Source organism: Streptomyces sp. SolWspMP-5a-2, from assembly GCF_900091845.1.
GTDB lineage: Bacteria > Actinomycetota > Actinomycetes > Streptomycetales > Streptomycetaceae > Streptomyces > Streptomyces doudnae.
In genome coordinates this window covers 1-46,291 of record NZ_FMCI01000024.1, presented here as the reverse complement: position 1 = coordinate 46,291, position 46,291 = coordinate 1, and the positions used below count along the sequence as shown (strand labels likewise).

The 46,291-nt window shown below is 74.8% G+C and carries 32 protein-coding genes and 2 pseudogenes; 16 read left to right on the top strand and 18 right to left on the bottom strand.

Annotation, left to right across the window (positions count from 1 at the left end):
* From GA0115242_RS41190 to GA0115242_RS40520, 7 genes and pseudogenes are all read right to left on the bottom strand, one after another.
* Positions 1-967 (bottom strand): Hsp70 family protein (locus tag GA0115242_RS41190; RefSeq protein ID WP_256089343.1); only part of this gene is annotated, 967 nt, incomplete at its 3' end.
* A gap of 94 nt (positions 968-1,061) precedes the next feature.
* A pseudogene (locus GA0115242_RS41400) lies at positions 1,062-1,367 on the bottom strand (Hsp70 family protein); the annotation flags it as partial.
* 221 nt (positions 1,368-1,588) lie between these two features.
* Complete coding sequence (locus tag GA0115242_RS01345; protein ID WP_093823592.1) at positions 1,589-3,733, bottom strand: Hsp70 family protein; 2,145 nt, start codon at positions 3,731-3,733, stop codon at positions 1,589-1,591.
* Positions 3,730-4,212, bottom strand: coding sequence for a nucleotide exchange factor GrpE (locus tag GA0115242_RS01340; RefSeq protein WP_161352934.1), 483 nt, complete (start codon positions 4,210-4,212; stop codon positions 3,730-3,732). Before GA0115242_RS01340 ends, GA0115242_RS01345 begins: the two co-directional genes overlap by 4 nt.
* Positions 4,209-4,697, bottom strand: a complete 489-nt coding sequence (locus GA0115242_RS40200; RefSeq protein WP_141721445.1) for a hypothetical protein — start codon at positions 4,695-4,697, stop codon at positions 4,209-4,211. Before GA0115242_RS40200 ends, GA0115242_RS01340 begins: the two co-directional genes overlap by 4 nt.
* Positions 4,694-10,600 (bottom strand): CHAT domain-containing protein, encoded by a 5,907-nt coding sequence (locus GA0115242_RS42275; protein WP_093823586.1) that lies wholly within the window; start codon positions 10,598-10,600, stop codon positions 4,694-4,696. Before GA0115242_RS42275 ends, GA0115242_RS40200 begins: the two co-directional genes overlap by 4 nt.
* Positions 10,600-11,241 carry a hypothetical protein gene (locus tag GA0115242_RS40520; RefSeq protein ID WP_107461318.1) on the bottom strand — a complete coding sequence of 214 codons (642 nt, stop codon included), beginning with the start codon at positions 11,239-11,241 and terminating at the stop codon, positions 10,600-10,602. The genes GA0115242_RS42275 and GA0115242_RS40520 overlap by 1 nt, the downstream gene beginning before the upstream one ends.
* Before the next feature lie 966 nt (positions 11,242-12,207).
* Between GA0115242_RS40520 and GA0115242_RS40515 the strand changes: the two genes are divergently transcribed.
* Both GA0115242_RS40515 and GA0115242_RS40510 read left to right on the top strand, forming a co-directional pair.
* Positions 12,208-12,579: a hypothetical protein gene (locus tag GA0115242_RS40515; protein ID WP_161352931.1), complete on the top strand. Its 372-nt coding sequence runs from the start codon at positions 12,208-12,210 to the stop codon at positions 12,577-12,579.
* Positions 12,580-13,416: 837 nt separating this feature from the next.
* The gene (locus GA0115242_RS40510; RefSeq protein ID WP_161352928.1) at positions 13,417-13,770 is read left to right on the top strand and encodes a hypothetical protein; all 354 of its coding nucleotides are present in this window, start codon (positions 13,417-13,419) and stop codon (positions 13,768-13,770) included.
* 530 nt (positions 13,771-14,300) lie between these two features.
* On the opposite strand, the gene GA0115242_RS01315 is transcribed toward GA0115242_RS40510, so the two are convergent.
* Positions 14,301-14,771 carry a hypothetical protein gene (locus GA0115242_RS01315; RefSeq protein ID WP_093823584.1) on the bottom strand — a complete coding sequence of 157 codons (471 nt, stop codon included), beginning with the start codon at positions 14,769-14,771 and terminating at the stop codon, positions 14,301-14,303.
* Positions 14,772-15,090: 319 nt separating this feature from the next.
* Here GA0115242_RS01315 and cyc2 point away from each other — a divergent pair, with 319 nt between their 5' ends.
* The 4 genes from cyc2 (at position 15,091) to GA0115242_RS01295 (ending at position 20,468) form a co-directional block, all read left to right on the top strand.
* On the top strand, positions 15,091-17,376 hold the full coding sequence (gene cyc2 / locus GA0115242_RS01310) for a germacradienol/geosmin synthase Cyc2 (protein WP_237548542.1): 2,286 nt from the start codon (positions 15,091-15,093) through the stop codon (positions 17,374-17,376).
* Positions 17,377-17,494: 118 nt separating this feature from the next.
* Positions 17,495-18,106: a PDZ domain-containing protein gene (locus GA0115242_RS01305; RefSeq protein ID WP_093823583.1), complete on the top strand. Its 612-nt coding sequence runs from the start codon at positions 17,495-17,497 to the stop codon at positions 18,104-18,106.
* Between the two features lie 236 nt (positions 18,107-18,342).
* On the top strand, positions 18,343-19,470 hold the full coding sequence (locus tag GA0115242_RS01300) for an aminopeptidase P family protein (RefSeq protein WP_093823580.1): 1,128 nt from the start codon (positions 18,343-18,345) through the stop codon (positions 19,468-19,470).
* A 17-nt stretch (positions 19,471-19,487) separates the two neighbouring features.
* Positions 19,488-20,468: an aminoglycoside phosphotransferase family protein gene (locus GA0115242_RS01295; protein WP_093823578.1), complete on the top strand. Its 981-nt coding sequence runs from the start codon at positions 19,488-19,490 to the stop codon at positions 20,466-20,468.
* Positions 20,469-20,530: 62 nt separating this feature from the next.
* On the opposite strand, the gene treZ is transcribed toward GA0115242_RS01295, so the two are convergent.
* Positions 20,531-22,276: a malto-oligosyltrehalose trehalohydrolase gene (treZ, locus tag GA0115242_RS01290; RefSeq protein WP_093823576.1), complete on the bottom strand. Its 1,746-nt coding sequence runs from the start codon at positions 22,274-22,276 to the stop codon at positions 20,531-20,533.
* Positions 22,277-22,450: 174 nt separating this feature from the next.
* On the opposite strand from treZ, the gene GA0115242_RS01285 reads away from it, so the two are divergent.
* The 3 genes from GA0115242_RS01285 (at position 22,451) to GA0115242_RS01275 (ending at position 24,941) form a co-directional block, all read left to right on the top strand.
* The gene (locus GA0115242_RS01285; RefSeq protein ID WP_093823574.1) at positions 22,451-23,002 is read left to right on the top strand and encodes a DUF1707 and FHA domain-containing protein; all 552 of its coding nucleotides are present in this window, start codon (positions 22,451-22,453) and stop codon (positions 23,000-23,002) included.
* A 155-nt stretch (positions 23,003-23,157) separates the two neighbouring features.
* Positions 23,158-24,507: a M14 family zinc carboxypeptidase gene (locus GA0115242_RS01280; protein ID WP_202554819.1), complete on the top strand. Its 1,350-nt coding sequence runs from the start codon at positions 23,158-23,160 to the stop codon at positions 24,505-24,507.
* A complete protein-coding gene (locus GA0115242_RS01275) occupies positions 24,504-24,941 on the top strand; it encodes an SSI family serine proteinase inhibitor (protein ID WP_093823569.1) in 438 nt (145 codons plus the stop codon). Before GA0115242_RS01280 ends, GA0115242_RS01275 begins: the two co-directional genes overlap by 4 nt.
* Before the next feature lie 103 nt (positions 24,942-25,044).
* Here the strand turns inward: GA0115242_RS01275 and treY are convergent, their stop codons facing one another.
* Both treY and glgX read right to left on the bottom strand, forming a co-directional pair.
* A complete protein-coding gene (treY, locus tag GA0115242_RS01270; RefSeq protein ID WP_093823566.1) occupies positions 25,045-27,399 on the bottom strand; it encodes a malto-oligosyltrehalose synthase in 2,355 nt (784 codons plus the stop codon).
* 441 nt (positions 27,400-27,840) lie between these two features.
* Positions 27,841-29,949, bottom strand: coding sequence for a glycogen debranching protein GlgX (gene glgX, locus GA0115242_RS01265; protein ID WP_093823564.1), 2,109 nt, complete (start codon positions 29,947-29,949; stop codon positions 27,841-27,843).
* Between the two features lie 231 nt (positions 29,950-30,180).
* Between glgX and GA0115242_RS01260 the strand changes: the two genes are divergently transcribed.
* The 4 genes from GA0115242_RS01260 (at position 30,181) to GA0115242_RS01245 (ending at position 34,536) form a co-directional block, all read left to right on the top strand.
* On the top strand, positions 30,181-30,984 hold the full coding sequence (locus GA0115242_RS01260) for a Tat pathway signal sequence domain protein (protein ID WP_093823561.1): 804 nt from the start codon (positions 30,181-30,183) through the stop codon (positions 30,982-30,984).
* Between the two features lie 53 nt (positions 30,985-31,037).
* Entirely contained in the window at positions 31,038-32,366 is a 1,329-nt protein-coding gene (locus GA0115242_RS01255) for a copper amine oxidase (RefSeq protein ID WP_093823560.1), read from the top strand.
* Between the two features lie 102 nt (positions 32,367-32,468).
* Positions 32,469-33,707 (top strand): SAV2148 family HEPN domain-containing protein, encoded by a 1,239-nt coding sequence (locus GA0115242_RS01250; protein WP_093823558.1) that lies wholly within the window; start codon positions 32,469-32,471, stop codon positions 33,705-33,707.
* Positions 33,708-33,810: 103 nt separating this feature from the next.
* Positions 33,811-34,536 carry a 3'-5' exonuclease gene (locus GA0115242_RS01245; protein WP_093823556.1) on the top strand — a complete coding sequence of 242 codons (726 nt, stop codon included), beginning with the start codon at positions 33,811-33,813 and terminating at the stop codon, positions 34,534-34,536.
* Positions 34,537-34,549: 13 nt separating this feature from the next.
* On the opposite strand, the gene GA0115242_RS01240 is transcribed toward GA0115242_RS01245, so the two are convergent.
* Complete coding sequence (locus tag GA0115242_RS01240) at positions 34,550-35,413, bottom strand: phosphotransferase enzyme family protein (RefSeq protein WP_093823554.1); 864 nt, start codon at positions 35,411-35,413, stop codon at positions 34,550-34,552.
* Between the two features lie 262 nt (positions 35,414-35,675).
* Here GA0115242_RS01240 and mgt point away from each other — a divergent pair.
* Positions 35,676-36,930: pseudogene (gene mgt / locus GA0115242_RS01235) on the top strand (macrolide-inactivating glycosyltransferase).
* Between the two features lie 139 nt (positions 36,931-37,069).
* On the opposite strand, the gene GA0115242_RS01230 reads toward mgt, so the two are convergent.
* Positions 37,070-39,331 carry an MMPL family transporter gene (locus GA0115242_RS01230; RefSeq protein ID WP_093823551.1) on the bottom strand — a complete coding sequence of 754 codons (2,262 nt, stop codon included), beginning with the start codon at positions 39,329-39,331 and terminating at the stop codon, positions 37,070-37,072.
* Between the two features lie 464 nt (positions 39,332-39,795).
* Between GA0115242_RS01230 and GA0115242_RS01225 the strand changes: the two genes are divergently transcribed.
* Complete coding sequence (locus GA0115242_RS01225) at positions 39,796-40,350, top strand: DUF1697 domain-containing protein (RefSeq protein WP_093823549.1); 555 nt, start codon at positions 39,796-39,798, stop codon at positions 40,348-40,350.
* 43 nt (positions 40,351-40,393) lie between these two features.
* The gene (locus GA0115242_RS01220) at positions 40,394-41,449 is read left to right on the top strand and encodes a ketopantoate reductase family protein (protein WP_093823546.1); all 1,056 of its coding nucleotides are present in this window, start codon (positions 40,394-40,396) and stop codon (positions 41,447-41,449) included.
* Positions 41,450-41,500: 51 nt separating this feature from the next.
* Here GA0115242_RS01220 and GA0115242_RS01215 read toward each other — a convergent pair whose 3' ends face one another.
* The 5 genes from GA0115242_RS01215 to GA0115242_RS01190 form a co-directional block, all read right to left on the bottom strand.
* Positions 41,501-42,262, bottom strand: coding sequence for a sirohydrochlorin chelatase (locus GA0115242_RS01215; RefSeq protein WP_093823544.1), 762 nt, complete (start codon positions 42,260-42,262; stop codon positions 41,501-41,503).
* A gap of 9 nt (positions 42,263-42,271) precedes the next feature.
* Entirely contained in the window at positions 42,272-43,150 is an 879-nt protein-coding gene (locus GA0115242_RS01210; protein WP_093823542.1) for an ABC transporter permease, read from the bottom strand.
* Positions 43,137-43,916 (bottom strand): ABC transporter ATP-binding protein, encoded by a 780-nt coding sequence (locus GA0115242_RS01205; protein ID WP_093823540.1) that lies wholly within the window; start codon positions 43,914-43,916, stop codon positions 43,137-43,139. The genes GA0115242_RS01210 and GA0115242_RS01205 overlap by 14 nt, the downstream gene beginning before the upstream one ends.
* 34 nt (positions 43,917-43,950) lie before the next feature.
* Entirely contained in the window at positions 43,951-45,072 is a 1,122-nt protein-coding gene (locus GA0115242_RS01200; RefSeq protein ID WP_093823538.1) for an aliphatic sulfonate ABC transporter substrate-binding protein, read from the bottom strand.
* A 235-nt stretch (positions 45,073-45,307) separates the two neighbouring features.
* The coding region (locus GA0115242_RS01190) for a sulfate adenylyltransferase subunit 1 (RefSeq protein ID WP_093823534.1) at positions 45,308-46,291 on the bottom strand (984 nt) is incomplete at its 5' end.

Below are 46,291 nucleotides of genomic sequence, written 5' to 3'. Positions count from 1 at the left end.
GGCTGGTCGAGAGGACCGTCCGGTCGCTCACCGGGGGGCTGCCGCCGGTGCGGAGGGTCCGGTCGCCGGGCGGGGCGCGGGGCCGTGGACTGCTGCCGGTGGGGGCGTCCGGCTGTTCGTCGGGGACGGCGGCCGAGCCCTGTGGGCCGTGCGGGGTGCCCGGTTGTTCCCCGGGGGGCGCGGTGGCGGACCGCCGGAGGTCGTCGAGTGTCCGGCGCGCCTCGGCGAGGATCGCCTCCAGCAGCGCGCGCGCCTCCTCGACCCGCCCGTCCCCGGCCAGCTTCCTGGCCCGCGCCACGTCCAGCCCGGCCGTCTCCGGCGACCGGCCCCGGCGACCGGCACCGCCAAGTTCCCGGGACCCGTCCACGTCCCGCGACGCGCCCTGGTACCCGGTGTCACCCGGGTCCCCCGATCCGCCCCGGTACCCCGGGTCCCGTGGGTCCGGTGCCGGGGGAGGGGCGGGGGGAAGCAGGGTCACCGACAGCCGGGGGGCGTCCGCGAGCGTGTCGTCGCCCGTGGCGGCCGCGGTCGGCGCCAGCCCCTCGATCCCGCCGGGCGGCGCCCCCGCCAACTGCGCGGCGTGCACCAGCGCGCCGTGCGCGAGCAGGTCGTCAGGGGCCCGGACGATCTCCCGGCCGAGCCCCCGCACCGCCGCACCGACCGCCGCGAGCCGGGTGCCGCCGCCCACCAGGAGCAGCGTGTCCACGTCCCTCGCGGTCATCGCGGACTGGTCGAGCAGCGTCCGCGCCCGGTCGAGCGTGCGCCGCGCGTGCCGCTCCAGGTACGTGGTCAGACGCACCAGGTCGAAGCCGAGCTGGACGGTGCCGCCGTCACCGCAGTCGATCTCCAGCAGGCCGCCCGCGCCGCCGCCCGGCGCGCCCAGATCCTCCCTGACCCGCGCCACCCGCTCCCGCAGCCGCAGCCACCACGCGTCGTCCGGGTCCGGCGCGAGCGGCCTGCCCCGCACCGCCCGCAGCGCCGCGGTGAGCCCCGCGTCGTCGAAGACCCGGCCGCCGGTGCCGGTCGCCGACTCGTGCCCGAGCGCCCGGTAGCGCTCCCCGCGCCCCCCGCACGAGGCCCAGTTCGAAACCCTGGTACCCGAGCCCGTAGACCAGACAGGTGCTGGAGCCCCGGCCCTCGGTGTACCCGACGACGGCGGCCATCGCGTCGCCGATCAGCCGCACCTCGGACAGCCCGGCCGCCCGCGCCGCCTCCAGCAGGGCGGTGCGCTGGGTCGAGCGGTAGGACACCGGGACGCTCACCACCGTCTGCCCGATCCGGGCCCCCGACGCGTCCTCGACCCGCTCCCGCACCACCCGCAGCACCCCGGCGAGGACGTCCTCCGGCGGCACCGACATCCCGTCCACCCGCACCGGACGGCCGCTGCCCAGACGGCTCTTGAGACTGGTGAACGTCACCGGCAGCGGGCCCGCCACGGCCGGTTCGCACAGCAGCCCCGGCCACTGCCCGCCCGCCAGCGCGAACCGGCGCACCGGCCCGCCCGGCGGCCCGAACGCGACCCGCAGCGCGGTGCTCCCGAGATCGAGACCGAGCCCCGGACCGGGCGCGGCGCCGTCCCCCTGCGCCCTCACGCGTCCCCCGCGTCGTCGGGCACCCGCAGGATGCCGTCGAAGCGCTCCGAGTCGCGCAGCGCCGACACCCGGCGCGCGTCGTACGCCTGCGCCACCAGGTTGGCCAGCGCGCGGGCCTGCTGCATCGTCATCATCCGGTTGCCCTCGTCGTGCGCCTGCTTCACGTAGCCGACCGCCTCGTTGATCAGTCTCGTGGTCTCCGGGGGCGCACCGTCCGCGGCCTCCTCGGCGTGCAGGAACTGGCTCGCGTAGCCGCAGTGGTTGTACATGTCGGCGACCAGCAGCTCCGTCATCCGCTGGTACTCGCCGCTCTCCGCCTGCCGCAGCACCTGCTCGGCCTGCTGCATGTCCCGGCGCACCTTCATGTCCTGGGCGTCGTCGACGTAGTCGCCGTAGCGCAGCAGGAACTTCTCGGTGTCCCGGCGGGCCATCTCCAGACGCTGGCGCAGCGTCGCGCTGTCCGGTTCGAGGACCGGGGCGGGCGGCAGGGTGCGCGGCTTCTCCCGCCGGGGCCGCGCCTCCAGGCTCATCCCGGTGCCCGGCACGGTGATGGTGACCGTGATCGTGCGGTTGGCGTCGTAGTTGAAGGACACCTCCACCGGCCGGTGCAGCTCGATCTGCTGCGGCAGTTCGAACTCCACCACGCCCTGCTCGTCGTTCTCGCTGGCGATCGGGCTGGTGCCCTCGTACACCGGCACCCGGATCAGCCGGCTGTCCGTCGCCTGGAACCGCTTGGTGCGCGGATCACGCATCGGGTACGACGTCCCGCTCTCGATGATCGGCACGAACACGTCCCGCTGGGAGCCGCGCACCGCGGCGATGCCCATGTCGACGCCGGTCACCTCGTACAGGCCGGTGCTGCCCACCGTGCGGGCGTGCGCGAGGCTGCTGCCGCACCGCGAACAGACGCCCTGCGCCTCGTCGTTGACCTCGCCGCAGTCCTGCACCGGGCACTCGACGCCGTCCAGGGTCCCGGCCAGGACGCCCGCGCCGAGCGCCACGCACTCCATCGCGTTGATGTTCCGGCGGACCTTGTCGCGCCCGAAGAACGCCTCCACCGTCTCGTACACCGGCCGGGCCAGCGTCCCGCCGCCGACCAGCAGCACGTCGGTGATCTGCGCGGGCGTCAGGCCGTCGAGATCCAGGGTCTCCCTGACCAGGTCCATCGTGCGGCGCACCAGCGGCCGGGTCCACTCCTTGAACTCCGCCCTCGTCACCGCCATATGGACGTCGACGACCATGCCGTCCTCCGTGCGGAACCCGGCCGGGATGCTGATCAGGGTCTCGGTGAGGCTGTTGAGCTGCCGCTTCGCCTGCTCCGCCGAACGCTTCGCGACGAACAGGAACCGCGGGTCCTGCGACGGGTCGATCCCGCAGTCGTCCCTGACCCAGGCGGCGATCCGCTCCACCAGCGCCATGTCGAAGTCGTCGCCGCCGAGCCAGTCGTCGCCCGCGAACTTGCGGACCGTGAACTGGGCCGTCCCGTCCGCGCCCTTGGTCGCGTCGAGGACCGAGATGTCGAAGGTGCCGCCGCCCAGGTCGTAGACGAGGATGCGGCTGCGCTCACCGGCCCGCTTGTCCATGCCGAACGCGATCGCCGCCGCCGTCGGCTCGTCGATGATCTTCTTGACGGTGATCCCGGCCAGCTCCGCCGCCTCCCGGGTCGCCGCCCGCTGCGCGTCCTTGAAGTGGGCGGGCACGGTGATCACCGCGTGGGTCACCTCGTCGCCCAGGACGTGCCCGGCGTCCGTGACCAGCTTGCCCAGGATGGCGCTCGACACCCCGGCCGGGGTGGTGGTCCGCCCGGCGAACTGGACGTGGGCGCGCGGATCGTCGTCCTGGCCCGGCACGATCCGGTAACTCAGCCGCTGCCGCGCCTCGGTGACCTTCCGGTCGGTGAAGTCCCGTCCCATCAGCCGCTTCACGGAGACGACGGTGTCGGCGGGCTGCCGTTCCGCCCAGTTCACCGCGTCGCTGCCGACCAGGAGTTGTTCCGAGCCGTCCCGGCGCAGCACCCCGACCACCGACGGGGTGAGGTTCTGGCTCTCCCCGTTGGCGACCACCCTGCTCTCCTGCTGGGCCGCGTCGTAGTGCGCCACCACGCTGTTGGTGGTGCCGAGGTCGATCCCGATCGCCGTCATTCCCGTTCCCCCTCGCTGTTCTCCGCCTGCGCGCCGTCACGGCCCGGCCGCGGCCCGGGGACGGCGACCACCACGTGCGCGGGCCGCAGCAGCCGCCCCCGGTCCCCGTATCCGCGCCGCACCACCTCGACGACCTCGTCCTCGCCCGCCGAACCCGACGGCCGCACCTCGACGACGTGATGGGTCGCGGGGTCGGCCCGCTCGCCCACCACCCCGATCGGCTCCAGCCCCTCACCGCGCAGCCCGCTCTCCAACTCCGCCGCCAGCAGCCGCAGATGACGCCGGTAGGCAGCGGCGTCCCGGTCGGCGCCGTCGGCGAGCAGCCGGTCGAAGCCGTCCAGGGCGTCCGCGCACAGCAGCAACAGCCGCTCCCGGTGCGCCCGGTGGGCCGCGTCGCGGGCGGCCAGCTCCCTGGTGTGCTCGTAGCCGAGCCGTGCGGCCTCCCGGCCGGACCCGGCCACCGCGTCCCCCGCGCTCACCGGTCGAACCGGATCAGGTCGTCCAGCAGCCGCACGGCCCACGAGGGCGGCGGCCCGACCGCCCCGGGGGCCGTACGACCGGTCCCGGGAGCAGCCCCGGGACCGGTGCTGCTCGGCCCACCGCTGTCCGGCCCGGTGCTGTCCGGTGCGGCATCCGTGGCCACGGGGGCCGTGCGGGGTCCGGGGGCGGCCCCGGGGACCGGCCCGGCCGGGGGTGTCCCGCCCGGCTCCGGCGGCGGCCCGGCGGGGCTCCCGTCCCCGGGGCCGTCGCCGAGGTCGTACACGTACAGGTCGAACAGCAGCCTGCGGCGGACCGAGCGCAGGTCGTTCCACGCCTGCTGGGTGCGGGCGTTCATCAGCGACCGCTCCTGGAGCGCGAACGACACGTCCTGCATCGCCGCGTGCGTGGTCCACGGCGTCACCCCCACCGGGGCCAGGTCCGCGTAGGGCGACGCGCCGCCGTCGGCCGGATCCTCGATCCTCATGCGTGCTCCTCCTCACCCTCGACGGCCCCCAGCACCGCGCGCCAGCGCCCGACCGCTGCCAGCAGGACCCCGCGCACCGCCGCCGAACGCGGGTCCGTGCGCGCCGCCCTGACCAGCAGATGCACCGCCAGCGGCACTTCGCCCGGCACATCGAGCGACCGCCGCGCCCGTTCCGTCAACGACTGTGCCAGCGCCGCGAGTTCGCGCTCGGCGACCGGCTGCTCCTGCGCCATGGACCGCATCAGCTCCGCGAGCCCGTCGATGCCGATCCGCTCCGACACCAGCCGCTCCAGCAGGTTCAGCGTCTCCCCGAACGTCTCCCGGTAGCCCCGCGCCAGCTCCTGCCGCAACCCCGTGTGCAGCAGCGCGATCGACTCCTCCAGCACCGCAAGCCGCCCGACCGGGTCGTCCGTCCGCTCGTCCAGGTTGAACACCAGGCACCGCACCAGGTTGTCCCGCGCGTGCCCCGACTCCGGGTTCAGCTCCAGCGCCCGCCGCAGATCGGCCTCCGCCGCCGGGACGTCGAGCGGCAGCCCGTACCGGCCCCGCGTCGACGCCCGCCACACCCCGCGCATCGACAGCACCAGCGACGACTGCGCGTCCAACTGCCCCGCCAGATCGCCCGCCAGCGGCCGCAGCACCGGCCGCACCCGGTCCGCCAGCGCCACCGCCTCGTCCAGGGCGGCGTCCCGGTCCTCCGCGTCCCGGTCGATCAGCGCGTCGATCCGCCCCAGCAGCATCTGCACCACCGCCCCCTCGGTCCGCGCCCGCATCCCGGCCCGCCCCGCGATCCGCAGCGCCCGCGCCCAGTGCGCCAGCGCCGCGTCCAGACCGTCCGGGCCGCCGGTGAGCGCCGTCTGCGCGAGCGACAGCAGGGCCTGCACCGCGAGCGCCGCACCGTCCTGCGCGAACCGGGCGTACCGGCGCGGCAGCCGCAGATACGCCGGATCACGCTCCACGAACCCCCGGCAGTGCACGCACTCCCGCACATGCGCCCGCGGATCGGCCGCCGCGCCCGGACCGGCGCAGTCCGCGGGCAGTTCCGTCAGACCGGTCAGCGCGGGCAGCGCCGCGAGCGCCTCCTCGAACCGCCTCGCCTCCACCAGCGTCGCCGCGGGGGACAGCGCCGAGAACGCCCACCGCACCCGGCGGACCGTGAACTCGCCCGGCTCGTCCCCGTGCCGCGCGCCCGCGCTCAGCTCGGCGACCCGCTCGGCCAGCGACTCCTGGAGCCCCAGCATCCGCGCGAACCGGGGACCGCAGGCCGGGGCCCGGCCGCCGCCCGGCAGCGACGGCAGCCCACCGGCCTCCCGCAGCACCCGCGCCCCCGCCAGCTCCGCCTCGAACAACGCCGTCAACTCGCGGTACGCGGCCGCCTGTTCGGGACGGTCCTGGTCGAGGTGGCCCTGCTCGCCCGCGGTCAGCCGGTCCGAGAGCCACAGCCCCAGGTCCCGGCGCAGCTTCGTCAGGTCGGCGGCGGACACCGGATGCCGGTAGCAGGCCGCGCGTTCGGCCCGCCAGCCCTCCCAGTACCGGGCGTCCCCGAGCAGCGCCGCCCAGAACGCGAGTGCCTCCTCCCACACCGGCACCGCGTGCTCCCACGCCCCGTGATGCTCCGACTCCCGCGCCTGCCACAGCCGGGCCACCGCCAGAGCGTGCACCACGGCCATGTCCCCCGGCGCCCGCTCCAGCCGCTCCCGCCACGCCTCGATCCCCGCGTCCCGGCCGCGCGCCACGAGCAGCAGCAGCGGGGCGTCCTTCGGGAACCGCGCGCAGAGCGCCTCCAGCGGATCGGACGCCTCGTCGGGCGCCAGCCGCGCCACCGCCTCCCGGATCGCCGTCGGCGCGTGCCAGCGGTACAGCAGCGCGTCCAGCTCCAGCCGTCTGCCCGCGTTCCGCAGCCGGTTCCACGCCTCCCGCTCCTCCCACGGCCACCCGTTGGCCCGGTGACGCTCCATCAGGAGGTACGACACGTTGTCCACCTCCGCGATCGAGGAGCCCGGCCCGATCCCGGCGTCCCGCAGCGCCCGGTACGGGAAGGTGCCGTCCAGCAGCGCGAACGCGTCCGCCACCAGCGGCTCGCCCACCGTCCCCTCCACCCACGACAGCCGCAGCACGCCCCGCAGCCGCGCGGCGCGGGCCCGCGCCCCCTCGTGCCCGGGACCGGCCCGCCCGTACGACTCGACGGCCGCCGCGAACCGGCCCTGCTCCTCCAGGAGCCGTCCCGCGCAGTGGGCGAGCCGCAGCGGGGCGTCCCGGTACGTGCCGCACCCGGTGAAGGCGTCCGCGGCCCGCCGCCAGTCCCGCTCGGCCTCCGTGAGCCGCCCGCGCGCGTACGCCGTCACCAGCGGCGCGTCCGCGTGACCGCGCAGCGCGGCACCGCCCCGGCACACCTCGGCCCAGTCCTCCTCGGCCTCGGCGAGCCGCAGCCGCGCGTACCCGGCCCGCACGACGGTGTCCGCGAACCCGCCGTCGTCGGCGAAGGAGGCCGCCAACTCCTCGTAGGCCGCCGCGATCTCCCGCCACTCCGCGGCCCCGGCCGCCGTCCCCTCGGCGACCCGCGCCGCCGCGTACCGGGTGCGCGGCGCCACGTCGGCGTGCGTCCCGGGCAGCCCCCGGTAGCCGGTGAGCGCCGCCGCCCACTCCTCGTCCCGCTCGGCCAGCCGCGCCAGCACGTACCCGTGCAGCAGCGCGAACTCGTCGTCGACGTCCGCGTACGGCTCCAACGGGCCGCGCGCCCGCTCCAGTTCGCCCAGGCTCAGCGCGTGCAGCGCCGTCGCCTTGCGCCGCAGCAGCCCCACCGCGCCGCCCAGGGCCTCGTCCGGGACGCCGTCCAGGTGCCCGAGGACCGCGGTCCAGGTGTCCGGCCTGGTCGCGTCCTGCCGCTCGGCGAGCCGGGCCCGCGCGTACCGGCGGCGGTGGCCGACGTCCCCGTCCGCGTGGCTGTCGGGCAGCCCGCCGAAGTCCTCGACGACGGCCTTCCAGTCGTCCCGCGCGGCGGCGTCCCGGCCCCGGGCGTACAGCAGCAGCGGGGCGGGCGGCTCGGGGAAGTCGTCGACGTGACCCGGCACCTGGGCGAAGTGCTCGCACGCGGCGCCCCACTCACCGGCCAGCACGGCGGCCCGGCCGAGGGCGTACCGGCGCCGGAACCCGGCGTCCGGGTGGTCCGCCTCCCGGTACGCCTCCGCCGCGCCGGTCCACTCGCCGCGCGCCTCGGCCGCCCGTCCCCGCGCGAACCGGCGCCGACGCGCCACGTCCTCGTGGTCGTCGGGCAGCAGCCGCAGCGCGGCCGACGCCTCCTCCCACGAACCGGCGTCGGCCGCCGCGACGGCCTCCTCGTACACCCGCGCCCGCAACTCCCCGAGCCAGGCTGCCGGTTCGGGCAACCGGTCGGCGTCGCCGGTGGCAGGGGCCGCGCCCGCGGGGACGGGGTGCGACGCGGTCACCGCGGCCCGTTCCGCGACGGCCGCCTCCATCGCCGCGAGCGCCCTCGCCCAGGCACCCGCCTCGGCCGCCGCCCGGCCCCGCGCGTGACAAGCACGCAGCCCGGCGTCCGCGAACCCGACGACACCGCCGAACAGTCCCTCGGCCTCCGCCCACCGCTCCCCGCTTTCGGCGACCCGCCCGGCCGCGTACCCGACCCAGTCGGAGAGACCGGGGGAGGGGGGAGCGTCGGGTGCGGGGGGCGAAGTGGGGTGCGGGGGTGGGGTGTTGGCTGGGGATGCCGTGGGGTGCGCGGCCTCGGTGCTGTCGGGGGCCGAAGGGGGCGGGGTGTCGGGTCTGTTGTCGGGGGCCGCAGGTGTCGAGTGGCCGTTGGCGGAGGGGGACGGGGTCGACTCCGGGCTCGGGGGCGGGGGCGAGGGCTGGGGCGAGGACGTCCCCGAGGTTGGGCGGGGAGGTGCGGGCGGTGCCGGGGAGTCCGGGGCCTGCGCCGCCGGGTTCACGGTGGTGTGGTCCCGGGCCGTGCGGAACGCCTCGTGGGCCCCGGCCCAGTCGTCGTCGGCGGCCGCGGCGCGCCCCCGCGCGAAGGCGCCGCGCGCCGCCGCGTCGTACAGCCCCGGGCAGATGCCGAAGGCGTCCGCCGCGGCGGGCCAGTCCCCGGCCGACTCCGCCGTGCGGCCCCGCGCGTACGCCGTGCCCGCCAGCGCCGGACCGTGGTCCGCGCGCAGCGCCAGCGCCTCGCCCCAGGCGTCCGCCGCGCCCGTCCAGTCGGCTGCGGCGCACGCCTCCTCCGCGCGGGCGCAGAACCCGGCGACGGCCACCTCCAAGTCGGCGGTGCCGCACAGCCGTTCGGTGTCGGCGAACCCGTCGGGCCGCTCGGTGAGGATCTCCCCGCCGAGTCGCAGCACCGCCGTCCAGTCCGCGGCCCGCTCCGCCGCGCGGGCGCGATCGAGGAGCCCGGTGAGCCGTTCGAGACCCCGCACCTCCTCGGCCAGCACGGGCAGCCAGGCCCGTTCGCCGCGCGGCAGGGCCTGCCGGATCGCGTCCAGCGTCCCCGCGGTCCGGTCCCGGCGGCCCTCCGCGAGGTGCCGGCAGAGTTCCTCGACCTTCGGCCAGGCCAGCTCGTACGCCGCCTCGCGCCGCAGCATCTCCTGCTCGGCGTGGAAGACCTTGGTGCCGGTGTCCAGGATGCGGCGCACCACGACCCAGTCGCGCCGCTGACGCTGGTGGCGCGCCGCCTCGATGAGCTGGCTCGCGAGCACGTCCCCGGTGGGGTCGTCGTATGCCTTCCAGGCCGCCGCGCCGCGGCGCAGCGGGTCCGGAGCCTCATGGGCGCCGTCCCGCACCTCGCGCGCCTTGAACAGCCAGCCGTGCCGGCACTCCTCGTGCAGGAACAGCGCCGGGGTCGCCCACTCGGCGACGGTGTGCCCCGGCTGGTAGGAGATCCGGCGCCGGGCCGCGGCCATCGCCTCGTCGACGGTCCGGTTGACCGCGACGCCCTTCAGCAGCTCCGGTCCGAAGAGTCCGGCGGAACGGTCGCTGACCTTGCCGTGCATGGCGACGACCGCCGGTACCCCGCCGCCGATCAGCGCCTGGGCCAGCCCCGAGAACGGCTCGCTGTGCGCACTCTCGCCGCTCGAACAGAGGTTGAGCACGATCAGCCGCAGCAGGGGAGCGCGCAGCAGCATGCCGCTGAGCAGGTCGGCGGGCACCGGATCGACCGCGCGGTCCGGCGTCTCCAGATGGACGAACCCCTTGCGCAGATCCCGGTCGTACGACCCGTGCGCGATCAGCAGCACCGCCGTCGGCAGGTCGGACGCCTCCCCGAGGGCCCGCTCCAGCCGTTCCCTGGTCGCCGGCCGCACCACCGTCGTCTCCACCGCCACCTGCGGCAACTCCGCCAGCACGGACGTGACTTCGCCCTCGGCGACGGGCAGCTCCGCGCCGTCCGGCGCCGCGTGCACGACCAGCAGCCGGATCTTGCTGGGCGCGTCCAGGTGTCCGGGCAGCCGTCGGCCCACCGGCTTGCCCGGCAGCGACCGCACCAGCGACACCCCGTCCTGGAGTGCCGCCGACTGGCCCGGATCGGTCGCGGGCCCGCACAACGTCTCCAGCGGCAGCGCGCGCAGTTCGGGCGGCAGGTCGAACCGCAGCCGCAGCCCGCGCTCCGGCTGCATGGCCCGCACCTGCTCGTGCGCGGCCCGCAGACACTCGGCGACGGTCGGGCCGAGCAGCGCGAAGACGTCCCGGCCCAGGTCGCGCAGCCGGGAGGCCGGGTCCACCCCGCGCAGCGGGGCGTGACCGAGGTCGGCCTCGACCACCTGCTCCCAGCGCGCCCGGTACTCCTCGGCCCGGTCGCCCACGGTGAGCAGCTCGGCGCCGCCGCCCACCCCGCCGACCGTCAGGACATGACGCCGGACGCCCACCGGGCGGATCCTGACCCGCAGTTCCTCGTACTCCATCACTCCGGCAGACCCCCGATCCGCCCCTGCTCCAACTCCGAGTGAACCAGGGCCAGATCGCGCCTGACCAGATCCCTGAGCGCGGTGAGTTCCGGGTCGCCGGGGAAGTGGACGAGCGCGGCGGTGAGCCGGTCGGCGGCCTCCTGCCAGCTCCTGACCGCCCCGGCGAGACTCCCCGACCAGCGCATCTGCGCGCCGAGGATGTGCAGGGCGACGCCCAGGTTCAACTGGGCGCGCAGCAGGTGCGGGTTGAGCGCGACGGCACGGCGCAGGTCCGCCGCCGGGGTCTCCATCCGCTCCCTCGCCCGGTTGGCCTGCGCGATGGCCCTGTCGGTCAGCACCCTCGCCAACTGCCCCTTGAGACGGTCGTGTCCGTCCTCCCCGAGCAGCGTCCAGGCGGCCTCCAGGGTCGCCCCCGAGCCCTGCATGTCACCGGCCCTGTGCAGGGTCCGGGCGGCGGCGAGCGCGGTGTCCGCGACGACGGCCTCCACCTCCGGCCGCTTCCCGAGCGCCTCCGCGTGCGCGAGGGCGCGGCGCCAACTGAGCGCCGCGGTGAGGATGTCGGGGCCGGTCGGGGAGAGCGCGGCCCGCCCCTGCGCGAGCCGCGCGGCCAGCGCGACGCTCCGCGCGTCGCCGAGCAACCGCTCCCGTTTGTCGGGGAGTCCGGCGTAGGCCGGGTTGCGGCCGTCGAAGTGCGGACACCCCGGATCACAGACGGCGGCCCGCCGCGACCGAGCCGACTCCGCGGGCTGGACGCGCCCGGTGGACGCGGCGGACCGGCCGGATGCGGCGGGGCGGACCGGTCGAGCGGGCGGGGCGGCCTGCGAGGGTGCCGCCGAGGGAGAGGGCCGGGCGGCGGCGCCGGGCGAGGACGGCGGAACGGGCGGACCCGGCGGTGGACCCGACGCGGGGAGCGGGGCCGGGGGCCCCGGCGGGGGGTTCGGTGAGGCGGGCGGGCCCACTGGTGCGGCCGGGGCCGGTGGTGCGGATGGGCCTGGTGAGGTGGGTGGGCTCGATGGTGTGAGTGGGTCCGGTGAGGTGGGTGGGCTCGATGCTGCGAGTGGGCCCGGTGAGGTGGGTGGGCTCGATGGTGTGACTGGGGCTGGCGGTGCGGGTGGGGTGGCTGGTGTGTCTGGGTCTGCCGGTGTGGGCGGGTTGGGCGGTGTGCCTGGGGCTGATGGTGTGTGTGGGCCCGCTGGCGTGGCCGGGCCTGATGGTGTGGGCGGGTTGGCCGGTGCAGCCGGGCCTGATGGCGTGCGCGAGTTCGCCGGTGCGGCCGGACCCGGCGGTGTCGGTGGGGTCGGTGGGGTCGCCGGTGCGGCCGGGCCCGGCGGTGTCGGTGGGGTCGCCGGTGGGGGCGGGCCCGGCGCGCGTGCGGGAGCGGTCGCGTGTTCCGGTAGGTCGGCGGGTCGGAGGACGGGCGGCCGGGGAGCACCCCCGGTGACGGCGTCGCCTCGCGCGCCCGCCGCACCGGCGCCGTCCCGCTCGTGCTGGTCGCCAGGCCGCCGCGCGTGATCGCTCGGGACGCCCCGAGCACGGCAGCTCGGGCAGCGCAGCCCCGACAGCGCGGCGAGTGCCTCCGCGGGACGGTCGAGACGGAGCAGGGCGTGGGCGAACCCGAGGTGCGAGAAGGCCTGCCGCAGCTCCGCCGCCGCCTCGCCCGCCGCCGCGACGAACGCCCCCAACTCCGCCTCCCGCCCCAGCTCGACGATCCGCAGCGGCCCGCAGACGACGGTCCCGGCGGCGCCCGTCCACGACAGCCCGCCCGCCTCCGCGAGCAGCCGCGCCGCCTCCGACTCGCGCTCCAGGACGATCTCGGGGGAGGGGCGGACCACGGGGTCGGCCTCCGGCATCCGCGCTTCGAGCCGGGTGAGCAGGTCGGCCCGCAGCACGCCGAGTTCGTCGTCGGTGACGGGCGTGCCGTAGCGGGCGGCGGCCCCCGCGCGGTACGCCTCCCAGAACCCGGGGTCGTGCAATAGCCCGGCCCACAGGGCAACACAGCGCCGCCAGGCCAGAGATGTGCGGTCGGCCGGGCCGAGCGCGTGCCAGGCCATCACCGCGAAGGCATGGCCGAGCCGCCGGTCGGCGGGGGCGCGACGGGACGCCCAGGCGAGCAGGTCGAGCCCGTCCTCCCGCCGCCCGCCCAGACAGAGCGCCACGGCGTGCGGCACCACGAAGTCCGTCTCGTCCGGGTCGAGTTGCCGCGCCCGGTCGAGCAGGGACACGGCCCTGTCCCAGTCGACGACGGCCCGGTCGCCGGGTGGGGCCCCGGACGACCCGGTACCGAGGAGCGGCCGCGCGGCGGACCGGGGAGCGCGGTGACGTGGGTGCTCACGGGGGGTGGAGACGGAGGCGGGGTTCCCGGCGGCACGGTTACCGGCGTCGCCGTGGCCCCCGGCCCGGCCTCCGGGGCCCGAGACGGGGGCTCGGCCGGTGCCCTCCGCCGGGGACCCCGGACGCGGCAGCCGCCTGGACGAGGATCCCAAGTCCGCCGCGCCCGGACCCCGTTCGCGGTCACGGGGTGCGCGACCTCGGCCGTCATCGTCGGCGCCGGATCGGGAGTTCAGGCCGCCGCCCGCCCCATCGCCCCGCCCGCCCGCCCGACCGGACCCGTCACCTGATCCGTCAGTCCCGACGCCGGACCGCCCGGACCCGTCACCTGATCCGTCAGTCCCGACGCCGGACCGACCGGCCCCGTCACCGGACCCGTCAGTCCCGACACCGGCCTGGCAGGTCCCGGCATCGGACGGACCGATCCCGATTCCGGACCCGTCCGACTCGCCGCCGCCGGTGGCCATCCCCACGTCGGCGCGCCCGTGGCGCTCTCCGCAGCCGCCCGCCGACGCGCCCGCGCCGCCGCTCAGCGCGGCCCGTGCCGCCGTGGCCAGCAGGCGAGCCACCTCGCGTGCCGTGCCGCCGGACAGCGCGGCCAGTACCCAGCGGGCCTCGGCGTCCAGGCAGCCGACCCCCGCGGCGGCGCGCAGGTCCGCGACGGCGTCGGCGGGGCGCCCGAGACGCACCCGGGTGTAGCCGCGCTGGACCAGCGCGGGACCGTCCCCGGGTCGGCGTTCCAGGAGTCGGGTGAACCTGTCCTCGGCCGTCTCGAACTCGCCCCGGTGGGCGGCGGCGCACCCCAGCCAGTAGGCGGGCGCGTGATCGGCCGGACGTAAGCGCGCGGCCCGCCGGAACTCCTTCTCCGCCCGCCGCGCCTCCCCGGCCCGCAACAGCACCCGCCCGAGCCCGACATGGGCCCGCGCGCCGAGCTGACCGGGGGAGAGGCACCCACCGTCGACCGGACGGGACTCCGCCCCCACCCCGACGGCACCGACCCCGGGCCCCCGTGAATCCCCGGGCCCCCGCGAATCCCCGGGCTCTCTCGAACCCCCAGCGCCCCCCGAACCCCCAGCGCCCCCCGAACCCCCAGCCGCCCCCCGAACCCCCCACGCCCCCCGAAACCCCCACGTCCCACACCCCCGCACGCCCCACCGGCCCCCCGGCGTCGTCCCCGTCCTCCAGTGGTCCCAGGCTCGCCAGTACCTCTCGGAAGGCGTGGGCCGCGGCGTCCGTGCGGCCCGTTTCGAGCAGGGACTCCGCCCGCTCGCAGGCCCGTCGGGTCTGCTCCGGTTCCCTCGGCGGCATCCTGATCCCGGCCCCCGTTCCCTGATCCGCGTCGTCCCCGCACGCCACCGCGTGCCTCGCCTCAGCCCGCCGCCTCGTCCAGCTCGGAGCGCCAGCGGCCGAGGGCCCTGTCCCAGTGGACCGGGCCGAGGGCGAACCGCGACAGGTCGAGCAGGGCCAGCTCCCGGTACGCCTCCGGCGGCAGGTCGCCCTCCAGGACCACCCGCACCCCGCTGCGCTCGTCCTGGAGCACCACCGGCCGCGGCGTCGCGCCCGGCGACGCGGAGCGGCGGGTGAGACGTCCGACCAGGTTCGCCAGCCCCCGGTACGCGTCCTTCACCGCCTCCGCGCCGATCCCGGAGAGGAAGGCCTGCAAGGGGAGGGACGCCAGCACCAGCCAGTGCAGTTCCTCCGGACCCCGGTGGCCGACGCTCCGCCTGACCTGGGCGGCCGGGGCCCCCAACTCGGCCATGAGGGCCACCATGTGCTGTTCGTCCCGCGCGGAGACATCCTGGGCGAAAAGCAGTTCGGCGCGCAGTGGTGTCCTGGTCATGACGGCCTACCTCCCCCGGGCCGTGACGGCCGGCCGGCTTCCATGTGGCGATCGAGCCTAGGGCGGCGGAAGCGCACCGCGCCACCTGAACCGCGAGGCCCGGCAAGGGACTTGCGCGCGCGGCGGATTGCGGGCATGGCTCCGGAATGTCCCGCCGTCCTGTCCTGATCTGTCCGCCGGTCCTCCGCTCGAACGTCTGCGCCCCCACAGGCGTCACACGAGGCTCCCCGAGCACCTCGTTTCCCGCGCGATTCACGCGATGGTGTGATCATGTCCCCGCCGGTGGATGCCCTTCCGGGGGCCCGGGTAGGGCCCGGCCATGACGCAGCAGCCCTTCGAACTCCCGCACTTCTACATGCCGTATCCCGCGCGGCTGAACCCGCACCTCGACGAAGCGCGCGCCCACTCCACCGAGTGGGCGCGCGAGATGGGCATGCTGGAAGGGTCCGGGGTCTGGGACCAGACCGACCTGGAGGCGCACGACTACGGTCTGCTGTGCGCCTACACGCACCCCGAGTGCGACGGTCAGGCGCTGTCGCTGATCACCGACTGGTACGTGTGGGTCTTCTTCTTCGACGACCACTTCCTGGAGATCTTCAAGCGCTCCCAGGACCGGGCGGGCGGCAAGGAGTACCTGGACCGGCTGCCCCTCTTCATGCCGATGGACCTGGCCACCCCGATGCCCGAGCCGCGCAACCCCGTCGAGGCGGGCCTCGCCGACCTGTGGCGGCGCACCGTCCCGGCGATGTCCGCGCACTGGCGGCGCCGGTTCGCGACGGCCACCGAGCATCTGCTCAACGAGTCGCTGTGGGAGCTGTCCAACATCAACGAGGGGCGGATCGCCAACCCCGTCGAGTACATCGAGATGCGCCGCAAGGTCGGCGGGGCGCCCTGGTCGGCGGGGCTGGTGGAGTACGCCACCGCCGAAGTGCCCGCGTCGGTGGCCGGGTCGAGGCCGCTGCGGGTGCTGATGGAGACGTTCTCCGACGCCGTCCACCTGCGCAACGACCTCTTCTCCTACCAGCGGGAGGTCGAGGAGGAGGGCGAGTTGAGCAACGGTGTCCTCGTCCTGGAGACGTTCTTCGGCTGCGCCACCCAGGAGGCCGCCGAGATCGTCAACGACGTCCTCACCTCGCGGCTGCACCAGTTCGAGCACTCCGCGCTCACCGAAGTGCCCGCCGTGGCCCTGGAGAAGGGCCTCGACCCCGCGCAGGCGCTGGCGGTCGCCAAGTACACGCAGGGCCTTCAGGACTGGCAGGCCGGCGGCCACGAGTGGCACATGCGCTCCAGCCGGTACATGAACGCCCGCGCGCGGGCCACCACGCCCTGGTCGGCGCCGACCGGCCCCGGCACCTCGGCGGCCGACGTCCGCGCGCTGCTCTCGGCGGCCGGGTCCGAACGGCTGCGCGCGTTCACGCACGTCCCGTACCAGAAGGTCGGACCGTCGCTGCTGCCCGACTTCCACATGCCGTTCCAGGTCGAGCTGAGCCCGCACCTCGACGCCGCGCGGGTCCACCTCGTGGAGTGGATGCACGCCATGGGCATGCTCCAGGAGGGCGTCTGGGACGAGGACCGGCTCGCCGCCGCCGACCTGCCGCTCTGCTCGGCGGGCATCGACCCGGACGCCACCCCCGAGCAACTCGACCTCAGCGCGCGGTGGTTGGCCTGGGGCACCTACGGCGACGACTACTACCCGCTGGTCTTCGGCCACCGCCGTGACCTCGCCGCCGCCCACCTGGTCACCCGCCGCCTCTCGGCGTGCATGCCGATCGAGGGTGAGCCGGTGCTCGTGCCCGTCAACGGCATGGAGCGCGGCCTGATCGACCTGTGGGCGCTCACCACGGTGGGGATGAGCGTCGAGAACCGGCGCTCGCTCAAGGACGCCGTCGACAAGATGACCGAGAGCTGGGTCTGGGAGCTGTCCAACCAGCTCCAGAACCGGGTCCCCGACCCGGTGGACTACCTGGAGATGCGGCGCAGCACCTTCGGCTCCGACCTCACCCTCGACCTGTGCCGCATGGGCGCGGGGCCCGCCGTCCCGCCCGAGGTCTACCGCAGCGGTCCGGTGCGCTCCCTGGAGAACGCGGCCATCGATTACGCCTGCCTGACCAACGACGTCTTCTCCTACCAGAAGGAGATCGAGTTCGAGGGCGAGATCCACAACGCGATCCTGGTCGTGCAGAACTTCTTCGGCGTCGACTACCCCTCGGCGCTCGCCGTCGTCCACGACCTCATGACGCAGCGCATGCGGCAGTTCCAGCACGTCGTCGCACACGAACTGCCTGTCGTCTACGAGGACTTCGACCTCTCGGCGGAGGCCCGCCGGGCGATGGACGCCTATGTGCGCGACCTGGAGCACTGGATGGCGGGCATCCTCAACTGGCACCGCGAGGTGGACCGTTACAAGGCGGAGTACCTGGGCCGCCGCACCCACGGATTCCGCCCCGACCGCGCCCCGGCGGTCCCGGTCCCGATGCCGGTCCCCGCACCGACACCCGCCACCCCCGCCGTCCTCGGAACCCCCGCCAACCCCGCCGTCCTCGCCACCCCCGCCACGCCCACCGCGCCCGCCACGCCCACCCCCGCCTCCGTGTCCGTCGGCTGAGCGGGGAGGGCGGCCGGGCGGTTCGGTCGCGGGGGTGCGCCGGGTGCGGCGCCGTCTCACCCGTTCGTGGCTCGTGGGGCGCGCGTCCGGCGGGTAGGGGATCAGCCGGAGGCGCCTCATGGAACACACCGCGTTACGTCCCAGGCCGATGCCGGGCGGAGAACGGCCCCGGACCACCGCCGCACCGGGCCCGGACGGGTCCCCCGACCGGCGGGGGACCCCCGAGGCACCCGACCCCGGTCCGCCGTCGCCGCGCTCGCACGCGGCCGGAGGACGGGCCAGACGGCTGCGGTCGACCCTCTTCGGCCTCTGCGTCGGCACGGTCCTGCTGCTCACCGGCGTCGGTCTCGGCACCGTCGGCACCACCCTGCTGGACGCGCGCGGGCGGACGGCGTCGCGGCCCGCCCCGCTCCCCGGGCCGACCGGGGGCGCCCGGATCGCCGTCCGGGTCACCCCCGCCGGGGCCCCGGTGACCCTCGGCGTCGAGGTCGTGGACACCGAGCGGCCCGGCGCCCTGATCGTCGCCGTGCACGTGCCGGGCCCCGGCTACACGGCGGGCCTGATCAGGGGCGACGTCGTCCTCGCCTTCGGCTCCGCCCCCGTCGCCTCCACCACCGACCTCGCCCGCGAGGTGGCCCGCGCCCGCCCCGGCACCCGGATCACCCTGACCGTCCGCCACCGCGACGGCGCCTACCAGCGGCTGACGGTCGTCCCGGGCGTCGTCGTCTGACCACCCCCGCGAGCCGCCACGGGCCGCCCCGCAATGGAGAGGACCGCCCCGACCAGCCCGCCCCCCCGACGACCCCCTGCGACCACCCCCGATCACTCCGCCCCGCGCCCCCGCGCCCCCTTTCGATCCGTCCCGCGCCCCCGCCCCGCCCCCGATCGGCTCGCGCGGCCCCCGTACGGCGGGCAGGATGCTGCCCGTAGCCTTTGGTTTCTCCACAGCCGTCCAGGGAGGCCCGGATGTCCGGCCGCACGCCCACGTCCTTCACCGCCGACGACTACCGGTCCCGCATGGAGCGCGCCGCCCGTGCCGCCGCCGACGCCGGACTCGCGGGACTCCTCGTGGCACCCGGACCCGACCTGGTGTGGCTCACCGGCTACGCGCCCACCGCGATCACCGAGCGGCTCACCCTCCTGGTGCTCACCCCCGACCGCCCGCCCGTCCTGGTCGTGCCCACCCTGGAGGCCCCGGACGCGGCCCGCGCGCCCGGTGCCGAGGCGCTGAGCCTGCGGGACTGGACCGACGGCAAGGACCCCTACGCCGCCACCGCCGCCCTGCTGGACAGCACCGGCCGCTACGGGGTCAGCGACAACGCCTGGGCCCTGCACCTGCTCGGGCTCCAGCGCGCGCTGCCCGACACCTCCCACACTGCCCTCACCGAGGCCCTGCCGATGCTGCGGGCCGTCAAGGACGCGGCGGAGCTGGAGCTGATGGCGGCGGCCGGGGCGGCCGCCGACGCGGCGTTCGAGGAGATCCGCACGGTCCCCTTCGCCGGCCGCCGGGAGTCCGAGGTCGGCGCCGACCTCGCCGGGCTGCTGCGCCGGTTCGGGCACGCGCAGGTCGACTTCACCATCGTCGCGTCCGGACCCAACGGCGCCAACCCGCACCACGAGGTCGGCGACCGCGTCATCGAGGACGGCGACATGGTCGTCCTCGACTTCGGCGGACTCAAGGACGGCTACGGCTCGGACACCTCCCGCACCGTCCACGTCGGCGAGCCCGACGACGAGGAGCGCGCGGTCCACGACATCGTGCGGGCCGCCCAGGAGGCCGGTTTCCGCGCGGTGCGGCCCGGCGCGGCCTGCCAGGACGTCGACCGGGCCGCCCGCCAGGTCATCGCGGACGCCGGGTACGGCGAGTACTTCATCCACCGCACGGGACACGGCATCGGCGTCACCACCCACGAGCCGCCCTACATGATCGAGGGCGAGGAGCAGCCGCTCGTCCCCGGGATGTGCTTCTCCGTGGAGCCCGGCATCTACCTGCCCGGCCGCTTCGGCGTCCGGATCGAGGACATCGTCACGGTCACCGAGGACGGCGGGCGGCGCCTGAACGACACCACCCGCGAACTGGTCGTGGTGAACTGAGCGGCGGCGGTACGACCATGCCCGAGGCGACCCCCTCACCCCCGGACCGGCCCGGGTCCACCCCGGCGCCCACCGCCGACGCCGTGCGACGGCTGGTCGGCACCCTGCTCAAGGAGTCCCCGGGGGCCGACGGCCGTCCGGGGCCCGAGGTGCGGCCCGTCGCCGGGGGAGAGGGGCACTCCACCTGGTGGGTCGGCAGCCGGCATGTGCTGCGCCTCGCCCTCGACCGCGCGGACAGCGCCCGGCGCCGCCGCGAGCTGCGGCTGCGGGACCTCGTCCGGCCGCATCTGCCGGTCGCCGTGCCGACCAGCGTCGCGCACGGCGAATGGGCGCCCGGCCTCGCCTACACCCTCGACACGGTGGTGCCCGGCGGCACCGCCGGGGAGCACGACGTCTCCGCCGTGGGCGAGGCGGACCTCGCCGGGATGCTCACCGGCCTGCGCGACGTGCCCGCCCGGCAGGCCGAGACCCTCGGTGTGCCCCGGGCCGCGCCGCGCTCCCTCGAGGCGCTGCGCCGCATGGCGGTGCAGTCCGCGGGACGGCTCGCGGCGGCCGACGAGTTCGACCCGGCCGCGCTCCAGCAGTTCCCGCCGGGGGCGGCCGTGCAGCTCGCCGTGCAGCCCGGCGGAGCGGTGCTGGTCCACCACGGCCTCACCGGGGACCACCTCGTGGTGCGCGCGGACGGCCGGGTGCGGGGCGTCCTCGCCTGGACGGAGGCGGTCCTGGGCGACCCGGCCGAGGACATCGCCGGACTGGCGGCCGCCGTCGGCTCGCCCGCCGCCGTGCGCGCCGCGACCCTGGCCGGGTACGGTGCCCGCCCGTGCCTGCGCGGTCTCTGGCTGGCCCGCTGCGACACGCTGCTGCGCCTCGCGGCGGCCCTCGACGGCAAGGACGACGCCCCGCTCCCGCCCCTGCGGCTCCGGCTCGCCCGCGCCTGGGAGGCGATCCTCCTGGAACGGGTCACCGAGCTGAAGGACGGCGACGAGAACCACCCCTGACGTCTCCGGCCCGGCACCCGACAGGGCGCCCGCCGCCACCGGCAGGCCCCGTCCCCGTCGTCTCACCCCTGCCGGAGCACCACGCAGGATTCGCCCGGCAGGTGCAGGACGCCGTCCGGGCCCGGCGGGGTGACCGGCTCCCACGCGGCGAGGACGGTCGCCTCGCGCGGGCCCAGCGGGATCGCCGCGGCGGTCGGCGCCAGGTTGACGGCGACCCGGACGTCCCCGCGCCGGAAGGCGAGCCAGCGTCCGTCCTCGTCGAACGCCACCTTGGTGTCGGCGAGGTCCGGGTCGGTGAGGTCGGGCTCGGCGCGGCGCAGCGCGATCAGCCGCCGGTGCCAGTCCAGCACGCGCGCGTGCGGCCCGGCGGCCGGTTCCGACCAGTCGAGGCAGGAGCGGTCCCGGGTCGCCGGGTCCTGCGGGTCGGGCACGTCCTCCTCGGCCCAGCCGTGCGCCGCGAACTCCCGCCGCCTGCCCCGGCGTACCGCGTCCGCGAGGTCCGGGTCGGTGTGGTCGGTGAAGAACTGCCAGGGCGTGCCCGCCGCCCACTCCTCGCCCATGAACAGCATCGGGGTGAACGGCGCGGTCAGCGTGAGCGTCGCCACGCAGGCCAGCAGCCCGGGGGAGAGGGACGCGGCGAGCCGGTCGCCCTGGGCGCGGTTGCCGACCTGGTCGTGGGTCTGGCCGTAGCCGAGCAGCCGGTGCCCGGCCACCCGGGCGCGGTCCAGCGGACGCCCGTGGTGCCGCCCGCGGAACGACGAGTAGGTGCCGTCGTGGAAGTAGCCGCCGGTGAGGGTCCTGGCGAGGGCGGCGAGCGGGGCGCGCGCGAAGTCGCCGTAGTAGCCCTGGGACTCGCCGGTGACCGCCGTGTGCAGGGCGTGGTGGAAGTCGTCGTTCCACTGCGCGTGCAGCCCGAGGCCGCCCTCCGTGCGCGCGGTGATCAGCCGCGGGTCGTTCAGGTCGGACTCGGCGATCAGGAACAGCGGCCTGTCCAGGTCGGCGGCGAGGGCGTCCACCGCCGCCGACAGCTCCTCGAGGAAGTGGCACGCGCGCGTGTCGACCAGCGCGTGCACCGCGTCGAGCCGCAGCCCGTCCAGGCGGTAGTCCCGCAGCCAGGCCAGCGCGCTCTCCCGCAGGAAGGCCCGCACCTCGTCCGAGCCGGGCGCGTCCAGGTTCACCGCGGAGCCCCACGGGGTCTGGTGCGTGTCGGTGAAGTACGGCCCGAACGCGGGCAGATGGTTGCCCGAAGGCCCCAGATGGTTGTGGACGACGTCCAGGACGACGCCGAGGCCCAGCGCGTGCGCCCGGTCGACGAACCGTTTCAGCGCCTCGGGTCCGCCGTACGGCTCGTGCACCGCCCACAGCGACACCCCCTCGTACCCCCAGCCGTGCCGCCCGGGGAAGGGACACAGCGGCATCAACTCCACGTGCGTGACGCCCAGTTCGGCTAGGTGGCCGAGCCGTTCGGCGGCCGCGTCCAGCGTCCCCTCGGCGGTGAACGTGCCCACGTGCAGCTCGTACAGGACCGCCCCCGGCAGCGGCAGCCCGGCCCACTCGGCGCGCCACGCGTACCGGCCGTGGTCGACGACCGCGCTCGGCCCGTCCGGTCCCTCCGGCTGACGGCGGGACCTCGGGTCGGGCAGCACCGGACCGTCGTCGAGCGCGAAGCCGTACCGGGTGCCGTCCCGCGCCTCCGCCTCGCCGCACCACCACCCGGGGCGGTCCGGATCGCGCCCCAGCGCGTGCGGGGCGCCATCGCACCGGAGCGTCACACGGTCGGCCTGCGGTGCCCACACCTCGAACTGCACGGACGGTTCCCCTTCGTCTGCCCAACGTGACGGAGTCCGTCCATCGTGCGTCATGCGCGGCCGATCCGCCGTCGGATCACCGCCTTTCGCGCCGGGTGTCGGCGGATGTCCTGGTGCGGTCACCGATCGCTCGTATTCTGGACACCCGGGGGTCGCTGCCCGACAATCACGGATGTGACGTCGTCCTTCGAGTTCAACACGTACCCCGCGCGGATCTCCGACGCGGAGCGCGACAAGGCGCTCCAGGTGCTCCGTGACGGCGTCGCCGTGGGACGGCTGTCGCACGACACGTACATCCGCCGCATGGAACTGGCGCTCTCCGCCCGCAGGCCCGACGAACTCGCCGTGCTCACCGCCGATCTGCCCACCGAGAGCCGGATGTCGCGGCTCGTCTTCGGGACGGTCGAGGCGGTCTCCGGGTTCACCGTGCGGCTGCGCCGGGCCTGGCAGGCCGAGCGCCTCCCCAAGCTGCTGCTGCCGCACCCCGGCTCCACCCACCCGCTGCGCATCGGCCGCGACCCCGCCAACGGCCTGCGGCTCACCCACGAGACGGTCTCCCGGGTGCACGCCGAACTGCGCCGCCAGGGCGGCATGTGGGTCCTGCGCGACCTCGGCTCCTCGAACGGGACGACGGTCAACGGACGGCGGGTCCTCGGCGCCGCCGTGGTCCGCGAGGGCGACCTCATCGGCTTCGGGCACATGACGTTCCGGATCGCCGCGAACTGACCCCGCCCGCACCGCCGTCACATCCCCGCGCCCGCCGATATGGCTGAAATGCCGTTCCTCGTCCGGGTATTGACGTACCCCGCAACTCGTGACTGACTGTGCGTACACCTGACACGTCAGGTGACCCGACGACACCACCATCGTGGAGGTGTGCCCTGCCGCCCCTCCTGCGCTACCTCACCGCCGACGAACTCGGCGCCAGAGCCGCGGCCCTGGCCGCCGACCGTCCCGGGGAGGCCAGGCTGCGCAGGGTGGGCACCTCCCGCGCGGGCCACCCCCTGCTGCTGCTCTCCGTCGGGCACGGCAGCCGCCACGCCCTCGTGGTGGCCGGGCCGCACGCCAACGAACCGGTCGGCGGCGTCACCGCGCTGCGCCTCGCCGAACGCGTGCTGGCCGACCCGCGGCTCACCGAGGGCGCCGACGCCACCTGGGACCTGCTGCTGAGCGTCGACCCCGACGGGCTGCGCCACAACGAGGGCTGGCTGGCCGGGCCTTACACCCTGGGCCGGTACTTCCGTAACTTCTTCCGCCCCGGCTTCCTCGAACAGCCCGAGTGGCTGCCCGCGGGCGCCGCGGCCGCCGCCCTCCCGGAGACCCGCGCCCTGCTCGACCTCCAGGACGAACTGCGCCCCTTCCTCCAGTGCTCCCTGCACGGCGTCGACGTCGGCGGCGGCTTCGTCGAACTCACCCACGACCTGCCCGGCCTCGCCCGGCGCGTCGCCCACACCGCCGCCCGCCTCGGCGTCCCGCGCGAACTCGGCCCCTACGACGCCCTGTTCTGGCCCCGCCTCGGCCCCGCCGTCTACCGCATCCCGCCGCCCCGCCCCGGCGACCTGGCCGCCGCGATCACCGAGGCCGCCGTCGAGTCGACCTGGTTCCACCCCGACCGGCACGGCACGGTCACCGCCGTCGTCGAAGCCCCCATGTGGGGCGTGGGCGCCGTCGAGGACAACGCGTCGCCCGCCGACCCGACCGCCGTGCTGCGCGCCGCGAGCCACACCCTGCGCGAGGACATCCGGCTCCTGGAGACCATCGCCGCGCGGCTCAGACCCCACCTGGCCGGACTCCCCGACGCGGCCCGCCTGCTCGCCCCGGTCGACGACTACCTGATGGTCTGCCCCGGCCTCGCCGACACCTGGGACCCCGACGTCCCCGACGCCGTCCGCCCGCTCCCGCCGCTCAGCGTCGGCCACCTCGCCGCCCTGCGCATCTCCGCCCGCCGCCTCGCGCTGCGCACCGCGGGACTCCTGCACCAGCTCGTCACCCGCGCGGGCCACGACCCGGCCGGGGTCAGGCCCGCCCTCGACCGGCTCATCGACACCTGGTGCGCCGAGTACCGCGACCACTGCGGCGCCCGCTGGATACCCGTCGCGCGCCAGGCCGAGTACCAGGCCCGGGTGGTCCTCGCCGCGTTCGAACTCGCCCTGCGCCACCCGCGGGAGCGCTCCCGTTCGGGTGACCCGGGGTGGGGTCCCGAGGCCGCGGTGCCGATGCACAGGGAATGAACACCTTCCCCGTACCCGGCGCCCTGCTCGCCGCCACCGCCCTGCTCCTCGCCTGCGCCGCCCCGGCCGACGCGGGCCCCACCGCAAGGGCGGGCGGCGACCACCTCTATCTGACGGTCACCAAGGGCGACGCCCACTCCAGCGACACCCGGGGCACCCTGCTCTCCTGCGACCCGCCGCAGGGGCACGCCCGCGCCGCCGAGGCGTGCGCCCAACTCCGCGCCGTCAAGGGCGACATCGACGCCGTCCCCGACCGGCACCTCTACTGCTCGACGCTCTACGCCCCGGTCACCGCGGACGCCCGCGGCCGCTGGAACGGCCGCCCGGTGAACTACCGGCGGACGTTCTCCAACGCCTGCCTGCTCGCCGCCCGCACCGGAGCCGTCTTCGCCCTCGACGGCCTCCCCGGCTCCCGCCGCACCGCCGCGACCTGAGCGCGGGAGACGCCCCCGGGCTCTCCGGCCCACCGGCGCCCGCCCGTTGGCGGGCCGGGGACCCGGCGGCCCGGCGGCCGTCGCCGCCCGGCCGCCGGTCGCCTCAGCCCTGCTCCACCCGCGCCAGCAGCACCACCGGCACCCGGCCGAAGAGGTCGGCGACGGGCGTCGGGCCGCTGAACTCCCGCTCCGGGTACTGCGCGTCGGCCCAGCGCCCCGGCGGCAGCGCGAGCCGGGTGTCCCGCCAGCCGCCCGCCTCCGCGAGCCGCAGCGACAGCCGGGTGACCGCCGTGACGACCTCCCCCGACCGCGAGAACGCCAGGCAGTGGTCCGCCGCCGGGCCCTCGGCCGGCAGCGGCGCGTACGACGCGGTGTCGCCGAACGCCTCCGGACGCCGGGCCCGCAGCCGCAGCGCGGCCCGGGTGAGCGCCGCCTTCTCGCCCGGCTCGGACGGCGGGAACCGCACCAGCCCGCGGTTGTCCGGATCGACCAGCGCCCTGAACTCCGTCTCGCTGCCCTGGTACACGTCCGGCACCCCCGGCATCGTCAGATGGAGCAGGGCCGCGCTCAGCACGTTGGTGCGCACCGGGTCGGCCAACGCGTCGCGCAGCGCGGTCACATGACGTCCGGGCGGCCCGCACGGACCGGCCGCGAGGAACGCCGTCACCGCCTCCTCGTAGGCCGGTTCCCGCTCCGTCCAGCTCGTGTAGAGGCCCGCCTCGCGCACGTGCTTGAGCAGCGCGGGCCCGATCCGCTCACCGTCCGGCTCGCCGAGGCCGAACAGCGTCTGCCAGGCCGCCCAGGCGAGTTGGCCGTCCGGTACGTCCCCGGCCGCGCGGGTCGCCGCGGTGACCGCGTCCGCCCACCGCCCCGGGCACTCGGTGAGCACCGCGAGCGCCGCCCTGACGTCCGCGCTGCGCTTGGTGTCGTGCGTGGAGACGACGGTCCCGGTCGACGGCCAGTCGCGCTGCACCCGCGCGCAGTGGGCGTGGAACTCCGCGGGGGAGACCGCCGGGCTCCCGGGCTCACCCCCCACCTCGGTCGCCGACAGCAGCGGGACGTAGCGGTAGAACGCCGTGTCCTCCACGGACTTGGCCCGCAGCGCCGACGCCGTCTGCGCGAACCGGGCGCGGAACTCGGCGCCCTCCGCGCCCGGACAGGCCACCCCGAGGACCAGGTCGCGCACCACGTCGACGGCGCCCGCCTCCTCCGGGACCACGAACGCGAGCCGGGCCTGCGCCGCCGCCTCCTCGGTGACCACGGACGCCGTGTCGCCCGACTCGTAGGGCCGGTACACCCCCAGCCTGACCAGAAGCTCCTCCAGCGCCGTGCGCAGCGCCCAGGGCGCCCGGTCGCGCAGCGCGGGGTCGGCGGAGGCGGCGCACAGCCGGGACGCGGTGCGGGCCAACCGGTCGGTCTCGGCGGCCAGTTCGTAGGTGAGCACCTTGTAGGCGGCCCGCCGCACGGTGGCGTCCCACTGCCCGCCCCGGTCGGTCTGCGGGGCCGCGAACCGCCGGTAGCCGCCCAGGAGTTCACCAACCCCGGCCGGGTCGGTGAGGACGCCGTCGACGTGCCGCAGCGCGTCGTACCCGGTGGTGCCCGCGACCGGCCAGGACGGCGGCAGCGGCTCACCGGCCGCCAGGATCTTCTCCACCACCGTCCACCGGCCGCCGGTCGCCTCGTGCAGCCGCGCCAGATATCCGTCCGGGTCGGCGAGCCCGTCCGGATGGTCGACGCGCAGCCCGTCCAGCACGCCCTCGCGCAGCAGTTGGAGCGTCTTCGCGTGGGTCGCCGCGAACACCTCCGGGTCCTCGACCCGCACCCCGATCAGCTCCGAGATGCTGAAGAACCGCCGGTAGTTCAGCTCGGTCCTGGCCAGCCGCCACCACACCGGGCGGTACCACTGGGCGTCCAGCAGCCGCGGCAGCGGCAGTCCCGCGGTGCCCTCGCGCAGCGGGAACTCGTGGTCGTGGTAGCGCAGCACGTCGCCGTCGACCCGCAGCGCGTCGATCTCGCCGCCGAGCGGCCCGCCGAGCACCGGCAGCAGCACCTGGCCGCCGCGCGCCTCCCAGTCGATGTCGAACCACCGCGCGTACGGCGATCCCGGGCCCTCCCGCAGCACCTCCCACAGGGCGTGGTTGTGACGCGGGGCCATCGCCATGTGGTTCGGCACGATGTCCGCGATCAGCCCGAGCCGGTGCTCGCGCGCCGTGCGGGCCAGCGCGCGCAGCCCCTCCTCGCCGCCGAGTTCCTCCCGCACCCGGGCGTGGTCGACGACGTCGTAGCCGTGCGTCGAACCCGGCACCGCCTCCAGGACCGGCGACAGATGCAGGTGCGAGACGCCCAGCGAGGCGAGGTACGGCACCGCCTCCTCGGCCGCGGCGAACGGGAACGCGGGCTGGAGCTGAAGCCGGTAGGTGGCCGTGGGCACGACGGGCTCGGGGCGCTCAGATGTCATGGGAACCTACGTACCCGCCCCGCCGCCATTCCTGTCATCGCCGCCCCTGCACGGGTGTATCGACCCCGAGGGGGGACGCGCCGGAGGCCCGCTCCGAGGGCCGCCCGGGGCCACAGAGACGCCCGGGATCGCCGGGACGCCTGGGACCACCGGTGCTTCCGGGATCGCCGGGGCTCCCGGGGCAGAGCGCGGCGCCAGGAACAGAGCCGGCACCCGGGGCAGAGCGAGGCGTCCGTGGCAGAGCGGGGCGCCCGAAGCAGAGCGAGCCGCCCGGAACAGAGCGAGCCGCCCGGAACAGAGCCGGGCGTCCGGAACAGAGCCGGGCGGCGCCCGCCGGGGCTCCCCGAAGCCCCGGCACACCCCGCCCCGCCCGCCGTCGGACACCCCGCCGCCGGACATCCCGCCGCCGCGCGCCCCGCTTCCGGCGGCGGTCCGCCGTGACTACACCGGGCGCTGGAGCACCGTCATGCTGCGGTCGACCAGGGTCAGGCGTTCACCGGCCCGCACCTTCGGGCCCTCGCCGGGCGGCACGCCGTCCGCGCGGGCGGTGTCGACCACCACCTGCCACTGCCGCCCGTGGTCCACCGGCACCACGAAGTCGAGCGGCTTCGGCGAGGCGTTGAACATCAGCAGGAACGAATCGTCGGTGATCCGCTCCCCGCGCGCGTCCGGCTCGGAGATCGCGTTGCCGTTCAGGAAGACGCTCAGCGCGGACGCCCGCGCCGAGTCCCAGTCCCGCTGGGTCATCTCCTGGCCCTCCGGGGTGAACCAGGCGATGTCCGACAGCTCGTCGTGAGTGCCCTCCACCGGCCGCCCGTGGAAGAAGCGCCGCCTGCGGAAGACCGGGTGGTCCTTGCGCAGCCACACCATCGCCTTGGTGAAGGCGGCGAGCCCGTCGCCCTCCTGCGGCCATCGCACCCACGCCAGCTCGTTGTCCTGGCAGTAGGCGTTGTTGTTGCCCCGCTGGGTGCGCGCGAACTCGTCGCCGTGACTGAGCATCGGCACGCCCTGGGAGAGCATCAGCGTCGCGATGAAGTTGCGCATCTGCCGGGCCCGCAGCTCCAGCACCTCGGGGTCGTCGCTGTCGCCCTCCTCCCCGCAGTTCCAGGACCTGTTGTGGCTCTCGCCGTCCCGGTTCTGCTCGCCGTTGGCGTCGTTGTGCTTGTCGTTGTACGAGACCAGGTCGTGCAGGGTGAAACCGTCGTGACAGGTCACGAAGTTGATGGAGGCGAGCGGACGGCGGCCGTCGTCCTGGTAGAGGTCGGAGGAACCGGTCAGCCGGGACGCGAACTCGGCCAGCGCGCGCTGCTCGCCGCGCCACATGTCCCGCACGGTGTCCCGGTACTTGCCGTTCCACTCGGTCCACAGCGGCGGGAAGTTGCCCACCTGGTAGCCGCCCTCGCCGACGTCCCACGGCTCGGCGATCAGCTTCACCTGGGAGACCACCGGGTCCTGCTGGACCAGGTCGAAGAACGAGGACAGCCGGTCCACCTCGTGGAACTGCCGGGCCAGGGTCGCCGCGAGGTCGAAGCGGAACCCGTCGACGTGCATCTCGGTCACCCAGTACCGCAGCGAGTCCATGATCATCTGGAGGACGTGCGGCGACCGCATGAGCAGCGAGTTGCCGGTGCCCGTGGTGTCCATGTAGTAGCGGGCGTCGTCCGTCAGCCGGTAGTAGGACGGGTTGTCGAGGCCCCGGAAGGACAGCGTCGGCCCCAGGTGGTTGCCCTCGGCGGTGTGGTTGTAGACGACGTCCAGGATGACCTCGATGCCGGCCTCGTGCAGCGCCCGCACCGCCGACTTGAACTCCAGCACCTGCTGCCCGCGGTCGCCCCAGGAGGCGTACGCGTTGTGCGGGGCGAAGAAGCCGATGGTGTTGTAGCCCCAGTAGTTGTTGAGGCCCATGTCCACCAGCCGGTGGTCGTTGACGAACTGGTGCACCGGCATCAGTTCGAGCGCCGTGACCCCCAGCTCCACCAGATGCTCGATGACCGCCGGATGGGCCAGCGCCGCGTAGGTGCCGCGCAGTTCCTCCGGCAGCCCCGGGTGGCTCATGGTGAGGCCCTTGACGTGCGCCTCGTAGATCACCGTGTGGTGGTACTGGGTCCTGGGGCGCCGGTCGTCGCCCCAGTCGAAGTAGGGGTTGATCACGACCGACGTCATCGTGTGCGGCGCCGAGTCCAGGTCGTTGCGGCTCTCGGGCTCGCCGAAGTGGTAGCCGTACACCTCCTCGCCCCAGCGGACCGAGCCGCTGACGGCCTTCGCGTACGGGTCGAGCAACAGCTTCGCGGAGTTGCAGCGCAGCCCGCGCTCGGGAGCGTACGGGCCGTGCGCGCGGAACCCGTACCGCTGCCCCGGCATGATGCCGGGCAGGTACGCGTGCCGCACGAACGCGTCGCTCTCGCGCAGTTCCACCGCCGTCTCCGAGCCGTCGTCGTGCAGCAGACACAGCTCTACTCGGTCCGCGGCCTCCGTGTAGACCGCGAAATTGGTTCCGGCGCCGTCGTACGTGGCACCGAGCGGATACGCCTCGCCAGGCCAGACCTGCATGTCATGACTCTTCCAGGTCGAGCGCGCCCCCGTACGCGCCTTGCTCCCGAGTCTCCCCGAAAGTGATGGAACCCTCGACGACTTACGTGCCTCTTACCTCTCGACCAGTGCATACCCGGTGTGCGGCCTGACCACCGCACTCCGGAGGTGCCGAATGTGTGGGGCCGAGACGTACTCCCGGGGGCGCAGGGGATCCGCCCGCGTGATCCGCCGGGGGAGCAGGGGGAGAATGTGCGCAGGACAGTCCACCGCCACCTGGGCAAGGTGGTGGCAGGCGCGGCGATCGCGGTGGCCGGTACCGCCGTCATGGTCGCCGTCACCCTGCCGGGGACGGCGGGTGCCGACGGCACCGCGGACGGCGCGGCGGGCGCCGGGCAGCAGGGACAGGGGCAGGGCGACGTGGTGCCGCAGGCCGTCGTCGAGCGGGCGCCCGCCGAGGGCGCCCGGGGCACCGGCCGCGACCCGCTCACCGACGACGAGCTGAAGCGCGTCGAGAAGATCGCCGTCGACCCGCCGATGTTCGGCGCCACCCAGAACGTGGCGGGCGGACGGGGACCGCAGCGGCTGAGCGTGGACCTCGCGGAGCCGGAGAACGGCGACACCGCCCCGGACGCGCCGCGCCGCGCGGAGGTCGCGTTCTACGACTACAAGGACGACGCCCTCGTCACCAAGACCGTCAACCTCGCCACCGGCCGGGTGGAGAGCACCACGCGGCAGCACGGCGTCCAACCGCCGCTCAGCCGGGCCGAGTTCGACGAGGCCACCAAGCTCCTGATCGCCGACCCGCTCGGCGCCGGACTCAAGGCCGACTTCAAGGACGCCACCGGGGACGTGCTCACCTCGCCCGGCCAGCTCCTGGTCAACGGCGCCGTCTACCGGGCCACTCCCGGCGTCCGGCCCGAGCGACTCGCCGCGTGCGGCGACCACCGGTGCGTCCGGCTGTTCCCGAAGGTCAGGAACGGCCCCTGGATCGACGCCCGCCACCTGGTGATCGACCTCAGCGACCGCACCGTCGTCGCGCTCGGCCGCGGCTGACCGTCCCGCGCCCTCCTCCGAACTCGCTCCTCCTGTAAGGGAGTCACCTCTCCATGCGCGTGAACAGCATCAGCCGTGCCCGCGGCCGGGCCGCCCTGGGCGTCGCCGTGGCCGCACTCGCCGTGGGCGCCACGGCCGGCGCGGGCCCCGCCGACGCCCGGCCCCAGCGGCAGCCGAGAGCCGCCGCCGCTGCCGCCGACTGCAGCGCCGCCTACCGCATCGAACAGAAGCTCTCCACCGGCACCACCTGGCGGATGTGCTGGCACTACGACAGCAAGGCCGGGCTGGTCCTGGAGAAGATCTCCTACCAGCCCAAGGGCGAGACCAAGCCCGTCAAGGTCCTCAACAGCGCCCGCCTCGGCCAGATCGACGTCCCCTACGACGACGGCAGCGTCGAGTACGACGACCTCACCGGCTTCGGCTTCGCGCAGGGCCTCGTCAACATGAACGCCGCGGAGTGCCCCGGCGGCACCATCAAGACCGTCAAGGTCCCGGACGCCTTCTACTCGGACAACCCCAACATCAAGGGGCTGTGCGCCACCACCCGGGCCCGCGGCCACGCCTACCGGATGCAGGCCGACACCGGCAACAAGGTGTACCAGCAGCAGGGCAAGGACCTGCTGATCTACACCGTCAACAAGGTCGGCTGGTACGAGTACATGACCGAGTGGCGCTTCCAGGACGACGGCACCGTCGCCATGAACGTCGGCGCCACCGGCAGCCTCTCGCCCGGCGACTACGACGCGGGCGACGGCCGCGGCTGGCCGATCGGCAAGGGCCCCAAGGCGTACGCCACCAGCCACAGCCACAACGTGTTCTGGCGCCTCGACTTCGGCCTCGACGGCTCCACCAAGGGCCGCGTCGAGCAGTACGACTCCAAGGTCACCGCGCCCGCCCGCGGCCAGGAGGCGCCGACCAACAGGACCACCGTCACCAAGGTCACCAAGGAACTCGCCGGTGACGCCAAGAACTACCGCTGGTGGCGGATGGTCAGCGCGACCGGCAAGAACAAGGACGGCCACGCCCGCTCCTACGAGATCGTGCCGGGCGCCACCACCAAGTTCCTCGGCCGGACCTTCACCCGGCACGACGTGTACTTCACCGAATACAACAAGTGCGAACAGTTCGCCAGCAACAACACCGGCGCCTGCCCGTCCGGGCACGGCAAGTCCGTGGACGCCTGGGTCAACGGGCAGACCCTCACTCACCCCATCACCTGGGTCAACGTCGGGTTCCACCACATCGCCCGGGACGAGGACCAGCAGCCCATGCCGGTCCACTGGCAGGGATTCTCCATCGCCCCTCGTGACGTCACCGCCATGAATCCGCTCACCCCGGCCGCCCTGGCCGATCAGAACGGACAAGTCACACCGCGCAGTTGAGAAACGACCTGTCCATCCGGCTGCACCGCCGACCGCTCCCGGAGTACCCTTCCTTGATCATTGGCACGGGGATTGCTCGGGGGAGCGGAAGGCGGTGCGCGGGTGGGCGCGGGAGGGCTGGAGCTGCCCCCTGGCGACGACGGTCGCGAGGGGAACTCCGCACAAGTCCCGCCCGGCACGGTGTCCCTGGCCCGGCCGATGGAGACCACCTCCATCGGCCCGGAGCTGGACTGGGACGCCGACGCCTGGCGCGAGGTGCGCACACGCGCCCAGCGGGCGGGCCGGGCCTACATCTGGCTGAACCTCGTCGAACAGCGGCTGCGCGCGGTCGTGGCGGCCGTGCTGCGGCCCGTCTACGAACCCGTCCACGGTGACGACTGGGTGGTCGCCGCCGCCGGACCGGCCGGGCAGGAGTGGGTGCAGCGCGCCGTCGCCGTCCGCGAAGTCAGCCGCCGCAAGGGCTACTTGCTCGACCCGGCCGACGACAACGTCCTCAGCTTCCTCACCCTGCCCCAGCTGCGCGAGCTGATGGTGCAGCACTGGCCGTGCTTCGAGCCGTACGTCGACGACCGCCGCGACGTCGAACTCGCCCTGGACGAGCTGGAGGTGACCCGCAACGTCGTCTCCCGCAACCGCGCCCTCTCCGAGGCCGTCCTCAACCAGGCCGAACGCGCCTCCGCGCGCATCCTGGAGACCCTCGGCTCGGCCGGTGACGTGCCCTCCGCGCGCAGGCTGCCGGTCGACGCCGTCGAGGACCTGGTCGGCGAACGGTACGCCGACGTCGTCGCCGTCCACTCCGACCGGGTCCGCCTGCTGCGCCAGTTCCCGGCCGAGGACATCTTCGGCGGCGCCCGCCGCCTGGACGCCGTCGGCATCGGCCTGAACCTGCTGGTGCAGAACTTCTCCGGGCGCCGCCTGGTCCGCCTCGCCGAGGCCGGCTGCCGGGTGAGGCTGCTGTTCCTCAACCCCGCCTCCAGCGCGGTCAAGCGCCGCGAGCGCGAACTCGGCATGAAACGGGGCGAACTGAGCCGCGCCGTCGAGATGAACATCCTCCACATGCGCCGCGTCCGCTCCCGGCTGCGCGACCCCGGCGCGTTCGAGATCCAGGTCTACGACGAGACCCCGCGCGTCACCGCCTACCTGGTCGACGCCGACGGCCCGGACGGCATCGCCGTCGTCCAGTCCTACCTGCGCCGCTCCCGGGGCATGGAGGCGCCGGTCCTGGTGCTGCGCAACGGCAACCGGGTGGTGAAGACGGACGAGGCGGACGACGTCGGACTCTTCGCCACCTACCGCGAGGAGTTCGAGATGTCCTGGGCGGATTCGCGCCCCGTGTCCTGATCGTCCCGCCGCCGGAAACGGAACGCGCCCCTCTGGTTGTCAGTGGCCCATGGCAGGGTGGGAGACCACTGGGGGAACGCACCACCGAGAAGGGGGGCCACGCATGGGCTGGCACCGGGAGCTGCTGATCGGCTTCGACCTGGAGACGACAGGGACCGATCCGCACGAGGCACGTATCGTCACGGGCGCCGTGATCGAGGTCACGGCGCGGGAGCCCGGCGGCCACCGCGAGTGGCTGGCCGACCCGGGCGTGGAGATACCCGCGGACGCGGTCGCCGTGCACGGCATCACCAACGAGCGGGCCGTGGCCGAGGGCCGCCCCGCCGCCGAGGTCGCGGACGCCATCGCCGACACCCTCACCGGCTACTGGGACGCGGGCGTCCCGGTCGTCGCGTACAACGCCGCCTTCGACCTGAGCCTGCTCTCCGCCGAACTGCGCAGGCACGGACTGCCGTCGCTGAGCGAGCGCCTCGGCGGCCGCGAGCCCGCGCCCGTCGTCGACCCGTACACCATCGACCGCCGCGTCGACCGCTACCGCCGCGGCAAACGCAACCTGGAGGCCGTCTGCACCGAGTACGGCGTCCGGCTCGACGCCGCCCACGAGGCGGGCGCCGACGCCCTCGCCGCAGCCCGGCTGGCCACCGCGATAGCCGAGCGCCACCCGAAGGTCGCGGAGCTGGGCCCGGCGGAACTGCACCGCCGTCAGATCGCCTGGTACGCCGAGTGGGCGGCCGACTTCCAGGACTTCCTGCGCCGCAAGGGCGAGACGGACGCCGTCGTGGACGGCACCTGGCCGCTGCGCGCACCGGCCGGGGAGACGGTCGGCTGAGCCGCGGCGCGGTTCAGAAGGGGTACCAGCGGACCGACTCGTCGCCGTCCCGCAGGGACGCCACCCGGCGCCGGAACTCCACCAGCGCCTCGGGGTTGCCCGGCGCGTGCTGGGCAACCCAGGCGCAGCTCGCCGTCTCGCGGGCGCCGCGCAGCACCGAACAGCCCGCCCACTCCCGCACGTCCCAGCCGTAGGTCGTGGTGAAGGCGTCGTACGCCTCGGCGGGCAGCCCGTACCGGTCCCGGGACAGGGCCATGACCACCAGGTCGTGCTCGCGCAGGTCGGCGGAGAAGGTCTCCAGGTCCACCAGGACCGGGCCGTCCGCGCCGACGTGCACATTGCGCGGCAGGGCGTCGCCGTGGATCGGGCCCGGCGGCAGATGCGGGGTGAGCGCCGCCGCCGCTGCCGCGAAACCGTCCCGGCGCTCCCGCAGATAGGCCGCGTCCTCGGGGTCGACGGTGTCGCCCGCGAGCCGCAGCCAGCGCTCCACCCCGCCCAGCAGCTCACGGGCCGGGAGCGCGAAGGGCGGCGCGGGCAGCGCGTGCACCAGCCGCAGCAGCCCGGCCAGGTCGCCGGGTTTGGCCGGGCGCACCGGGTCGGGCAGCCGCTCCCACACGGTCACCGGGTGCCCCTCGACCAGCAGCGGCTCCGGGCGGGCCGCCCGTACGGCGGGCACCCCGGCCTCCGCCAGCCAGAGGGCGACGGACAGCTCGCGCCGGGCCCGGTCCAGGAGTTCGGCGTCCCGGCCGACCTTGACCACCAGGTCACCGGCGGCGAAGACGGCGTTCTCGCCCAGGGCGAGGAGCCGGGCCCCGTCCGCCGGGCCGGGCAGCACCTCCGCCGCGGCCAGTACCTCCCGGGCCCGTGCCTCGTCCATCGTCCGCCTCCGTGTCGTGATCCGTGCGGTGCCCTCCCGCGCGGAGCCCCGGCGGGTGCGCCCACCGGCACATCCGCGGGCCCTCGCCGTCGGCACCGCCGGTCAGTGTCCCATCCGCACCACCCGCACCGCCCGCCCGGCCACCTGACGGACCCCCGCCCGCACTCCTCCCCACCCCTGCTCCCCGCCCCGCACCCGCGCCCTCCCGTCGCCCGCCGTCCTGCCCCTTCCGTCCCCGTCGCCTCCCGTCGCGGAAAACAGATTGCACGAGACGTTTCGTCTCGCCTAGCGTCGTCGTCATGACCGCACCCGCCCACATCGCCATGTTCTCCATCGCCGCCCACGGGCACGTGAACCCGAGCATCGAGGTGATCCGCGAACTCGTCCGCCGCGGGCACCGGGTCACGTACGCGATCCCGCCGGTCTTCGCGGAGAAGGTCGCCGGGACCGGCGCCGAACCCAGGACCTGGCACTCCGTGCTGCCCTCGCCCGACGACGACCCGGCGGCCTGGGGGACCACCCTGCTCGACCACGTCGAACCCTTCCTCGACGACGCCGTCCAGGCGCTGCCCCAGCTGGCCGAGGCGTACGAGGGCGACGAACCGGATCTGGTGCTGCACGACATCACCTCCTATCCGGCCCGGGTCCTCGCGCACCGCTGGGGCGTCCCGGCGATCTCCCTCTCCCCGAACCTCGTCGCCTGGGAGGGGTACGAGAAGGAGGTCGCCGAACCGATGTGGGCCGAGCCCCGCCGCACCGAGCGCGGCCGGGCCTACTACGCCCGGTTCCAGGCGTGGTTGGCGGAGAACGGCGTCACCCGTCACCCGGACCCCTTCGTCGGCAGGCCGGACCGGTCGCTGGTGCTGATCCCGCGCGCCCTGCAGCCCCACGCCGACCGGGTCGACACCCGCGTGCACACCTTCGTCGGCGCCTGCCAGGGCGACCGGGCGGCACAGGGCGGCTGGCGGCGCCCGCCGGAGGCCGGGAAGGTGGTCCTGGTGTCGCTGGGCTCGGCCTTCACCGACCGGCCCGACTTCTACCGGGAGTGCGTGCGGGCCTTCGGCGGCCTGCCCGGCTGGCACCTGGTGCTCCAGATCGGCCGGCACGTGGACCCGGCCGCGCTCGGGGACGTCCCGGCCAACGTCGAAGTGCACGACTGGGTGCCGCAGTTGGCGATCCTCCGGCAGGCTGACCTGTTCGTCACCCACGCCGGGGCGGGCGGCAGCCAGGAGGGCCTCGTCACCGGCACCCCGATGATCGCCGTCCCGCAGGCGGTCGACCAGTTCGGCAACGCCGATCTGCTCCAGGCGCTGGGCGTGGCCCGCCGGGTAGACACCGCGGACGCGACCGCCGCGACCCTGCGCGCCACCGCGCTCGCCCTGGTCGACGACCCCGCCACGGCCCGTCGGCTAGCCAGGCTCAAGGCCGAGACGGCGGCGGAGGGCGGCGTCGAGCGGGCGGCCGACCTGATCGAGGCCGAACTCCCGGGACACAGGCCCCGTCCGGCCGGTCCCTGACGCCCGCCGCCTCGGCAGCGGGGAGAGCGGAGGACCCGTCGTAACGGACCGGGCAAGTCCGTCAACCCCGGGCAGAGGAGAACCCGTTGGTCCCCCCGGGACATCAACGGGCTCTCCGGCACGGGCGGGTGCCTGTCGGTCACACCCGCAGGGGCTCGCCCTCGTCGTCGCGGGCCGCCGGGCGGGCCGGCGGCAGCGGCGTCTCGTCGTGGGTGAGGTCGGGCAGTCGGCGCAGCCAGCTCGGGAAGTACCAGTTGCGCTCGCCGAGCAGCGCCATCACCGCGGGGAGCAGCACGCCCCGGATGACCGTCGCGTCGATGAGGACCGCGGCGGCCAGGCCGACGCCCATCTGCTTCATCGACTGCATGGAGAGCGTCCCGAAGATCGCGAACACGGCGACCATGATGACCGCGGCGCTGGTGACGACGCCCGCCGTGGTGACCACGCCGTGCTCGATCGCGTCCCGGGTGGAACGCCCCCGCAGGCGGGCCTCACGGATCCGGGAGACGACGAAGACGTGGTAGTCCATCGACAGGCCGAACAGGATCACGAAGAGGAACAGCGGCAGCCAGGAGATGATCGCGCCGACGCCCTCCGCGCCGACCAGGGACGCGCCCCAGCCGTGCTGGAAGACGGCGACGAGGATGCCGTACGCGGCGCCCACCGACAGCAGGTTGAGCACGATCGAGGTGGCCGCCACCGTCAGCGAGCGGAACGACAGCAGCATCAGCGCGAACGCGAACACCACCACGAAGACGAAGACCGGGACGACCGCGCCGGTCAACTGGGCGTTGAAGTCCAGCGATCCGGCGACCTGGCCGGTGATCGGCGCCCGCACCCCGGCCACCTTCCCGAGGGTCGCGGGGCGCACCTCGTCGCGCAGCGTCGTCAGGCTGGCGCCCGCCGCCTCCAGGTCGGAGCCGCCGACCAGCGGCACCCGGACGACGGCGACGTTCTGCGCGTCGTGCAGCCTGATCTCCACCGGGCCGCGCGAGGCGCCCGAGGAGACGGCACGCTTCTTGAAGGCGGCGAGCGCGGCCCGCACCTCGGGCGCGGCGATGTCCCGCGCGCTGACGACCACCTCGGCCGGTTCCGAACCGCCGGGGAACGCCTCGTTGACCCGGTTGTAGGTCTGCACGATGGGCAGCGAGTCGCCGAACTCCTGGTCCAGGGTGAGGTTCTGGGTCTTCATGCCGAGCGCGGGCGCGGCGACGGCGAGCAGCGCCCCGGCCGCGACGACCACGGAGACCAGCGGCTTCGCGAGGACGCCGCGCAGCACGGTCCGCCAGAACCGGCTCTCGCCGCCGGTCCGCGCGGACCGCCGCTCCATCGCCTTGCGCAGGACGGGGATGCGGCCCTTCTCGACCCGCTCGCCGAGCAGCGACAGCAGCGCGGGCAGCACGGTCACCGAGCCGACCATCGCGACGGCGACCACCATCAGCGAGGCCAGGCCCATCGCCTCGAAGTCGGAGATCCCGGTGAACAGCATGCCCGCCATCGCCACGCAGACCGTGACGCCGGAGACGACGATCGCGCGGCCACTGGTGGCGGCCGCGATCCGCAGCGCGGTCGCCGCGTCCCGTCCGGCGGCCTGCTCCTCGCGCTCCCGGCGCAGATAGAACAGGCAGTAGTCGACACCGACGGCCAGACCGACCAGCAGCATCACCGAGTTGGCGGTGTCGCTCATCGGCTGGACATGGCTGACGACGCCCATCAGACCCATCGTCGCCACGATCGCGGTGATCGCCAGCGCCACCGGCAGCAGCGCCGCCACCAGCGCGCCGAACGCGATCAGCAGGATGCCGAGGGCGACCGGCACCGCGGACAGCTCGGCCTTCTGGAAGTCGTCCCCGAAGGCGTCGTCGAACGTCTTGTGCATGCTGGCGCCGCCGATCTCCTCGATCCGCAGCCCGCTGTGCTCCTTCTGCACCCCGGCGACCGCGTCGAGGACCGGGCCCACCCGGTCGCCCGCGGTGTCGGAGGCGCCCCGCATGTCGAACTGGACGAGGGCGCTGCGCCCGTCCCCGGAGACCGTGCCGGTGTCGTAGGGCGACTTCACGCCCGTGACCTCGCCGGTGCCCTCGACCGCCGTCATCACCGCCGTGACCGCCGAACGGAACCCGGCGTCGGTCGCCCTGACGCCGTCGCCCGTGGCCTGCACGAGGACCGTCTCGCCCGCGGGCTCCTCGATCCCGGCCTCCTCGACGATCCGCGCGGCGGTGTGCGTCTCCCCCTTGAGCTGGTCGCTGTCCTTGACGTCGACGCGGCCCGCCACCGAACCGAGCCCCGTCGCCAGTACGACGAACAGTATCCAGATGCCGACCGCCGCCCACCGGTGGCGGGCGCTCCAGCCGCCCGCCCGCGCGGCGATGCCCCGTACCCGCGCCTGTCCGTTCCCCATGACGGGCCTGCCCTCGTGTGCGCGGTGACAGCCCCCTGCCGTCACCTCCGCTTCGAAGGTATGTGCGGGATAAGCGTCCCTCGTCCTGCTCCCCGGTGACCCGGAGGGCCGCGGGCTCCTCCGTGCGGACGGCGCCGGCTCACCGCCGCGGAGGAGCCGGGTCCCTTACATCTATCGGGGTCGGCAGGGCCCCGTCTCCGGGTCGCGGGACCCCGCCCGTCAGGGTCGGGGACGGGGACGCGCCCCACCCGTCGGGTCCGGGACGGGAGCGCGCCCCGGGGGCCGGGCCGCGCGGTCTCGGGGTGCCGGGTCCGCGGCCGGGGGCCGGACGCCGGTGACGCGGGCGCGGGAGCCGCCGCCCGCCGGGCGCACCGGCCAGGCGCGCACACCGGCGCGTGCGCCACCCGTGGACCGGCCGCCGCGCCCACCCCCGCGCGGCCCCACCGGCGACTTATGGTGTGCGCATGACGACGACGTACGCGGCGCTCCTGCGCGGGATCAACGTGGGCGGCAGGAAGAAACTCCCGATGGCCGAGCTGCGACAGCTCCTGGAGGGCCTCGGGCACGGCGGCGTCCGCACCCACCTCCAGAGCGGCCAGGCCGTCTTCACCACCGCACGCGGCGACGAGGAGAGCCTCGCCGCCGAGCTGTCCGAAGCCATCGAGAAACGATTCAGCTTCCCGGTGGACGTGATCGTCCGCGACCACGCCTACCTCCGCGCGGTCGTCGACGACTGCCCCTTCCCGGCAGCGGAACTGGAACCCCGACAGCTCCACGTCACCTACTTCTCCGCCCCCGCCGACCCGGCCCGCTTCACCGACATCGACCGCGACACCCACCTCCCCGAGGAGTTCCGCCTCGGCGACCGCGCCCTGTACCTGTACGCCCCCGACGGCCTCGGCCGCTCCAAGCTCGCCGAGGCGCTCGCCCGCCCCCGCGTCAACAGGGGCCTGATCGCCACCACCCGCAACTGGAACACCGCGGCCAGACTCGCCGAACTCACCCGCCCGACCGGCTGACACCGCCCCCCCGCCCCCACGGACCGTGTGCGAGGCTCGCCCCATGCGCTACATCATCATCGGAGCGGGAGCCGTCGGCGGTTCCATCGGCGGACGTCTCGCGGGCGCGGGACACGACGTGGTCCTGGTGGCGCGCGGCGCCCACCTCGCGGCGCTGCGCCGGGACGGACTGCGACTCACCGTCCCCGACGGGGAGTTCACCCACCGCCTGCCCGCCGTCGAGGGCCCGGCCGAACTGGGCGAGCTGCGGCCCGACGACGTCCTGCTGCTCGCCGTCAAGACCCAGCACACCGAGGACGCCCTCCGGGCCTGGGGACCCGCGCCGGTGGCCGGTGGCGGCACCGCGGCCGAACGGCTGCCGCTGCTGTGCGCGCAGAACGGCGTGGAGAGCACCCGCGTCGCACTGCGCGTCTTCCGCCGCGTCTACGGCGTCTGCGTCTGGCTGCCCGCCACCCATCTGGAACCCGGCGCCGTCTCCGCCGCGGGCGCCCCGCTCACCGGCATCCTGCACATCGGCCGCTACCCGCACGGCACCGACGACACCGCCCGCGCGGTCGCCGCCGACCTGGAGACCGCACGCTTCGAGGCGCCCGTCGCCGCCGACGTCGAGCGCTGGCGCCACGCCAAACTCCTCGCCAACCTCGGCAACGCCGTCGAAGCGCTCACCGGGCCCCTGGAGCACGACGACGCCGCGGCCCTCCTCGACCGGGTGCGGGCCGAGGGCGCGGCCGTCCTCGACGCGGCCGGCATCGGCCACGCGAGCCCCGAGGAGCAGCGCGCGGTGCGCGGCCACAAGGTCGACCAGGTGCCGATGGAGGGCACCCCGCGCGGCGGCGGCTCGTCCTGGCAGTCCCTCACCCGGGCCACCGGCACCATCGAGACCGACTACCTCAACGGCGAGATCGCCCTCCTGGGCCGCCTGCACGGTGTGCCGACCCCTCTGAACGAGCTGCTGCAACGCCTCGCCGACCGGTTCGCCGCCGAACGCCGGGCCCCGGGATCGCTCCCCCTGCCCGATCTCCTGCGTCTCGCCGAGGCTGCTGAGGCCGACGGGTCGGATGCGGCCGTCGAGTCCGGTGCGGCCGTCGAGGAGTCCTGAGCGGCCGCTCCCGGGCGCGGGACGCGCGACGGGCGGGCGGCGCGGCCGGGGTCAGGCGCTGAGCACCGGACGCAGGGCCGCCGGGCCACCGGCGACCGCCTCCGCGTACCGGCCCAGCACCACCCGCGCCACCTCGGGCGAGGCACCCAGCACGTCGGCCAGCACATCGGCCTGCGCCGCGCCCCGCGCGATCCGGTCGGGCAGGAAGCCCGGCGCCAGCACGTACGGCGCCACCGCCACCCGCTCGCAGCCGAGCGCGCGCAGCTCCCGCACCGCGTCCTCGGTGCGGGGCAGCGCCGCCGACGCGAACGCGGGCCGCACCGCCCGCCAGCCGGTCTCCCGCCACTGCCGCGCGACGTCCCCGATCACCGCGATGGCCTCCGGGTCCGTCGACCCCGCCGAGGCCAGCACGACCCCGGTCGACGCCTTGTCCGCGGGCGTCAACCCCGCCTCGTACAGCCGCCGTTCGAGCGCGGACAGCAGCAGCGGCGACGGGCCGAGCACCTCCGTCTGGCGCACGCGCAGCCGCCGGGGCGCCTCCCGCAGCACGGCGGGGATGTCCGCCTTCGCGTGGAAGGCGCGGGTCAGCAGCAGCGGCAGCGCCACCACGTCACGGACGCCCTCCGCCGCCAGGGACTCCAACACCGCCGGAACAGAAGGGATGTTGAAGTCCAGGAAGCCGGTCTCCACCCGCAGTCCGGGCCGCAGCGACCGTACCCGCCGCACCAGGGCGTGCACGGTCGCCGCGTGCCGGGGATCGCGACTGCCGTGGGCGATGACGACGAGAACGGGGGAGACCTGCCGGACGTTCATGGGACTGCCTCAGCTCCTCACCAGCAGACCGCGGCCGCGCAGCACCCTGCGCTCCAGCGGGCTGAAGATCAGCAGATCGATCGCGATGCCGACGAACAGGATCAGCAGGATCGCCTCGAACACCATCGCCATGTCGCTCGCCGTGCGGCCGTTCTCCAGCAACTGCCCCAGGCCCACGCCGAGATCGGGGAAGTTCGCGATGATCTCCGCGGCCATCAGCGACCGCCAGGAGAACGCCCAGCCCTGCTTGAGCCCCGCCACGTAGCCGGGCAGCGCGGCGGGCAGCGTGACGTGCCAGACGCCCTTCAGCCCGGTCGCGCCCATGGTGCGGCCCGCCCGCAGGAACAGCGGCGGCACCTGGTCGACGCCGGAGACCAGCCCGTTGGCGATGGAGGGCACCGCGCCGAGCAGGATCACCGCGTACATCATCGAGTTGTTCAGGCCGAGCCAGATCACCGCGGGCGGCACCCACGCCACCGACGGCAGCGACTGGAGCCCGGAGAGGATCGGCCCGATCGCCGCCCGCACGAACTTCACCCGCGCCACCAGCAGCCCGAGCGGGGTGCCGATGAGCAGCGCGAAGAAGAAGCCGAGCAGACCGCGCGACACGCTGGTCCAGATGTAGCCCAGCAGATCGCCCCGGAGCCAGGCGTCCTTGAAGACGGCCCCGACCGCCGCGGGCGACGGCAGCTTCGACGGGTCGTCGACGACCGGGTACAGCAGCGTCCAGGCCACCAGGACCACCGCGATCGCGATGACCGGCGGCAGGACCTTGTTGACGAGGGTGTGCCGCAGGGGCGGCCGCCCGGCGGCCGCGGTCTCCAGGGCGTCGAGACCGGCCTCGACGCTGCCCGCGTCCTGGGCCGGTTGCGTCTCAGTGCTGGCCATGGCGGCGGATCTCCCCACGCAGTACATCGGTGATCTCCAGGGACAGTTCGGCCACCGGCGCGTCCTCGATCCGGCGCGGCTGCGGGATGCCCACCGTCCACTCCCGGGCGATCCTGCCCGGCCGGGAGGACAGCAGGATCACCCGCTGGGCGAGCCGTACCGCCTCGCGCACGTTGTGCGTCACGAACAGCACGGAGACTCCCGTCTCCGCCCAGATCCTGGTCAGTTCGTCGTGCAGCAGGTCCCGGGTGATGGCGTCGAGCGCCGCGAACGGCTCGTCCATCAGCAGCAGGTTGCTCTCCTGGGCCAGCGCCCGCGCCAGCGCGACCCGCTGCCGCATACCGCCGGACAGCTCGTGCACCCGCTTGCCGTAGGCGCCCTTGAGCCGGACCAGTTCGAGCAGTTCCTCGGTCCTGCCGCGCCGCTCCGGCTTGGGCACGCCCCGCAGCCGCAGGGCGAGTTCGATGTTGCGGCCCGCGGTCAGCCACGGGAACAGCGCGTGCTCCTGGAACATCAGGGCCGGGCGCCCGTCGGTGGTGATGGTGCCCGCGGTGGGCCGGTCGAGACCCGCCACCAGGTTCAGCAGCGTGGACTTTCCGCAGCCCGAGGCGCCCAGGAGGGTGACGAACTCGCCCGGCGCGACATCGACGGTGATGTCGTCCAGGACGAGCTGCTGCCCGGCCGGGGTCGTGAAGGACTTGGAGACGTGCTCGATGCGTGCGGCGTGCTCGACCGCCTCTTCGGCCTTGGCGAGGGTCGTGGCCATGGTCGTCACCTCCTGGGAACTCGTCGGGGCCGGATCAGCTGGTGCCGAGACCCGCTGCGTCCACGGTGCTCGCGCCCTGGGCCTTGAGGACCTTGTTCAGGAGCGTGAGGTCGTAGATGCCCTTGAGGTCGGGCTTGGCCAGCAGACCGGCCTTGACCGCGTGCCGCGCCTCGGTGTCGAGGGTGGCGGCCAGCGGGTCGTCGGTGAACTGGATGGACTTCCAGGCCGGGTCGAGGACGTCGGCGGGCAGTTCCTTGCCGGAGTCCACGCCGAGCTGCTTGTTGGCGGACGCCTTCGCCTCGTCGGGGTTGGCGTTGATCCACTTGTTGCTGTCGACGGCCGCCTTCAGGACCGCCTCGACGGCCTTCGGGTGCTCCTTGAGGAAGCTATGCCGCACGATGATGTTGGTGATCACGAACTTCTTGTCCGGCCACAGCGACGCCTCGTCGAGCAGCACCTTGCCGCCCTCGGCGACCAGCTTCGACGCGGTCGGTTCGGGCACCCACGCGCCGTCGATCGAGCCCGCCTTGAAGGCGTCCGGGGTGATCTTGTTGTCGGTGCGGACGACGGTGACGTCGCCCTTGCCGCTCTGCGCGTCGACCTTCCAGCCCTTCTCGGCGGCCCAGTTGAGGAACGCCACGTCCTGGGTGTTGCCGAGCTGGGGCGTCGCTATCTTCTTGCCCTTGACGTCGTCGAGCGAGGTGATCTTCTTCGGGTCGACGACCAGCTTGACCCCGCCGGACGCCGAACCGCCGATGATCTTCAGGCTCTTGCCCGCCGACTTGGTGTACCCGTTGATCGCGGGGGAGGGGCCGATCCAACCGATGTCGATGGAACCGGAGTTGAGTGCCTCGATCTCGGAGGGCCCGGCGTTGAAGGTCGCGTACTGCGCCTTGGTGGCGCCCAGTTCCTTCTGGAACAGGCCCTGTTCACGGCCGACCAGCGCGGTCGCGTGAGTCAGGTTGCCGAAGTAGCCGATCTTCACGGAGTCGAGACCGTCGATCTTCTTCGACCCGGCGGCGACCTTCTGGTTCGACGCGTCGTCCTTGGACTCGGAGCCGTAGCCGCAGGCGGCGAGGGCGAGCAGGGGCAGTGCGGCCAGGACGGCGGCACCGCGGCGCGCGAACCCGGTACGGGCTGAGCGGTTGGCAGGCACGGGAGGGGTTCCTCTCGTCGGCCCGGCGGTCACGGTCTCTCAGGTCGTGGCCGGGAGGTCGGCAGGGTGTCTTCGTCGTCTCGGAGACGTCCGGCGGGGGGACAGGGCGCGCAGGCGGTGCGCGTACGTCATCGCGCACATCGCGCCACCCCGCCCTGCCCGCTGCCGAGGGCGCCGCTGCCGACGCGGCCGCCCTCCTTCGCGAACGTGGAGTAGAAGTCGTTCCCGGCCATGGTCAGAAGTCCCAACCGTCGTCGTCCGCGGGGTCCTTGACCGGCTCGGGAGCCGCGAAGGACTCGCCGACCATGCCGGCCGTGAGCGTGGTGCCGTCGCTGGGGTCGATCAGGATGAACGAGCCGGTGCGCCGGGAGTCGGCGTACGCGTCCACCGGCAAGGGCTCCGCGGTGCGGATCTTCACCCGGCCGATGTCGTTGGCGACGAGCTGCCCCGGGTGCGGGTGCAGGGAGAGGTCGTCGAGGGTGAGGCGGGACGGGATGTCCTTGACGATCGCCTTGACGGTGCGGGTGCCGTGCTTGAGGAGCACCCGGTGCCCGACGGCCAGCGCCTCGTCGGCGACATGGCAGACGGTCGCCTCGATGTCCTGGGTGGTCGCGGGCGCGTCCGTGCCCGGCACGATCAGGTCGCCGCGCGATATGTCGATGTCGTCCTCCAGCAGGAGCGTCACCGACTGGGTCGTCCACGCCACCTGGACCGGTTCGCCCAGCAGGTCGATGCCGGAGATCCGCGAGGTGCGGCCGGACGGCAGCACGGTGACCTCCTCGCCGACCCGGAACGAGCCCGCGGCGATCTGACCGGCGTAGCCCCGGTAGTCGGGGTGCTCGGCGGTCTGCGGGCGGATCACGTACTGCACCGGCAGCCGGGCGTGGCAGTGGCTCAGGTCGTGGGCGACCGGGACCGTCTCCAGGTGTTCCAGGACGGTGGGGCCGCCGTACCAGTCCATCGTCGCGGACGGGTCCACCACGTTGTCGCCCGCGAGCGCGGAGATCGGGATCGCGGTGACCTCGGGCACCCCCAGCTCGGTCGCGTACGCCGTGAACTCCTCGGCGATCGCGGCGAAGACCGGCTCCGCGTAGCCGACCAGGTCCATCTTGTTGACGGCGAGGACCACGTGCGGCACCCGCAGCAGGGCGGCGATCGCCGCGTGCCTGCGGGTCTGCTCGACGACGCCGTTGCGGGCGTCGACGAGGACGACGGTCAG

Bases quoted from the DNA above. Each gene is read 5' to 3' on its own strand.
- GA0115242_RS01345 (WP_093823592.1), bottom strand. From the start codon at position 3,733: ATGACGGCGATCGGGATCGACCTCGGCACCACCAACAGCGTGGTGGCG.
- GA0115242_RS40200 (WP_141721445.1), bottom strand. From the start codon at position 4,697: ATGAGGATCGAGGATCCGGCCGACGGCGGCGCGTCGCCCTACGCGGAC.
- GA0115242_RS42275 (WP_093823586.1), bottom strand. From the start codon at position 10,600: ATGGAGTACGAGGAACTGCGGGTCAGGATCCGCCCGGTGGGCGTCCGG.
- GA0115242_RS01315 (WP_093823584.1), bottom strand. From the start codon at position 14,771: ATGACCAGGACACCACTGCGCGCCGAACTGCTTTTCGCCCAGGATGTC.
- cyc2 (WP_237548542.1), top strand. From the start codon at position 15,091: ATGACGCAGCAGCCCTTCGAACTCCCGCACTTCTACATGCCGTATCCC.
- GA0115242_RS01305 (WP_093823583.1), top strand. From the start codon at position 17,495: ATGGAACACACCGCGTTACGTCCCAGGCCGATGCCGGGCGGAGAACGG.
- GA0115242_RS01300 (WP_093823580.1), top strand. From the start codon at position 18,343: ATGTCCGGCCGCACGCCCACGTCCTTCACCGCCGACGACTACCGGTCC.
- GA0115242_RS01295 (WP_093823578.1), top strand. From the start codon at position 19,488: ATGCCCGAGGCGACCCCCTCACCCCCGGACCGGCCCGGGTCCACCCCG.
- GA0115242_RS01275 (WP_093823569.1), top strand. From the start codon at position 24,504: ATGAACACCTTCCCCGTACCCGGCGCCCTGCTCGCCGCCACCGCCCTG.
- treY (WP_093823566.1), bottom strand. From the start codon at position 27,399: ATGACATCTGAGCGCCCCGAGCCCGTCGTGCCCACGGCCACCTACCGG.
- glgX (WP_093823564.1), bottom strand. From the start codon at position 29,949: ATGCAGGTCTGGCCTGGCGAGGCGTATCCGCTCGGTGCCACGTACGAC.
- GA0115242_RS01255 (WP_093823560.1), top strand. From the start codon at position 31,038: ATGCGCGTGAACAGCATCAGCCGTGCCCGCGGCCGGGCCGCCCTGGGC.
- GA0115242_RS01245 (WP_093823556.1), top strand. From the start codon at position 33,811: ATGGGCTGGCACCGGGAGCTGCTGATCGGCTTCGACCTGGAGACGACA.
- GA0115242_RS01240 (WP_093823554.1), bottom strand. From the start codon at position 35,413: ATGGACGAGGCACGGGCCCGGGAGGTACTGGCCGCGGCGGAGGTGCTG.
- GA0115242_RS01230 (WP_093823551.1), bottom strand. From the start codon at position 39,331: ATGGGGAACGGACAGGCGCGGGTACGGGGCATCGCCGCGCGGGCGGGC.
- GA0115242_RS01225 (WP_093823549.1), top strand. From the start codon at position 39,796: ATGACGACGACGTACGCGGCGCTCCTGCGCGGGATCAACGTGGGCGGC.
- GA0115242_RS01220 (WP_093823546.1), top strand. From the start codon at position 40,394: ATGCGCTACATCATCATCGGAGCGGGAGCCGTCGGCGGTTCCATCGGC.
- GA0115242_RS01215 (WP_093823544.1), bottom strand. From the start codon at position 42,262: ATGAACGTCCGGCAGGTCTCCCCCGTTCTCGTCGTCATCGCCCACGGC.
- GA0115242_RS01210 (WP_093823542.1), bottom strand. From the start codon at position 43,150: ATGGCCAGCACTGAGACGCAACCGGCCCAGGACGCGGGCAGCGTCGAG.
- GA0115242_RS01205 (WP_093823540.1), bottom strand. From the start codon at position 43,916: ATGGCCACGACCCTCGCCAAGGCCGAAGAGGCGGTCGAGCACGCCGCA.